We start from the raw sequence: 57671 nt of genomic DNA on the forward strand, positions 1-57671 counted from the left end.
CGGCCGGCGGGCGGACGGCGGGCGGCGGGCGGACGGCGGGCGGCGGGCGGACGGCGGGCGGACGGCGGACGGCGGACGGCGGGCGGACGGCGAGCGGCGGGCGGCGCAGGCGGCGCACCGGCGGCGATCGGGTGAGCACCGGCTGCGTGCGGACGTAGGATCGCGGGCATGACCTTGAGCGAGCCTGAGCTGCGCGCGGCGATCACGCGTGAGCTTCCCGGAGTCCGTGCCGATCTCGAACGCCTGGTCCGCATCCCCGGCATCGCGTTCGACGGCTTCGACCACTCCCACGTGGAGCGTTCCGCCGAAGCGGTGGCGGAGCTGCTGCGCGGCTGCGGGCTCGATACGAGGATCGTGCGCGCGGGCGCCGGTCTGCCCGCCGTGATCGGCAGCAAGCCGGCCCCACCCGGTGCGCCGACCGTGCTGCTCTACGCCCACCACGACGTGCAGCCGGTGGGTGACCTCACGCTGTGGGAGAGCGACCCGTTCGAGGCGGTCGAGCGTGACGGGCGGCTCTACGCCCGGGGCGCCGCCGACGACAAGGCCGGCGTGATGGCGCACGTGGCGGCGCTGCGGGCGTACGGCGACGAGCTGCCGGTGGGCGTGGTGATCTTCGTGGAGGGGGAGGAGGAGTTCGGCTCGGCCTCGCTGGAGCAGCTCCTCGCCGACCACCGAGACGCGCTCGCCGCCGACGTCATCGTGATCGCCGACTCGGGCAACTGGGACATCGGGGTACCGGCGCTCACCACCTCGCTGCGCGGCATCGTCAACATGTTCGTCGAGGTGCGCACCGCCGGCCATGCGATCCACAGTGGAATGTTCGGCGGCGCGGTGCCGGACTCGCTGACCGTACTGGCCAAGCTGCTCGCCACCCTCCACGACGACGCGGGCGACGTGGCGGTCGACGGGCTCACCTCGGCCGGCCCGACGCCGGTGGACTACCCGGAGGAGCGGCTGCGCGCGGAGGCCGGGCTGCTCGACGGCGTGTCGTTCGTGGGCACCGGGCGGCTGACCGAACGGATCTGGCACAAGCCCGCCGTCTCGGTGCTCGGCATCGACGCACCGCGTACGAGCGAGGCGCCCAACGCGCTCGTCCCCTCGGCCAAGGCGAAGATCAGTATCCGCCTCGCGCCGGGCGACGACCCCAAGAGTGCGTACACGGCGATGAAGGCGCACCTGGAAAAGCACGTGTCGTGGGGCGCGCAGGTCGAGGTGTCGTTCGAGCACGACGGGGCGCCGTGCGTGATCGACGCGAGCGGCCCGATGTTCGACGCGGCCCGCTCGGCGTTCCGGACGGCCTGGGACGGCGTCGACCCGGTGGACATCGGGGTGGGCGGGTCGATCCCGTTCATCGCGACGTTCCAGGAGATGTTTCCTGGCGCGGCGATCCTCGTCACCGGCGTGGAGGACCCGCACGCCCAGGCACACGGGCCGAACGAGAGCCTGCACCTGGGCGAGTTCGCGCGGGTCTGCCTGGCCGAGGCGCTGCTGCTGAGCAACGTCGCGAGCGCCGCGAAGGCCTAGAGGATCTATTTCAAGGGGTGCATTCCCGCGGCCTCGCCCTCCGCGCTTGACAAGCCCCTTGCCGTCCCGGCGGTCGGCCCGGGCAGGTCCGCGCCGGCAGCTTCTGGGGCCTGCGGCCCCTGGAGATCGGGCGTCCTTGGCGAGGGAGCGGCCTGCCGTCCATCGGATGACGGGCAATGTCAGGGACATTGCCCGTTGCGAGCGCGCCCAGTGGGCAAAGTCCCCGACATCGCCCATTGCCGCGGCGTCCGGTCACGGATGACCGCCACCGGGCCGAGCAGACTCCTTGGAATAGATCGTCCAGGCCGCCTCCAACCGACCCCGCCGGGCCTCGTATCAGCTTTCCTCGATCGACGCCGGTAGGAGGGGTTCGCGGCCCGGCAACCCGGTCGGCGCGCGGTGATCGTGGTATTCCAGTGCCCCTCCGCGGGCACCTAAGTACCACGATCTCAACGACCCACCCATCAAATTGCGGTGAGCGTTGGGTCCGGACTACGACGGGCATCGCGGTGGCTCGAGCCTGTCCGGAAGCGTCCCTACCGGCGAAGGTCGCCAACGCGGCCGAGTGCGACCTTCGAGGGTGCGACGGCGCGGCCGTAGTGCCAGCCCTGCGCGGTGTCGCAGCCCAGCTCGCGGAGCGCGGCCGCCTGTGCCGCCGTCTCCACGCCCTCGGCGGTGACCGTGAGCTTCAGCTTGTGGGCCAGCCGGATCAGCGCGGAGAGGATCTCCTGGTCGGTCTGGTCCGGCCCGCCCGGCGCGCGCAGCCCGGCCATGAAGCGGCCGGCCAGCTTGAGCGCGTGCACCGGCAGGTCGCGCAGGTAGGCGAGGTTGGAGTAGCCGGTGCCGAAGTCGTCGATCGCGATCCGTACGCCGAGCTCGGCGAGCGCGTGGAGGGTGCGCAGCGGCTGGCCGGCGCTGCCCATCACCGAGCTCTCGGTCACCTCCAGCTGCAGCGCCTCCGGCTCCAGCCCGGTCTCGGCGAGCACGTCCTTGACCGCGTCGACGAAGCCGGCGTCGCGCACCTGGCGTACCGCGATGTTGACGCTCATCAGCAGCGGCAGGGCCGGATGGCTGTCGCGCCACGACCGGCCCTGCCGGCACGCCTCGGTGAGCACCCAGCGGCCGAGCGGATCGATCGCGCCGGTCTCCTCGGCCAGCTCGATGAAGCGGTTGGGGCCGAGCACCCCCAGGTCGGGGTGGCGCCACCGGACCAGCGCCTCGGTGCCGATGACGGCGGCGTCGTCGAGGCGCACCAACGGTTGGTACTCCACAAAAAACTCGCGCCGGGCCAGTGCCTCGGGCAGCTGGCCGGAGAGCCGGTAGCGGCTCACGTCGGAGGCGTGCCGGTCGGCGTCGAAGATCGCCCACCGGTCGCGCCCGTCGGCCTTGGCCCAGTACAGCGTGGTGTCCGCCGCCTTCATCAGCTCGGCCGCGTCGGTGCCCTCGACCGGCCGGTCGACCACGCCGACACTGGCCGAGACGTTGAGCAGGTGGCCGCCGAGGTGCACCGGCGCGCGGACCGCGTCGAGGGCGAGCTCGGCGACCCTTACCACGTCGGCGGTCTCCTTGACCCGCTCGACCAGCACCACGAACTCGTCGCCACCCATCCGGGCGACCAGGTGGCCGCTTGGCCGCAGCCGTGCGGCGAGCCGGCCGGCCACGGTGCGGATCAGCTCGTCGCCCGCGTCGTGCCCGAGCGTGTCGTTGATCGCCTTGAAGCCGTCCAGGTCCAGGTAGCAGACGCCGACCCGCGCCTCCGGGTCCGGGGCGGTCAGGGCTGAGTCCGCTGAGGCACCCGGCGGCCGGCGCGGGCCGTCCTCGTCGCCACGCTCCTGCGCCCGGGCCCTGCCCCCGAGGGCGCTGGCAAGCCGTTCGAAGAAGAGCGTGCGGTTGGGCAGGTCGGTGAGCGGGTCGTGCAGGGCCTGGTGGCGTAGCTGCTGCTGGAGCGTGCGGCGCTCGGTGACGTCCTGGACCATGGCCACCGCGTACAGCGGCGTGCCGTCCCGCCCGCGGATCAGCGAGACCGCGAGGTCGGTCCAGATCCGGCCGCCGTCCGCCCGCCGGTACGGCCGCTCGGTGCGGTAGTGGTCCCGGTCGCGCAGCCCGCCGGGCGGGAGGAAGGCACCGGCCGGGAGGGCGAGGAACTGGCCCCGGGTGTACCCGAACATCGCGCACAGCGCCCGGTTGACCTCCAGCAGGCGGCCGTCCAGCGCGGCGATGCCGATGCCGATCGCGGCTTCGGTGAAGACCGCCTGGAAGCGCTCCTCGCTCGCGCTCCGGGCCTCCTCGGCCTGGACCCGGGCGGTCAGCGCGGCGGCGTAGATGTCCTCCTGCTCGCTGAGCGTCCGCTCGCGCAGCGCCTGCGCGTACCCGGCGGCGAGCGCCCCCTGCAGCAGGCCGAGCCGGGAGCCTTTGCCGATCGACTCCGCGTACGCCCCGAGCTGCTCGTCGAGCACCACGAGCGTGCGGTCGAGCGAGGCGGGCTGGGTGAAGTGGGCGGCCACGAGCCCGGCCCCGATCTCCTGCGCCGGGCGCGGGTCGGCCTTTTCGGCGGCGAGCGCGTCGAGGAGGCGGGTGGCCGGTCCCGCCAGGTGGGCGGCGAGCTCGCCGGTCGTCATCGACACGAAGCTCGTCCACGCGATAGCCCGGGCCCAGTGGTGGGCGAGCCGCTCGGCGGTCACCATCGGTCGCGCTGCGTTCCTACCGTCGGGTCATCGCGCCGCGGGTCCGCGACGCCACGCCTGCCGGGGAGGAGCACCGACACCCACCTTTCAGGACAAAAGGCCAGCACATTACCAGCCAGCATAAGGGGGCATGAGGCGCGTGTGGAACTTTCACGTCTTGGCGTGGATGGCCTTTACGGTCTCGATCGTGTCGGCCTCCGCCGCCGTCTTGTCGTCCCGGTAACGGAGCACGCGGGCGAACCGCAGCGCCACGCCGCCCGGGTATCGCGGGCTCGCCTGCACTCCGTCGAACGCGATCTCGACCACCTGCTCCGGGCGCACGGTCACGACCCAGTCGCCCTTGTCGACCGCCAACTCCAGAAAGCGCTCAGTCTGCCACCGCAACAGCTCGTCCGTGAGCCCTTTGAACGTCTTGCCCAGCATCACGAACCCGCCGGTCTGCGGGTCGCGCGCGCCGAGGTGCAGATTGGACAGCCAGCCCTTGCGCCGCCCGTGTCCCCACTCGACGGCGAGCACGACCAGGTCGAGCGTGTGCCGCGGCTTGACCTTGACCCAGGCCGCGCCGCGCCGACCCACGTCGTACGCCGATTCGGGTGACTTCACGACGACACCCTCCTGCCCGGCGGCCAGCGCCGCGGCGAAGGCCTCCGCGGCCTCGGCCGGCGTGGTCACCGCGGTGCGGCCGACCAGCAGCGGGGCCGGCACCGCCTCGGCGAGCGCGCCCCACCGCTCGCGGCCGGGCGCGTCGAGCAGGTCGGCGCCGTCGAGGTGCAGTAGATCGAAGAAGTACGGCGTGAGCACGGTGACCGGGGCGCCGCGGGTGGCCGCCCGGCTGGCCGTCTCCTGGAACGGGCGCGGGCGTCCCGCCGCGTCCAGCGCCATCGCCTCGCCGTCGAGCACGATCTCCCGGGCCGGCAGCGCGCGCACGGCCGCGACCACCTCGGGCAGCCGGGGCGTGATGTCGTCGAGGCTGCGGGTGAAGACCGCCACCTCGTCGCCGGAGCGGTGCACCTGGATGCGGATCCCGTCGAGCTTGACGTCGACCACGGCGGGCACGCCGGTGGCGGCGAGCGCGTCGTCGACCGAGGCCGCGCTCTGCGCCAGCATCGGGGCGAGCGGCCGTCCCACCCGCAGCGCGACCTCGGCGAGCGCCGCCGCCCCGCCGGTCAGCGCCGCCACGGCCACCTCCTTGAGGTCGCCGGCCAGCAGCAGCGCCCGCCGCACCAGCGTCACCGGCACCTCCCCGGCCCGGGCGATCGCGTCGACCAGCAGGCCGGCCTGCGCGCCCTGGCGCAGCTCGCCGCCGAAGAGCCCGACGAGGTGGCGCTGCTCGTCGGCGGTGGCCGCGGCGAACAGCGCGCCGACCAGCTCCCGGCGGCGGCCCTGCGAACCGGCGCCGCCGACCTGGGAGATCTCCTCGATCGCCCGGTCGACGGCGGCCACGGTCAGGGTGGGCTCGCCGGCGGGTGGCGGCGCCTGGCGGAGCGTGGCCCAGCCGACGCCGGTCTGCCGCTGGCGCAGCTCACCCGCGAGGTAGGCCGAGCCGGCCACGATCTCCTCCGGCCCCAGCCGGCGCAGGGCGTCGGCGAGCAGCTCGACCTTGGTCTTGCGGCTGGACGTTGCCGAGACCGCCGCCGAGGTGGCCACGAGATCCACGAAGCGCACGCCTTCACGGTAGTGGCCCGACCGACATTTCCGCGGTCGCCGGCGCCTGCTCGCGCTGCTCAGCGCCGTTGAGGCGGAGGACGAGGAAGGCGCCCGCGACGGCCACCGCCGCGGCCACCCAGCCGGCCGTCCGCAGCCCGCCCACCAGCTCCGCGGCCGGCGCGGCACCGGCTTCGACGTCGAGGCCCGCGTTGGCGACCGCGACCAGCGCGGCCAACCCGACCGCGCCGCCGATCTGCTGGGACGTGGAGACCAGCGCCGACGCGACGCCCTGCTCGCCGGGGGCGACGTCCGCGCCGCTGGCGAGGAAGACCATCGGGTACACCATGCCGGCGAACAGCCCGAGGAACACGATGCCGGGCAGCAGCCGCCAGTACGACCCGCCGGCCGACATGCCCGCCGCGACCGCCGCCATCGACAGCCCCGCACCGAGTACGCCGGTGAAGAGGGCGCCGCGCGTGCCGGCCCGGCTGATCAGGACCGGGAGCAGCTTGGCCGCGCCCACGATCGACGCCACGCTCATCGGCAGGAACGCGAGGCCGGCGCCGAGCGCGCTGTACCCGAGCACCTCCTGCACGTCCATGTAGAACAGGTAGTGCAGCGTGTTGATCGTCCCCATCAGTACGAAGATCAACGCCATCATCGTGACCAGGCTGCGTACGCCGAGCAGGCGCGGCGGGGCGAGCGGGTCGCGGGAGCGGCGCTCGATCAGCACGAACGCGGCGAGCATGGCACCGCCGAGCGCCAGCGCCCCGGCGCCGCGAGCCGAGCCCCAGCCGGCTTCCGGCCCGCTCACCAGCCCGAAGACCACCAGCGTCGAACCGGCGGTGGCGACCAGCGCGCCGGGCAGGTCGAAGCCGCCCCACGCGTACCCGCCCCGGTCGGCGGGCAGCACCCGGAGCGCGGCCACCACGGCGGCGAGCGTGAGCGGGGCGTTGACGAAGAAGACCCACTCCCAGCCGAGGAAGTTGGTGATCACGCCACCGGCCATCGGGCCGACGACCGCGCCGGTGCTGCCGGCGACGCCCCAGAGGCTCAGCGCCCGGCCGCGGGCCGGACCGGTGAACGTGTTGTTGATCAGGGCGAGCGTGGCCGGGAAGAGCAGCGCGCCACCCGTACCCTGCACGACCCGGGCGGCCACCAGCACACCCGGCTCGGCTGCCAGGCCACCGGCGAGCGAGGCGAGCCCGAAGACGGCGAGCCCGAGCACGAAGATCCGCCGCGCGCCGAGCCGGTCCACCGCCCGCCCGCCGAGCAGCAGCAGGCCGCCGAAGCCCACCGCGTACGCGCTGACCACCCATTGCAGCGACTGCGCGGTGAAGCCGAGCTCGTGCCCGATGTCGGGGAGCGCGACGTAGACGATGTTGAAGTCGATCGAGATGACGAAGGCCGCGAAGATCAGCAACGCCAGCCTGAGCCGGTTCATAGGTGACCACCAGTTCTCTAGGTGCACGACTTGTAACAGCACCCATCATGTGTGACCATGAACGCTGGCGTAAGGAGGCACTTTCATGTCCCAGGGAAACACCGATGTGTCCGCGCACGTCGGCGCCGAAGACCAGGCCTGCACGGTCCGCCAGGTGCTCGACCGGGTGGGCGGCAAGTGGAGCATCGGCATCCTGGTGGCCGCCTCGAAGGGGCCGGTCCGCTTCACCGAGCTGGAGCGCTCGGTCGAGGGGATCAGCCGCCGCATGCTGACGCTGACCCTGCGCCAGCTGGAGCGCGACGGCCTGCTGGTGCGTACGGTCTACCCGACCGTCCCGCCCAAGGTGGAGTACCGGGCGACCGAGATCGCGCTGGAGCTCTACGACTCGCTGGTCACGCTGACGACGTGGGCCGAGCGGCACCGCGCCACGATCGCGGCCGCCCGCGAGGCGTACGACCGGGAGCACGCGCTCACGCCAACGAGTTGATCTCCTTCGGGTCGAGGATCCGCTTCGGGGCGCCATGCCGGGCCGCGTTGAGCATGGCGAGCCCGATCAGCTCGGTCGTGGTGACCTGGTTGGGAAAGAGCCGCCGGACCAGCGGCGCGACCGGCCCCACGAAGCGGTAGAGGATCCGGTAGAGCCGGGTCTTGGACGTGGCGCCGTGCATCGCCTGGATGAACCCGGGGCGAAACATGACCGCCTTTGGAAAGAGCGCCAGCAGCGCGTCTTCGGTCTGACCCTTGACCTGCGCCCACATCGCCCGGCCACCGGTGCCGGCGCCGGAGACGTAGGTGAACGTGAGGTCGGGGTTGCCCGCCGCCAGCACCCGGGCCGCCGCCATCGTCATGTCGAACGTGATCCGCCGGTAGTCGGCCTCGCTCATGCCCGTGGACGAGACGCCGAGGCAGAAGAAGCAGGCGTCCTGCCCGGCCAGGTCACCGGCGATCGGCGACAGGTCGAGCAGGTCTTCGTGCACGAGGTCGCGCAGCTTTTCGTGGGTGACCCCGGTGGGCGTACGCCCGACCGCGAGCACGCTCTCGACGTCGGGCGCGAGCAGGCACTCGCGCAGCACGCCCTGCCCGACCATGCCGGTGGCACCGAAGACCACGACTCTCACGCCGTCGAACGTACCGCCACATCGGACGGATCGGTGCCCGGCGCGACGAACGCCAGCAGCCGCGCCCCCTCCGCGGCCACCGCGGCCCGGTCGCGCCTGGTGAGCCGCCCGAACGGCTCCACGGTGAGGCGGCGCTTCGCGATCGTCCAGGTGCCGGCCACCGTCCCGTCCACCAGGAACGCCCGCACGAGCCGGTGCCGCGCCATGTGCGCCCGGTACCCGTCGGAGATCACCCGGGAGGAGCCCGCGCAGGCCGTGCGCGAGCGAGGCCGCCGCCCGATCGGGCCACCTTTCCCGCAGGAGCGCCCCGAGCTTCGTACCAGAGATGGGTTTTGCTTCGAGAAGCTCGCGCCCGGCGGCGGCCAGGGCGGCGAGGTCGAGGCCGGCCAGCGACGCGGCGTGGAGGGTGTTGGTCCGCAGGTCGCGGTCGTAGATCGGCTGGGTGAGCGGGCGGAGGCCGCGCGCGTCGCGGGCGGTGACCAGGTGGACGGTGCCGCGCATCAGGGCGATGCGGACCACCCGCCGGTCGCGCAGCAGCCCGCTCAGCTCCTCCGGGTCGAACATGGACAGTCGCGACCAGAGCCCCAGGTACGGCGCGTGCGGCGCCTGGCCCTGCAGCCCGACCAGGTGCTCGACCGCCTGCGCCACGCCGAGCGGCGCCCGCTCCAGCAGGAGCTGGCGGGCGAGCGTGGCGCGGCCGAGGGCCCTTTCGGTGAGGACGGCACGAACGCCCGGGGTGCGCACCGGCGCGGCGGTCTTCATCGCAGGCCGGCGAAGAAGAGGCGGACGTCCTCGACCAGCGTCCCGGCCTCCAGGTGGGCGGCGTAGTGGCCACCCGGGACCTCGTACCGCTGCCAGGAGCGGAGGTGGTCCAGGTCGGCCTGGGGGACGTCGATGCGGAACGGCTTGATCTCGGTGTCTTCGCTCATGCCGACGACGCTACGGACCATTCCGGTCAGATCCTGTCCTAAAGGTCTGGGAGACTTTCTCCCGTGACGGGGATCGAGGCCGCTACAGCGCGGCGAGGGAGCGGACGTAGTTCACCTGGTTGTGGATCTGCTGCACCTGCTCCTGCGTGGTCACCGGGATGCGGGCCACGTACTGGTGGGGGCCGTTGGTGACCGTGACCTGCACCGTGCCGCGGTAGGTCGTCTGCTTTACCAGCAGGAAGAGCAGGCTGAAGACGGTCAGCACGCAGAACCCCAGCACCGCCGCCACGATCGCCCAGGTCGGCGTCTTCTGCTCGGTCTGCCAGTAGTCGGTGACCTGCCAGGTGGAGTGGGCCAGCGGGATCTCGCCGGCCGGGGTGCGCACGGCCGTGGGTGTCACCGCGATCTCGCCGATGAGGGCGACCACGGGGTCGCTCACGCGTTCAGCAATTCGGTGCGGTCCGCCGGCTCCTGCTTGGGATGCGCCTCGCGGTAGACCATCCAGCCGAAGCCGGCCACGGCCAGCGCCGCGAAGAGCCACCACTGCAGCACGTACCCGGCGTTCTGCCAGGAGTTTTCGTGCCGGACGGTGACCTCGGTGAAACCGTTCGCGGGCTCCTCGGTCAGCACGTACCCGCCGTACAGGGGGTAGGGGAGCTCCTCGCCGAGCCGGGCGATGCCGATCCGGCGTACCTCGATCTTGCCCTCGCGGCGGGTCACCGAGTCGGGCCGGCTCTCGCTCACGTGCAGCCGTCCCACCACGGTCACCTCGCCGGTGGGAGGCGCCGGCACCTTCGGCATCGCGATGGCCCCACCCGGCGCCGGCGGCACCCAGCCCCGGTCGACCAGGACCGCCGGCCCCTCGGTGCGGACCAGCGGCGTGACCACCTCGAAGCCGACCGTGCCGTCGACCGTGCGGCCGCGGACCAGGATCTCGTTCGTCGGGTCGTACTGCCCGGTGACGGTGACCCGGGTCCAGGCCGCGGGCACCTCCTCCGGAAGCGGAACCGGCGCGACCCGTGACGACTCATCGATCCGTTCGTTGGTCGCACTGCGCTCCTGGTACCGATGCAGCTGCCAGTTGCCCAGCATCACCATGACGACGGCCGCCACGCCGACGAGGGCGGCAAAGCCCAGCCAGCGGGGGGTCAGGAGGAACCGGTACACAGCACGAGGCTACTCGTGTGATCTCAGGCACTACGCTGGTCCCGGCCGTTTGTGGGGAGGAGACGTCGATGACCGCCGTACCGCGCGTGGTGGTGAGCGCGCCATCGTCCGGGCACGGCAAGACGGCGGTCGCCGTCGGCCTCCTCGCGGCGCTCGCCGCCCGAGGCATGCGCGCCGCCGGGTTCAAGATCGGACCGGACCACACCGACGCCGCGTACCTGGGGCTCGCCGCCGGCCGCCCCGGCCGCAACCTCGACCCCCGGCTGGTCGGCTCGGCCCGGGTCGCCCCGCTCTTCGCCCACGGTGCCAGCGGCGCCGACATCGCGGTGCTGGAAGGCACGATGGGGCTCTTCGACAGCCTCACCGGCCGCGCCGACTCGCACTCCACCGCCGGCGTCGCCGCCACGCTGCGCGCGCCGGTCATCCTCGTCGTCGACGTCGGCGCGATGGGCCAGTCGGTCGCCGCGCTGGTGCACGGCTTCCGGGCGTACGACGAGGTGCTGTGGCTCGGCGGCGTGATCCTCAACCGGGTCGCCTCCGACCGCCACGAGCAGCTGCTGCGGGAGGCGCTCGACGACATCGGCGTGCCCGTGCTCGGCGCGCTGCGCCGCCGCGACCTGCCCGCCGCGCTGCCGTCCCGGCACGACGGCGTGGTGCCGGTCGTGCACCGCAGCGTGGAGGCGGGCCGCGGTGTGCGGCGGCTGGGCGAGGGCATCGCCGGCGCCGTCGACCTCGACCGCCTGGTCGGGCTCGCCCGTTCCGCGCCCCAGCTCGGCGTGGAGCCGTGGACCGCGCGCGGGGAGAGCCCCGCCGTCGCGGTCGGGCGCCGTCCGGTCGTCGCGCTCGCCGGCGGTCCGACGATCTCCTACTCGTACGCGGAGACCGCCGAGCTGCTCACCGCCGCCCGCGCCCACGTCGTGCCGGTCGACCCGCTGCGCGACGAGCACCTCCCGGAGGGGACCGACGCGCTGGTGATCGGCGGCGGCCTGCCCGAGTCGTACGCGGAGGAGCTTTCCGCCAACCGTCGACTGTGTACCGAGGTGGCCGAGCTGGCCCAGGCCGGCCGCCCGGTGATCGCCGAAGGGGCGGGGGCGCTCTGGCTGGCCCGCGAGTTCGACGGCCGGCCGATGTGCGGGGTCGTCGAGGCCACCGGCATGAGCACCGACCAGATCGTGGTCGGCTACCGCGAGGCGACCGCCCGCGCCTCCACGCCGGTGGCCCAGCTCGGCACCCGGATGGTCGGCTACAAGCAGCACCGCGGCGTGCTCAACCCGCGCGCCGGCCAGACCCCCGCCTGGACCTGGGGCGGCAGCACCCCCGAGGGCTTCGTGTGGCGGCGGGTGCACGCCTCCCAGCTCATGCTCCACTGGGCCGGCGCCCCCGAGATCGCCCACCGGCTCGTGGCGGCGGCCGCGCCGGCGGAGACCGCCCCCGAATCGCTGGGCGCGGCGACCGTTTCCGCCTCCCTGGGTGCGGAGACGGCGGAGCTGCCCGCCCAGCCCGGCCCGGCCGCGGTGCCGGACGCTCAGCCACCTGTCAGCCCGAGCGGTGAGGTTCAACAGTGACCGGACACGTCGCGGTGCGGCGGTTTCCGTCGTTGACCGTGTCGACCCCGCGCGTCCTCGTACGCCCGGTGGACCTCGCCGACGCCAAGGCGGTCACCGAGGTCTTCATGGACAAGCAGACCCAGCGGTGGCTGCCGTTCCCGCGCGAGTTCGGGCAGATCGAGGGCATCGCCTGGTGCACCGAGACCGCCCAGGAGCGGCGCGACAGCGGCAACGGCGACCACTACGCCGTGGTCCGCCGCGAGGACGACCGGCTCGTCGGGTGCCTCTGGACCAAGCGCACCGACTGGGTCGCCCGGGTCACCGAGGTGTCGTACGCGATCGCCCCGGACACCCGCGGCTTCGGCGTGGCCGCCGAGGCGGTCGACGCGCTCGCCATCGCGCTGCTGCTGGAGCATGGCTTTCAGCGGGTCGAGCTGCGGGTGGCGCCGGGCAACACCGCGTCCCGCCGGGTCGCCGAGAAGGCCGGCTTCACGTACGAGGGCCTGCTCCGCAACGCCGGCCACGTACACAGCGGCCGGGTCGACCTGGAGGTCTGGTCCCTCGTGAAGGCCGACCTCCACTCCGGCTCCTGACCCCCGGGGCGGGACGTCCGCGGGAGCGGTCAGCGCAGGATCGACGCGGGCGGTGGGGTGAAGTTGCGCTTGGGCTTGCCCTTCAGGCCGTCGCGTAGCGTCTCGGCCACGGTGTTGACCGGCTTGAGCGACTGGCCGTCGCCCACCGCGTTGAACGGGTAGTCCGGGTCGGCGATGAACGAGGCCGCCGCCAGGTCCGGCGTCATGCCGACGAACCAGGCCGCGCGGGTCGAGTCGGTCGTACCGGTCTTGCCGGCCACCGGCCGCCCCACGATGCCGTACACGCCGGGCGCGGTCGACCAGCCGCCGCACGAGCCGCGCGCCGCGCCGTAGCCGGTCACGCAGCGGGCCGCGTCCGCCGCCGCGCGGGCGACCGCCGGGGTGACCGCCTGCATGCAGCGCGGCTTGGCCACCTCGACACCCTTGTACGCGGCCTGCGAGCCGTCCGGCGCCGCGATCGAGAGCACGGGCAGCGCCTCGCAGTACTTGCCGTCGGCGGCCACCGTCGCGTACGCGTTCGCCATCTCCAGCGGCGTGACGTCCGAGACGCCGAGCGTGAAGGCGCCCCAGCCGCGCGCCTTGGCCGGCGAGGCCTGGAGCTGGTCGATCTCGGTACGCCATTGCAGCCCCAGCCGCTCGGCCATGCGCACCGCCTTGTCCGCGCCGACCTTCTGCTCCAGCTGGACGAAGTACGTGTTCACCGACTTGCCGAAGCCGGACCACATCGCGTGCCGGCCGGTCATCGAGCCGGAGGCGTTCTGCGGGCACCACCGGCCACCGCAGCTGCCCGGCTCGCCGGGGCCGGCGAGGTACTGCGAGACGTACCGCTGCGGCGAGTAGAACGACGTCGTCATCGGCAGGCCGGCGTCGAGCGCGGCCAGCATGGTGAACATCTTGAACGTCGACCCCGCCTGGTAGCCGGGCATGTCGCCGCCGCCGAGCAGCGGGTTCACCGTGTTCGGGTAGTTGCCCGGGATGTCGCCTCGCTTGTTGGGGTCGGAGTGCGACCCGTTGTGCTTCTGGTCCAGCGAGTACGTGCGGTTGACCGCCATCGCCTTCACCTGGCCACTGCCGGGCTGGATGGCCACGACACCGAGCGCGAAGCGGCTGCTCTTGCCCTCCTTCTCCAGGACGTTCGTCTGCGCGCTGCGCTGGATCTTCGGGTCGAGCGTCGTGATGATCTTGTACCCGCCGCGGCGCAGCCGGTCCTCCCGCTCCTGCGCGCTGTTGCCGAACGCCTTCTGCGTGTTCCACCACGCCTTGAAGTAGTCGCAGAAAAAGCCCCAGTCGTTGTGCTTGTCGTCGACCGAGATGCAGTCGTTCGCCGGCGTCGTGAGGCGCAGCTTGATCGGGCTGGACTTGGCCTTCTCCGCCTCGGCCGGCGTCGCGTACTTGAGCGCCACCATCCGGTCGATCACGTAGTTGCGCCGTTCGGTGGCCGCGCGCTTGTCCTGGCTCGCCGGGTCGTACGCGGTGGGCGCCTTGACCAGGCCGGCGAGCGTGGCCGCCTCGACCAGCGTGAGGTCCTTGGGGCGCTTGGAGAAGAAGACCTCGGACGCGGCGTAGATGCCGTACGCCCGGTGCCCGAAGTACGCCGAGTTGAGGTAGCGCTCCAGGATCTCCTGCTTGCTGATCTGCTTTTCCAGCTCGACCGCCAGCTTCATCTCGCGGACCTTGCGGGCGCTGGTCTGCTCGGTCGCCTGCTGCACCTCCAGCGGTGTCTTCGCGCTGTCCCGCAACGCCATGCGCACGTACTGCATGGTGAGTGTGGACGCACCCTGCTGCACCTCGCCGCCCTGGTGGTTGGCGACGAAGGCGCGGGCGATGCCCTTCGCGTCCACGCCGTTGTGCTCGTAGAAGCGCGAGTCCTCGGAGGCCACGATGGCCCGCTGGATGTTCACCGACATCTGGCCGATCGGCGTGTACTTGCGGTGTTCCTCGTAGAACATCGTGATCAGCGTCTTGCCGTCGGCCGCGTACACGTAGGTGGTCTGTGCCGGCGGGGTCGCGTCCAGCACGGAGGGCAGGTCGCCGACGAAGTCGGCGGCGGCCTTGGCCCCGATGCCACCCGCGGCGGCGATGGGGTAGGCGACGGCGGCAACGAGCACCCCGGCGATGAGCCCGGCGCGGACGAGGGGTGCCATCCGATTGGTTGCGGAGAGTACGCGCTTCATCACTACCCAAAGGTAGGACAAAGGCCGTCAAGACATGATCTAAAGAGGCAAAACATGCCGGGCGTCGGAGCGGCGAAATCCTCGGTCATCCTGGAGGGCATGGATCTCGGTTTTCACGGCGACCTGGAAGTCGGGTCCGGCCTGGTCGACCTCGCGGTCAACGTGCGTCGGGCGCCGATGCCGCCGTGGCTGGCCGAACCGATCGCGGCGTCCCTCGCCGACCTCGCCGCCTACCCGGATCCGGCGCCGGCCACCGCCGCGGTCGCCGCCCGGCACGCCCGCCCGGCCGGCGAGGTGCTGCTCACCGCCGGAGCCGCGCAGGGCTTCGTACTGCTGGCGCAGGCGCTGCGTGGAGCACGGCGGGCGGTGGTCGTGCACCCGCAGTTCACCGAGCCGGAGGCGGCACTGCGGCAGGCCGGTCACGAGGTGACCCGGGTGGTGCTGCCGGAGGCGTCCGGCTTCGCACTCGACCCGGCGCTGGTACCCGACGACGCCGACCTCGTCTTCGTCGGCAACCCCACCAACCCGACCTCGGTCCTTCACCCGGCGGAGGCGGTCGCCGCCCTCGCCCGGCCGGGCCGGGTGCTGGTGGTGGACGAGGCGTTCGCGGACACGACCGGCGAGGTCGAGTCGCTGGCCGAGCGGCGTGACCTGCCCGGGCTCGTCGTCGTGCGCAGCCTCACCAAGACCTGGGGGCTGGCCGGCCTCCGGATCGGCTACCTGCTCGGCCCCGCCGACCTGCTCGCCCGGCTCGCCGCCGTACAACCACTGTGGGCCGTCGCCACGCCCGCGCTCGCCGCGGCGGCCGCGTGCGCCAGCCCGGTCGCGGTCGCGGCCGAGCGGGAGATCGCCGCCGCGCTCGCCGCCGACCGCGACCACCTGGTGGCCGCCCTCCGCGACGTCCCCGGCGTCCGGGTGGAGGGGCGGCCGGCGTCGTCGTTCGTCCTGGTCAGAATCTCCGGCGGCGGCCGCGTCCGGCAAGCCCTTCGAGACCTCGGGTACGCGGTGCGGCGCGGCGACACCTTCCCCGGGCTGGGCGCCGACTGGCTGCGGATCGCGGTGCGAGACACTGCGGTCACCGATGGTTTCGTCTCGGCCCTGCGCAAGACGATGGAGGCGTGATGATCGACGGCATCTCCCCGCTCGACGAGCCGGCGATGGAGGCGGCCCGGGCGCTGCACGCGCGGCTCACCAAGCCGGCCGGCTCGCTCGGCGCGCTGGAGGAGCTTTCCGTGCGCCTGGCCGGGCTGGCCGGCGAGTGCCCGCCCCCGCTGCCCGAGCCGGCCGCGGTCGCCGTCTTCGCGGGCGACCACGGCGTGCACGCCCAGGGTGTGTCCCCCTGGCCGCAGGAGGTCACCGGCCAGATGGTGGCCAACTTCCTGGCCGGCGGCGCGGTCGTCAACGCGTTCGCCCGGCAGATCGGCGCCTCGGTCACGGTGGTGGATGTCGGCGTCCTGGACGACCTCGGGGAGGGACCCGGGCTGGTCACCGCCAAGGTGCGCGCCGGTACGCGGGACATGACCGCGCAGCCCGCGCTCACCCGCGACGAGGTCTGCGCCGCGCTGGAGGCCGGTGCGCGGGTTGCGTTCACGCTTGTCGACGAGGGCGCGCGGGCGCTGGTCACCGGCGACATGGGGATCGCCAACACGACGCCGGCGGCCGCCCTGATCGCGGCGTTCACCGGCTGCGACGCGGACACGGTGACCGGGCGGGGCACGGGCATCGACGACCACCGGTACGCCCGGAAGGTGGCCGTGGTCCGCGCCGCGCTGGAGGCGCACGAGCCCGACCCGGCCGACCCGGTGGGCGTGCTGGCGGCGGTCGGCGGGCTGGAGCACGCCGCGATCGCCGGCTTCATCCTCGGCGGCGCCTCCCGCCGGGTACCCGTGATCCTCGACGGGGTGATCGCGGTGTCGGCCGCGCTCGCCGCCGCCGCCCTGGCCCCCGACGCGGTCGGCGCGATGGTCGCCGGCCACCGCTCGGCCGAGCCGGGCGCGACGGTGGCCCTGGCCCACCTCGGCCTCGAACCCCTCATCGACCTCGGCATGCGGCTCGGCGAAGGTACCGGCGCGGTGCTGGCGGTGCCGATCGTGGCGAGCGCGGTGCGGGTGCTGCACGAGGTCGCGACGTTCGACTCCGCGGGAGTGTCCGAGAAGTGAGCAGTCCGTACCCACTCGCCCTGCTGCTCCAGGGGCGCCGCGTGCTCGTCGTCGGCGGCGGCGCGGTCGCCACGCGGCGGGTGCCCGCGCTGCTCGACGCGGGCGCGCGGGTCGAGGTGGTCAGCCCGCACCTCACCCCGGCCCTGCGCGCGCTGGCCGACGCGGGGCGGGTGGCGTGGAGCGAGCGGCGCTTCCAGGCCTCCGATGTGGACGGTGCCTGGCTGGTACAGGTGGCGGTCGACGACCCGGCCGCCGCGGCGGCGGTGAGCGCTGCGGCCCTGGAGCGGCGGGTCTTCTGCGTCCGCGCGGACGACCGGCACGCGGCCACCGCCTGGACCCCGGCGACCACCCGGCACGGCGCGGTCACCGTCGCGGTCACCGCCGGCGGCGACCCGCCCCGGGCCGTGGTGATCCGGGACGCGATCCGCGAGGGCCTGCTCGACGGCACGCTGCCCGGCTGCGCGGTGCCGTCGCCGGCGGGCGCGTCCGCTCCGGCCCGGGAGGTGGTCGGCGGCGGGCGGGTCGTGCTGATCGGCGCGGGTCCGGGCGACCCGGAGCTGATCACGGTCAAGGGGCGGCGGCTGCTGGCCGAGGCCGACGTGGTGGTCGCCGACCGGCTGGTGCCCGGGCTGCTGCTGGACGAGCTCCGGCCCGAGGTGGAGCTGGTCGACGCCTCCAAGATCCCGTACGGGCCGGCCAAGGCCCAGGAGGAGATCAACCGCATCCTCGTCGAGCGGGCCGCCGCCGGCCTGATGGTGGTGCGGCTCAAGGGCGGCGACCCGTACGTCTTCGGCCGCGGCGGCGAGGAGGCGATCGCCTGCGCCCGGGCCGGCGTACCGGTGACGGTGGTGCCCGGCGTGACCAGCTCGGTGGCGGCGCCCGCGGTGGCCGGCATCCCGGTGACCCACCGGGGAGTGGCGCACGAGTTCACCGTGGTGAGCGGCCACGTCGCCCCGGACGACCCGTCGTCGCTGGTGGACTGGCCAGCCCTGGCCCGGCTGCGCGGCACGCTCGTGGTGCTGATGGGCCTGAAGAACCTGCCCAGGATCGCCGCCACGCTGCTGGCCCACGGCCGGGCCCCGGAGACGCCCGCGGCGGTGGTGCAGGAGGGTACGACCGGCGCGCAGCGCTCGCTCCGCACCACGCTGGCCGAGGTCGCCTCCGAGACCGCCGCGGCCGGCTTCCGCCCTCCGGCGATCGTGGTGGTCGGCGAGGTCGTCGGCATCCTCGACTGAGCTAGCCGTCGACTGGGCTAGCCGTCGAGGAGGAGGGCGCAGCGGATCAGGCCCAGGTGGCTGTACGCCTGGGGGTGGTTGCCCAGGCCGCGCTCGGCGATCGGGTCGTACTGCTCGGGCAGCAGCCCGGTCGGGCCGGCCGTGTCCAGCATCTGCTCGAAGAGCTCCTCGGCGTCGCCGCGGCGGCCGGTGCGCAGGTACGCCTCGATGAGCCACGCGGTGCACACGTGGAAGCCGCCCTCGCGGCCGGGCAGGCCGTCGTCCCAGCGGTACCGGTAGACGACCGGGCCGCTGCGCAGGTCGGCCTCGACCTTGAGCACCGTCGCGAGGAACCGCGGGTCGTCGTCGGGCAGCAGGCCGGAGAGGCCGATCCAGAGGCTGGAGGCGTCCATCTCCTCCTCGCCGTACGCCACCGTGTACGCCCCGGCGCCCTCGTGCCAGCCGTATTCGAGCACGTTGTGGCCGATCCGGTCGCGCAGCTCCACCCACTCCGGGCGGTCGCCACCGCCGCCGTGCTGGCGCAGCACGTGCAGCGCGCGGTCGACGGTCAGCCAGCACATGACCTTCGAGTACACGTGGTGCCGGGGCGGCAGCCGCGCCTCCCACAGGCCGTGGTCCGGCTCGTGCCACCGCCGCTCGACGGCCTGCACCATCGCGTCGATGACCCGCCACTCCTCCGCGCGCACCGAGCCGCGGGAGTCGGCCACCGCCGCGATCAGGTCGACCACCGGGCCGAAGACGTCGAGCTGGAGCTGGTGGTTGGCGAGGTTGCCGACCCGTACCGGGCGGGAGCCGGCCCAGCCGGGGAGGGTGTCGATGACCGCCTCGGCGCCCAGCTCGTACCCCTCGATGGTGTAGAGCGGGTGCAGCCGTTCGGGGTGGCCGCCGGTGCGCTCCACGCAGCCGTCCACCCACCGCAGGAAGCGTTCGGCCTCGGGCAGCGAGCCGAGGTCGACCAGCGCCCGCGCGGTCATCGCGGCGTCGCGCAGCCAGCAGTACCGGTAGTCCCAGTTGCGTACCCCGCCGACCTCCTCCGGCAGCGAGGTGGTGGCCGCGGCGAGGATGCCCCCGGTCGCGTCGTTGCACATGCCGCGCAGCGTGAGCGCCGACCGCAACACCAGGTCGTGGGCCACGCCCGGCAGGCGCAGCCCGGTCGCCCACTCCCGCCACGGCCGCTCGGCCGCCGCCTGCCGATCGGCCAGGGGTACCGCCTGGTGCTCCAAGCCGTGCGACCCGAACCGCAGCTCCAATGCCGCCTGCCCACCCGCGGCGCTGAGGTCGACCACCGCCCGCGCGGTGTCGAACCCGCCGTCGGTGGTCACGTCCCACCCGATGCCCGGGGAGTAGAGCGCGACCGGCTCGCTGGAGCCGAGCACCAGCAGGCCGTCGCCGAGGTGTTGCAGCCGGACGCCGACCTGCCCGAACTCCGGCCGCGGCGCGAACTCCAGCCGGGCCCGGCCGTGGCCGGCGAGCAGGCGTACGAGTGTGGAGTCGCCGCCCTCGCCCGGCGGGGCCAGCCAGTCCGTGACCGTCAGCCCGGACCAGCGCGTCTCCACGGTCATCGTGCCGGAGCGGTACCGCTGGCCCAGCGGCATGCCACCCCGGTCCGGGGCCACGCTGAAGTGCCCGGCCGGGTGGCCGCCGAGCAGGTCGGCGAAGAGGGCCGCCGAGTCGGCCCGGGGGTGGCAGAGCCAGGTGAGCTTCGCCTCGGGGGTGAGCAGGGCGACGGTACGGCCGTTGGCGAGCATCGAGTGGCGTTCGATGGGTACGGCCCGCTCGCCGAAGAGCCAGGTGCGGCGGATCTGGAGCAGGAGCCCGAGTACGCGGGCCGCCTCGATCGGCTCGGCCACCCGGTAGGCGGCGCTGGTGTCGCCCGGACCGATCTTGATGCCCACGTCCGGGCCGTGCAGCCGCTCGAACGCCTGCTCGTCGGTCACGCTGTCGCCGATCACCAGCGCCGCGCTCGCCGACATCTGGGTGCGCAGCTGGTCGACGGCCGCGCCCTTGTTGGTGGGGAGCACGGAGAGTTCGACCACCTGCTTGCCGTCGGTGACGGTCACCTCCGGCCAGGTGGCGGGGCCCGCGCGGAGCGCGTCGAGGACCTGCGCGGCCACGTCCGGTTCGGCCGCTCGCACGTGCACGGCCACGCTGGCGGGTTTCGACTCGAGTCGTACCCCTGCTTGGTTTTGGGTGATCTGGCGGACCGCGGTCTGTAGTCGCGTGCGGACCTCGACCAGCTCGGGGGCCAGGCGCTCGACGAACCCGATGTCGAACTCGGTCCCGTGGCTGCCGACCAGGTGCACCTCGGAGGGCAGGCGGGAGAGCGCGGCCAGGTCGCGCAGGGCGCGGCCGGACACCACGGCGACGGTGGTCTGGGGGAGCGCGGCCAGGGCCCGGACGGCGGCGACGGATTCGGGCAGGGGGACCGCTTTGGTGGGATCGAGGACGATCGGGGCGAGCGTGCCGTCGTAGTCGCAGGCGATCAGCAGGTTGGGGACCCGCGCGATCCGCCCGATCGCGCGGCGCAGGTCAGGGTCGATCTCGCCGAGGGTGCGCTGGTCAAGGTCGAGGACCATGACTCCATGCTGCCCCGTTCGCCCTGTTCGTACCCTGTCTTCTGCTCGGGCGACCGCTCTGCGCCGTTAGGCCGCCTCGGGCACGCCCAGTTCGTTCAGGAACGACCTCGCCCAATGGCCGACGTCGTGGGCGCGCAGGTGGCGCTGCATGATCCGCATCCGGCGGCGGGCCTCGACCCCATCGACGTGAACGGCTCTGAGCAGCGCGTCCTTGACCCCCTCGGGGTCGTGCGGGTTGCACAGGAACGCCTGCCGCAGCTCGGTGGCCGCCCCCGCGAACTCGCTGAGCACCAGCGACCCACCGGTGTCGGCGCGGGAGGCCACGTACTCCTTGGCCACGAGGTTCATGCCGTCGCGCAGTGGAGTGACCATCATCACGTCGGCGGCGCAGTAGAGGGCGGCCAGCTCGCTGCGGCTGTACGACTGGTGCAGGTAGTGCACCGCCGGCACGCCCACCCGGCCGAACTCGCCGTTGATCCGCCCCACCTCGCGCTCGACCTTCACCCGCAGCGCCTGGTAGTGCTCGACCCGCTCGCGGCTCGGCGTGGCGACCTGCACCATGACCGCCTCGGGCACGCTCAGCTTGCCGTCGGCGAGCAGCTCCCGGAACGCCTTGAGCCGCCGCTCGATGCCCTTGGTGTAGTCGAGCCGGTCGACGCCGAGCACGATCGTCTTGGGGTCGCCCAGCTCGGCGCGGATCTGCTTGGCCCGCGCCTGGACCATCGGGTCGGCCGCCATCCGCTCCATCTCGGCCACGTCGATCGAGATCGGGAACGCGCCGGCCTTGACCCGCCGCCCGTCGACCTCGATCGTCTGCCCCTCGTAGCGCAGGCCGAGCAGGTGGCGCGCGAGCCGGACGAAGTTTTGCGCGGCGAGCCGCTGCTGGAACCCGACCAGGTCGGCGCCGAGCAGCCCGCGCAGCACCTCGGCCCGCAGCGGCATCTGCATGAACAGCTCGATCGGCGGGAACGGGATGTGCAGGAAGAACCCGATCCGCAGGTCGGGGCGGAGCTCGCGGAGCATCGCCGGGACCAGCTGGAGCTGGTAGTCCTGCACCCAGACCGTGGCACCGTCGGCCGCCACCTCCGCGGCCGCCTCGGCGAAGCGGGCGTTGACCACGCGGTACGCCTCGCGCCAGCGCCGCTTGAAAACGGGCGTCTCGACGGCGTCGTGGTAGAGCGGCCAGATCGTCGCGTTGGACTGGCCCTCGTAGTAGCGCTCCAGCTCCTCCGAGCTGAGCGGCACGGGGTGCAGCCGGATGCCCTCCAGGTCGAACGGCTCCGGGGCACTGCCGACTCCGCCGGCCCAGCCGACCCAGGTGCCCTTGTGCTGGGCGAGCACCGGGTGCAGCGCGGTTACCAGGCCACCGGGGCTGCGCCGCCACCCGCGCCCCTCCGCTGTGGTGACCTCGTCGACGGGCAGGCGGTTGGCGACAACGACGAACGAACTACGAACCGTCACGCTCCGTACACCTCCGGTGTCGACAGGTCCCCAGCAGAGACTACTTGTCTGGCATTTCGGCGCTGCGTCGCGGGAGCATCAACGTGAGAGGCTGGTGGGGTGCGATGGCCTCCGCCGCTGCCGGTACAGCTGATCGTCACCGCCGTCCTCCTCGCCCTGATCGGGGCCAGCGTCGGTTTCCTCCTGGGGCAGCGCTGACTTCTCGGGTGACGCTGGCCGCGGAATGGGTCGCCCGCCTCGGGCGTTGCACAGTGGCTTGGGGCGCGGGGTGATTCGCTACCCGGATGGCGCACCTGTCAGGATTGACGGTGGCGTCCGCCCGAGCAGACCGCACGATCCATTTGGAGGTAGGCCGCACCGTGGCCCAGTTCATCTACGTCCTGGAAAAGGCGCGCAAGGCGCACGGCGACAAGGTCGTGCTCGACAACGTGACGCTGAGCTTCCTGCCGGGCGCGAAGATCGGTGTGGTCGGCCCCAACGGGGCCGGCAAGTCGAGCCTGCTCAAGATAATGGCGGGGCTCGACCGGCCCAGCAACGGCGAGGCGCGGCTGATGCCCGGCTTCACCGTGGGGCTACTCGCCCAGGAGCCGCCGCTCAACGACGCGAAGACCGTGCTCGGCAACATCGAAGAGGCGGTCGCGGAGACGAAGGCCAAGCTGGAGCGGTTCAACAAGATCGCCGAGCAGATGGCCACCGACTACTCCGACGAGCTGATGGAGGAGATGGGGCGGCTCCAGGAGGAGCTCGACCACGCCGACGCGTGGGACGTCGACTCCAAGCTCGAGCTGGCGATGGACGCGCTGCGCTGCCCGCCGCCGGACGCCGACGTCACCCAGCTCTCCGGTGGTGAGCGGCGCCGAGTCGCGCTCTGCAAGCTGCTGCTGGAGGCGCCCGACCTGCTGCTGCTCGACGAGCCCACCAACCACCTCGACGCCGAGAGCGTGCAGTGGCTGGAGCAGCACCTGGCCAAGTACGCGGGCACGGTGCTGGCGATCACCCACGACCGGTACTTCCTGGACAACGTCGCGGGCTGGATCCTGGAGCTCGACCGCGGCCGCGCGATCGGGTACGAGGGCAACTACTCCACCTACCTGGAGAAGAAGGCCGCCCGGCTCGCGGTCGAGGGGCGCAAGGACGCCAAGCTCAAGAGGCGCCTCTCCGAGGAGCTGGAGTGGGTCCGGTCGAACGCCAAGGCCCGCCAGACCAAGTCGCGGGCGCGCCTCGACCGGTACGAGGAGATGGCCAGCGAGGCGGAAAAGACCCGCAAGCTCGACTTCGAGGAGATCCAGATCCCGCCGGGCCCGCGCCTGGGCAACACGGTGATCGAGGTCCAGGGGCTGGTCAAGGGCTTCGGCGACCGGGTGCTGATCGACGACCTCTCCTTCTCCCTGCCGCGCAACGGCATCGTCGGCATCATCGGGCCGAACGGCGTCGGCAAGACCACGCTCTTCAAGACCATCGTCGGCCTTGAGCAGCCCGACAAGGGCGCGGTCAAGATCGGCGAGACCGTGCAGCTGTCGTACGTCGACCAGAACCGCGAGGGCCTCCAGGGCGACAAGACCGTCTGGGAGGTGGTCTCGGACGGGCTCGACCACCTGATGGTGGGCAAGGTCGAGATGCCCTCCCGGGCGTACGTGGCGGCCTTCGGCTTCAAGGGTCCCGACCAGCAAAAGCCGACCAAGGTACTCTCCGGCGGCGAGCGCAACCGGCTCAACCTCGCGATGACGCTGAAGATCGGCGGCAACGTGATCCTGCTCGACGAGCCGACCAACGACCTCGACGTCGAGACGCTCTCCAGCCTGGAAAACGCGCTGCTGGAGTTTCCCGGCTGCGCCGTCGTCATCTCCCACGACCGGATGTTCCTGGACCGGGTGGCGACCCACATCCTGGCCTGGGAGGGCGACGAGGAAGACCCGGCCAGGTGGTTCTGGTTCGAGGGCAACTTCGAGGCCTACGAAAAGAACAAGATCGACCGGCTGGGCGCCGAGGCGGCCCGGCCGCACCGGGTGACCTACCGCAAGCTCACACGTGACTGATCGGTTCGTCCACCACTGTGCCGTGCGGTGGTCCGACATGGACGCGTACGGGCACGTCAACAACGCGCGGTTCCTCACCCTGTACGAGGAGGCCCGGGTGGCGATGATGTTCGTCGGCGCCCGGGAGGCCGGCGTGACCTCGCTGGAGGAGGGCGTCATCATCGCCCGCCACGAGATCGACTACCTGAAGCCCGTCGACTACGGCGACGCGGTACGCATCGAGATGTGGATCGAGGAGATCCGGGCGGCCCGGTTCACCGTGGCGTACGAGCTCTTCGACGGCGACGTGCTCGCCAGCCGCGCCCGCACGGTCTGCGCCCCGTACAACCTGGGCCAGCAGCGACCCCGCCGCCTCACGGAGGCCGAGCGGGCCTTCCTGAGCGCCTACCAGTGAGCGAGCCATGAGACTCCGCGGCCTGCCCGAGCGTCGCTTCCCCGAGCGTTGCTTGCTCGGGCGTTGCTCGCTCGGCCCCACGCGTCGCCTCCTTGGACCCGCGCGCCTCCCTCGGCCCGGGCGTCGCTTTCTTGGGCCTGGGCGTCGCTTTCTTGGGCCCGCGCATCGCTTCCCTGGGCCCGAGCGTCGCCTCCCCCGGCCCGAGCGTCGCCTCCCTGGGGAGGCGGCGTGAAGCTCGACGAGCGCGACGCGGGTGCCTTCCTGGTCCGGCTGACCCGGCTGGATCCCGGCGCGGTCGTCCGGCTCAAGGGCGGCGAGGGCGGGCACGTCGCGCTCTGGGCCCGCCTGCCCTGGGGCGTGCTCGTCACCCGCACGGTCGAGGGCACCGGGCCGGACGACGCCACCGTCTCCGCGGCGGACCTGCTGGCCGTGCTCGGCGACGGCGCAGACACCCTGCCGGAACGGCGTGACCAGCACTGGCGGTGGCCGCTGCCGCCGGCCGGCGCGCGGGTCGTGGAGACCGTGCCCGCCGACGACATCCGCCGCATCGCCGCCGCGGCCGCGGGCACGCTGCGCAGGGCCAGCACCGAGGGGGTCGGCGGCCGGCCGGTGGGGCAGCGGGCGCTCCGCGACGCGCTGCTGGATCATGTAGCGATCCTGGTCACACACGGGGAGTCTCGGGTCGAGGTGCCGCAAAGGCTGATCCAGGCCGTCGTACGGATGGGGTTTCTCGGACGTTCGGCCCAGGCTGTCGGTGAAGTCGTCCCCGTACCGGTAGGCGAAGTGCGTGTGCAAGCGATCGGCCGGTGGGTTGGTTTGGCGGCACCATACGGTTTGGCTTGGCTACTTCCCGTGAGTCAATTCGCGGTACGACCAGCCGTGGCTCGTACGAACGGCTGATGCCCCATCGTCTTTCTGGCTTGGTGGGGCGGTTGGGGGGATGCCTGAAGCCGGCTGTCCGGGTACCGTCGTGCGTCGGGTCCAACGCAACGTAGGCGGCTGGATCCGCTGGGGAGTGAGGTGCACGAGCGATGCCGTGGTGGCAATGGCGCCCCGGTCACACCGGTGGCGGAAGGCTGGAGAGGCCGGGTGTGACCCAGGAGGCCATCGGGGAGGAGCCCGAGGTGGCGAGTTCGGGGAGCGTCCCACGGCAGCAGAGCGGCGGACCGCGCCCCACCAGCGGCAGCGGCAAGCGCACGACCATCCCCGGCAAGCTCCGCGTCGGCGTCCCGGCCCAGCGCGAGCCCGGCCACATCACGGTGCCGTCCGATCTGTCCAGTATGGACGACGACATGCCGGTCCAGGTCGCCCCGGTCACGCTCCGCCGCATCGGTGAGGCCCTCGACCTGCTCGACGTGCGCTACCTGGCCGACGGCGACGGCAGCCTGCTGGCCATGTGGGAGCGGCACGCGGTGCTCTTCACCCTTGAGGGACCCGACGACGAGATCCTCGTGATGCGTGCCCGTCCACACTCGACAGTGCCGCCGGACTGGGCCGACCGGGCCTACCGCGTGGTCAACGAGTGGAACCACACCCGCCGCTTCTGCAAGGCGTACGTGGGCGACCCCACCGAGCGCGGCCAGCTGCCCATCTACGCCGAGCTGCAGGTCCCGCTGAGCGCCGGCGCCCACGACGCCCTGGTGGTCGAACTCCTCGACTGCGGCGCGGCGGTGGCTACCTCGTTCGTCGACTGGCTCCACGACGAGGGCGCCCTGCTCTAGAGCAGCTTCTGGGGTACGGGCGACAAGCCTTCCTTGATCGGCGCGGGAGAGCGGCGTTGCGATGCGTCCGTGGCGAGAACCGCCCCGCGAGGGGCAGCGATTCGCCACGGACGGGCTCGTGAGCGCGGTCGGCAAAGAGCCAAGACCGTCGCTGCCGCAGCCTCCTCCTCCTCCGCGCGCTCACGAGGAGATCTTGGAGAGTTAGGGCGGCTATGGCTACCACAACTCTCCAAGATCCGCGCGATGGCGGCTGGGGATACCAGGGCGGGCGTTGGGAAGTGATGCCGGGCAGGGCATGCGGGCTCCGGGGGCGGGTGTCCGCGACGGTCCGCAGGGTCTGGGCGAAAGCGCACGTCACAGCCTCGATCAAGGCGGGCTGGATGGTATGGGTCCCGGACCGTTGTGCCCGCCGCGTTCCACGCGACCCGAGCCCTACGCCAGCGCCGCGACGCGCAGTGGGCAATGTCGGGAAGGTCGCCCACTGCGGGGCGGTCGCGACGGAGGATGCCCGCCATTGCCCCTCCAGCCAGCGGAGCGGTCCGGAGAACGGTCGCGGTGCCCCGTCTGTGCGGGCAGCTCGAGAGCTCCGCGCACGCACGTCGAGTCCGGCGGCGGCGCGAGGCAACCCAGCGCGGAGGCAGCAGCGCGGGCAACCCCGCGTGGAGGCGGCAGCGCCGGGGCAACAAACGCGCGGAGGCGACAGCGTCGGGACAGCCCCGCGCGGGCCTGGCAGCGGAGGGCGGGGAAGTCGGCGAGCGCGGCGAGACGCCAGCCGGAGCGGTGCCCGCGGGAAAGCACCCCAAGAAGACGCTCCACGTTCCCCCGCGGGACCCCGCGCATGCGGTCCGCAGCTGAGGCGGACCGAGGCAAATATGCTTTAGCGAGCTCAGAGCGGAAACATGCCGATGCGGCCGTGGTACTCGTTGCCCAGGCGGTCGGTGTCGGAGCCGACCCAGAGGCCGTTCGGGGTGGCCAGGAAGGCGCGGACGCCGACGCCGCGGCTGCGGGTGGGGTTCCAGGGGAGGGCCTTGCCGGTGCGGGGGTCGATCGCTCCGATGCCGGGCCGGGAGACGGCGCCTGGGCCGGCCGTCTTGTGGCCGTGCGGGTTGTCGAGCCACTGCTGGTGCCCACCGACGTAGACCGCGGTGCCGGTCACCGCGACCGACAGCAGTGTGTTGCCGCCGGTGTGGTTGACCCAGGTCGGGTTGCGCCGTCCGGTTCCGGCCACGTCGAAGCGGGCGGCGGCGTCGCAGAGGCGGGTCGGGCCGTGGTCGTTGCCGGTGCTGACCACCACGAAGTATGAGCCGTCCGGGGCGAAGTCGACGCCGCGCAGGTAGGTGTCGTAGGTGCCGTCGCACACGTCCCGGTAGCCGTCCGTGTACCAGTTGACCAGCGCCGCCCGCGGCCCGCTCGTGTCCAGCAGCGCCAGCTGGACCCGGGGCTGGCCGGCCACCTGGGTGAACGCGCCGGCCACCGCCAGCCGCCCGCCGCCGGGTGCGAGGGCGAAGTCCTCCACGCGTACCCGGTCGGCGCCGGCGAGGCCGGCGTCGAAGCCGCTGTCGACCGCGCCCGAGGCGGCGTCCAGCCGGGCGAGGCCGGCCCGGGGGACGCGGTTTACCGCGGGGAACGCGCCGCCGGCGTAGAGCCACCGGCCGGAGACGGCCAGCGCGCGCACGTCGCCCCAGGCGATGCTGGCGGCGAAGCCGGTGTCGCGGGCGCCGGTGGCGACCGAGAGGCGGGCCAGGCCGCGCTGCGGGGCGCCGTTCACGGTGCGGAAGGAGCCGCCGACGTAGACGGTGCCGTCGGGGCCGGCGGCCAGCGAGTACACCGGACCGTCGAGGCGCGGCGCGAAGCGGCGCAGCCGGCCGTCGGTGGCGCCGAACGCGAAGAGGTAGTCCTGCCGGTACCGGGCGCCGGCGGTGGTGGCCAGCGTGGAGAACGTGCCGCCCACCACGACCGTGTCGCCGACGACGGCGATCGCGTGCACGGTCCCGTCGAGCACGTGCGGCGTCCAGTCGACCGGGTCCGCGGAGACCACGGCGGGCTGGGCGACCTGTGCGACGGCCGGCACGACCCCGGCCAGGGTGGCGGCCGTCACGACGGCGGCGGCGAAGAGGCGGCGGCGCATGATCTCCCTCGGCGGTCGGCGTTGGAGTACGCGTTGACCAACGACCGAGGAGCTGCGCTGTTATGCGGTCTTCAGCCCATTTGTCGGACCGGCCGGCCCCGGACCGCCCGGCTCCGGACCGTCGTCCATGGTGTTGACCATGAAGTACGCCGCCCGCTCCAGGTACTCCCAGAGCGTCGCGTGCTGCTCGGGCGGGAGGTCGAGGCTGTCGACGGCCCGGCGCATGTGCAGCAGCCAGGCGTCGCGCTCGGCCGGCCCCACCCGGAACGGTGCGTGCCGCATCCGCAGCCGGGGGTGCCCGCGCTGCGCCGAGTACGTATTGGGGCCGCCCCAGTACTGCATCAGGAAGAGGGTCAGCCGCTCGGTCGCCGGCCCGAGGTCTTCCTCGGGGTACATCGGGCGGAGCAGCGGGTCGGTGGCGACGCCCGCGTAGAACTCGTCGACCAGCTTGCGGAAGGTCGGCTCGCCGCCGACCGCGTCGAAGAAGTTCACCGCTCTATCTTGCCAGGCAGCCTTACCTGCTCGACCACGTCGTGTGCGTCACCCTGGCGGGCACCGTTTTGCCGGATCGGCTGGTCGAGCGGCGCCGGCGGCTGGGTGCGGGCGGCGGCGGCCACGGTGGCGTTGAACCGGTCGGTGCTCGGCCACTGGGTCACCGCCAGCAGGATCAGCACCACACCGGCCATGCTCCAGAGGCCGACCACGCGGGGGATCGGGTTGTGCTCGGCGAGCACGCCGGTGGCGAGCACGGCCGCGCCCTGCATGATCTGGGTGCCGCTCTGCATCACGCCGAACGCCCGGGCCCGAAAGCCGTGCGGCAGCGCCTGCACGAACAGGCCGTTGGCCGCCGGCATCATGCCGGCGACGGCGAAGCCGCAGATCGCCGCCATCACCGCGATCCCCACGGCCGAGGGGCCGAAGAAGGCGGGTACGAGCGACAAGGGCGCCAGCACCGCGAACGGCCGGATCAGCGCACGCCGCACGTCGGGCCGGAGCAGCCGGGCGGTGACGAGGCCGCCGATGATGTATCCCGCTGGGCTGGCCGCCATGATCAGGCCTTGCGAGACACCCCGCTCCGCCTCGGTCGCGCCCAGTGTGGCGGCCCAGGCGGCGGCCAGGCCCTCGGGCACGATCGCGAAGAGCATGGCGGCGAAGACGAGCACGGCGATCGCGCGCAGCACCGGCGTACCGAAGACGATCCGGAAGCCGTCGGCCGTCTCCCGGAGCAGGTGGCTGCGGTGTGCCGCGGTCATCGCCGGCGGCCAGGCGCGCACGCCGAAGCGGATCAGCACGGCCGACACCGCGTACGTGCCGGCGTCGATCGCCAGCGCCAGCCGGGGGTTGACGGCTGCGATGGCGGCGCCCGCGAGGTAGCCGGCGACCTGGGCGGCCTGGCCGGTGGTGAGGTTGACCGAGAGGCCCACCACGAGGCGGTCACCGGTCAGGATCAGCGGGAGCAGCGCCGAGCGGGCGGCCTGGGACGGCGGGTTGGCCAGCGTGCAGAGGAAGATCACGACGAGGAGCAGCGGCGCCGGCATCTCGATGAGCGCGATCGATCCGATCAGCACCATGCGGACCAGGTCGGCGGTGACCATGACCGTCCGGTACGGGTGGCGCTCGGCGACCGTGGCCAGCAGCGGGCCGCCCAGCAGCCACGGCAGGTAGCTGATCGCGAAGGCGGCGGCCGACATCGCCACGGACTGGGTCTGGTCGTAGACCAGCACGGTGACCGCGGCCTTGGCAACGTAGTCGCCGATCCAGGACAGCGCGCTCGCGAGAAAGACCGCTCGATACTCCGGCTGGCTGAACACCTCACGGAAGGTGGCCTGCCGTTCGGCGGCGGCGCGTGCCTCGTCGGACACCGTGAAGCCTCCATGGTCCCGTCCGGGCCGTCACTTGTGGTGACACCGCCGGGGAACGCTATCTAGACGGAAAGGCGAGATAGTCGTGACGCTCCGCCATGGAGCTATTCACGAATTCTGCCCGATCGTCTGACAACTCGCTAGGGCGAACGGGTGGTCCGTCGCCTGGACGACTGAACGAACGGACGATACCTGACTGTCCACCTGGCGCGCGACCCGTGAGACGCTAGGTGGCACCGCCCCTGGTCTCGCCCTCGCCGTTCGGGGTCGAGGGGCGGGGATACATCCGGGTTGCGGCGATCCGTGCGGTGATGCCGGATGACTCCAGCGCCTCGGTCAGCCGGCGGCGCAGCTCGCGGCCGACGTCGAACTGGCCGTCGGCGGTGGTCTTCGCGATCGTACGGATCACCGCGCCGTCCACAGTGATCTGCTCGACGCCCAGTACGTCTGGCGGGTCCACGAAGTGCCCGGCCAGGTCCGGGTCCTCGGCGACCTCGGCGGCGGCGGCCCGCATGACCGAGGTGGCCTCCTCGACGCCGGCGAAGCCGATCGGCATGTCCACGATGACCATCGCCCAGCCCTGGCTCTTGTTGCCGACCCGGATGATCTCGCCGTTGCGGATGTACCAGAGCACGCCCCGCCCGTCCCGCACGGTGGTGATGCGCAGCCCCACCGCCTCCACGATCCCGGTCGCCTCGCCCAGGTCGACGGTGTCGCCCACGCCGTACTGGTCTTCCAGCAGCATGAAGACGCCCGAGATCACGTCCTTGACCAGCGACTGCGCGCCGAAGCCGAGCGCCACACCGGCGATGCCCGCGCTGGCGAGCAGCGGCGCCAGGTTGAAGTTGAGCTCGGAGAGAATCAGCAGCACGGCGATCGAGAAGACCACCGCGGTCACGCTGCTGCGCAGCACCGACCCGATCGCCTCGGCCCGCTGCCGGCGCCGCTCCGGCATGACCGCGCTCTGGTCGCTGGCGCTCGGCGCGCTCGGGATCCGCTCGCGCAGCGGCCGGAGGATGGTCGGCACCGAGGTGCGCGTCGAGGTGCGGACCAGTCGCTTGATCATGCGCTGCGCGATCCAGCGGATCAGGAACGCGACGAGCAGGATCAGGATGATGCGGAGCGGCTTGATGAAGATCCAGAAGCTGCTCTCGGACAGCCAGGCGTTGCCGGTCAGGTCGTACACCTGCTTGCAGAAGGCGTCCTCCCGGCAGTCCACGCTGACGGTGGGCGTCGGGTCCGGGGTCGGGGCGGCGAGGAGGGCGGCTATCACGTGTGCCTTAGTACCGCACCGGTGTCGCGGTGGCGAGGCGGGGGCGGGCGCACTGCGGACCATCTCACCGGATAAACCGGTCATCTTGCCACGGGAAACCTAAGCTTCATGAGGTAGGCCCCCATAAGTACGTGCAATTCTCCTACCTATCAGGGACTATTGGCGCACGGATGCCGGTGATCTGCCGGTGTCGGCCGCGGTCACCGACGGCCCGCGGCGGGCTGGTCTGACAGGGAGCTGGTCTGCGGGACCTGGAGAGGTGAGCGCGATGCCTGACATACGACCCACGGTGGGCTCAGGAGCATTAGTCCTCAATGCCACTTACGAGCCGCTGTGTGTCGTGTCAGTGCGAAGAGCCGCGATCCTTGTCCTGTCCGCGAAAGCGGTCTGCGTCGCCGACGGCGACGGCATCCTGCACAGCGCCCGCCACGACCTGCCGGTCCCCTCGGTGGTGCGGCTGACCCGCTACGTGCGGGTGCCCTACCGCAGCCACGTCGGCCTCTCCCGGCGGGCCATCTTCGCCCGCGACGGCTGGCGCTGCGCCTACTGCCGGGGCCCGGCCGAGACCATCGACCACGTCTTCCCGCGCAGCCGTGGCGGGCGGCACGCCTGGGAAAACGTCGTGGCCGCCTGCGCCAAGTGCAACCACGCCAAGGGTGACCGCACCCCGGCGGAGCTCGGCTGGCGCCTGCACGCGCTGCCCGCGGCGCCGAAAGGGATGGCCTGGCGAGTACTCGGGCACCGCGCCCCGGACCCACGCTGGGCCGACTGGCTCGACCTCCCCGAAGCGGCGTAGACGCCGCTTTTGTTGTCTCCGGGTTGGGCTCCGGGCCGCGCCCAGCTGCGGGCACACGCCCCGGTGCCCGCCCGGTGTCACGCCGTGCGGGCCCGCACCAGCGAGGCGAAGACGACCACGTTGTCCTCGTACCCGGTCTCGCCGCCCACCCATCGCCCACCGCAGGTGATCAGGCGCAGACCGGGGCGGCTGAAGTCGGCGTAGAGGCGGCCGGCGGGGAGCTCGGTCTTGCCGAAGCGCTCCACCGTGTTCACCTCGAAGACCGCGACCGACCGGTCCCGCCGGGTGACCTCGATGGTCGCGCCCGGCCGGAGCCGCCGCAGGTCGTGAAAGACCGCCGGCCCGGTGCGGCTGTCCACGTGCCCCACGATGATCGCCGGCCCGAACTGTCCCGGCGTGGGGCTCTCGTCGTACCAGCCGGCCTCGTGCCGCCGGGTCGCCTCCGGTACCGCGATCGTGCCGTCGTCGGCCAGGCCCACACCGTGTACGGGGGCGCGCAGCTGGATCGACGGGATCGCGATCCGGATCGGGCGGCTCGGCTCCAGTACCGGAAACTCCAGCGGCGGCGGCCTGCTCTCCGGCTGCCCCCAGGAGGGGAGCTCGACCTGGCCCAGCCCCAGCCCGATCGCGAACACCCCGACCAGCACGAGCGCCCCGGCGGCCAGCCGGGTGCCCGCGGGCACGGGGCTACACGCGCCGGCGGCGCAGCGCGAGCAGTCCGAGCCCGGCCACCACGGCGGCCAGCCCGCCGCCGGTGAGCACCAGGGGGGTGCTCGTGCCGCCGGCCGTACCGCCGCCGCCCGTGGCCGGACCCTTCGTGGGGTGCTCCATGCCGAGGACGTACATGGTGGTGGTGGCCGAGCTGCCGTTCGCGCAGGAGAGCTTGACCTCGTAGTCGCCGGGCCGGGTGTCGCTGGGGACCGTCACCGCCGCCACGACGAACCCGTGCTCGGGCGCCATCTTCACCTCGCCGAACGCCTTCGACCGGGCGACCGCGTCGTTGAGGTTCTCCTGGCAGCTGCCGCGGATGCCGACCCGGTACCCGGCCTGGATGCTGCTCGGATTGACCTCGACCCAGGCCCCGTCGGCGTAGGCGGGTGCGGGCAGGGCCAGGCAAGCCATGGCCACCATGCCCAGGGCCGCGGCGGAGCGACCCATCGTGAAAGCCCTCATGAGAGGGATCTTCGCACCCGTGTACCCACAAATCAGTGGAAAGCGGTCAAGTTACCCGCGCATGCCGCTCCGGAAACGCCAGCCGATACAAACTAGGGGGCATGGCTGATCTACACGATCTCACCGCTCTCGAGCAGGCCAGTGCGATCCGCCGGGGCGAGGTGTCCAGCGCCGAACTGGTCGACCACTACCTGGCGCGGATCGAGGCGCACGGCGACACGGTGGGGGCGTTCGTCACGGTCACCGCGGAGCAGGCGCGCGCCCAGGCCAAGACGGCCGACGGCGCGCCGGCCGAAGGGCGCCCGCCACTGCACGGCGTACCCACGGCGATCAAGGACCTGACGATGACGGCGGGGGTGCGTACGACGCTCGGCTCGGCCGCGTTCGCCGACTTCGTACCGCCGGTCGACGCCGACGTGGTCGCCCTGCTCCGTGGGGCCGGCACGGTCAGCCTCGGCAAGACCACCACCTCCGAGCTGGGCATCTCGCTCTACTCCGAGGGCGAGGTCGCCCCGCCGGCCCGCAACCCCTGGGGCCTCGCGTACACGGCCGGCGGTTCCAGCGGTGGCGCGGCCGCGGCGGTGGCGGCCGGGCTGGTGCCGTTCGCGCAGGGCTCCGACGGCGGCGGCTCGGTGCGCATCCCGGCGGCGCTGTGCGGGCTGGTCGGGGTCAAGCCCAGCCGCGGCGTGGTGTCCGGCGGGCCGCTCGGCTTCGGCGCGTTCGGGCTGCCGACGGCCGGCCCGCTGGCCCGCACGGTGACCGACGCGGCGGCGCTGCTCGACGCGATGGCCGTACCCGTGGCCGGCGAGCCCTACCTCGCCCCGCCGCCGCCCGACGGCGGCTACCTGGCCGCGGCCCGGCGCCCCGGCTCGCGGCTGCGGGTCGGGCGCTTCACCACCCCGATGCTCGCCGGGGACCAGCCGGTGGACCCCGCCTGCGCCGGCGCCGTCGACATGGCCGCCGCCGCGCTGGCCGGCGCCGGCCACGAGGTGGTCGACGTCCCGCCGCCGCTCGGGCCCGAGGTCTGGCCGCTCTTCGAGACCATCTGGTACGTGCTGGCGCTGGCCCCCGTGCCACCGGACCGTGAGCCGCGGCTGCTGCCACTGACCCGGCTCATGCGCGAGCGCGGCGCGGCGGTCACCGTGCCCCAGCTGATGACCACGCTCGCCGAGTTGCAGATACAGGTGCGCCGGGGCGTGCACGCCACCGCCGGGTACGACCTGCTGCTCTGCCCCACGCTCGCGATGCCGCAGGCGCGGGTCGGCTCGTTCACGGCGGCCGGCGACCCGGCGCTCGACTTCGACATGCAGCGGCGGTTCTCCCCGTACTGCGCGGTGTTCAACGTCACCGGCCAGCCCTCGGTCTCGCTGCCGGTCACGCAGGTCGACGGGATGCCCGTCGGCGTACTGCTGACCGGCCGCCCCGGCGCGGACGGCGCGCTGCTCGCGGCGGCCGCCGAGCTGGAGGCGTCCCTGGGATGGGGGGATCGGCACCCCGAGATCTGGCGAGCGACGCCCTCCGCTACCGTGAACGGCGTCTGAGTCAGGAGTGTTGTCCGTGTCTGTAACCGAGACGGTGCTCGTCTTCGCCGGCATACCGCTGGCGATCGTGCTCGTGATCTCCGGCCTGGCCGCCCTCGGTGGTGGCCGTGCGGCCAAGCGCTACCGGCCGGGTCGCCCGTTCGACTTCGCCCCGGTGTGGTTCCTGGCCGCGCCGGAGCAGCTGGTCGGTGCCGAGACGGCTGGCGCCGAGGCCGCGCACGCGGAGCTGCCCGCCGGCACGCCGTCGCCCGCCGCGCTGCCCGCCGGGCCGTCTGTGGCAAAGGGCGAGCTCGTAGCGGCGCCGACACGGGTCGGACCGACGGGAGGCGCAAGTGACCGCTGGTGACCACCCGGCCGAGGGCGGCACGGCCGTCCGTTCCGGCGTGCTCGACGGGCCGTTCAACACCCGGCAGCTGCTCCGCCTCGACGAGGCGCTGCGCGTGGCCGACCGCTCCACGGGCCTGACCTTCAGTGTCTACATGGGAGACCTGGACGAGCCGGTCCGCGGCCACGCGGAAAAGCTGCACGCCCAGCTCGCCGACCCGGACCGCAGCGTGCTCATCGCGGTGTCACCCAACCAGCGCGTCCTGGAGATCGTCACCGGCGCGGTGGCCCGCAAGCGCATCCTCGACCGCGACGCCAAGCTCGCCGCCCTGTCGATGGTCGCCGCGTTCGGTGGCGGCGACCTGGCCGGCGGCGTCATCAGCGGCCTGGACCAGCTGGCCACCCACGCCGGCCGCGCCCGCGCCTAGCCAGCAGTCGGGGTCCGGGTCACCGCAGTCACTTCAGCTAGATGTGCTCCGGTCCGCGCCGGCGGGAGACCGCATGCGCGGGTGCTTTCCCGCGGGCACCGCTGTGGCCCTCGGCGAGCTGGCGCTCGCCGAGTTCCCCGGCCGCCGCTGCCGGGGTCCGCGAGACAAGCCCAGCCCGGCCGGCTCTCGGGTCGAGCTCGACCCGCGCCGGACGGCGTCGGAGTAGCGCCCGCGCCGAGTCCGCGACCGCCGAGCCGGGCGGCTGCGGTGTGTGTGCGCGAAGCTCTCGAGCTGCACGCACAGACGGGGCAGACCGAGAGCTTCCCCGCGCACACGTCGACGAGCGCTGCGCGGTCCCGCGACCCGGCGCCATCCCGATGGTCCGGAGCGCACACCGGAGGCAGGAGCGGGGTCACCGCGACCGAACGCGGAGGGTGCGGCCGCGAGACCCGCCGTCCGGACCGTCCGCGTTCACCAGCCCCGTCCGCCACTCGCCCCACGGGCGGCCATCGAGATCGTGGTACATAGGTGCCCCGCAGGGGCACTGGAATACCACGATCGCCGCGGACCCCCGCCTTCCCCGCGTCGATCAACGAAAGGCTCGCGGCCCAGCAATCGCCACCGGTGGCCGATCCTTCACCGTGGACAAGATCGGATGGCCCAACACGGCCGGCTCCACTCAAGGCGAGCGGCATCGGGTCCGGACCACGGCGGGCGTCGCGGTAGCTTTTGAACCGCACCTCGGACCTGCGGCGAAGCGCGGGGGAAGGGGGGTCAGCCGGCAGCCGGAAAGCGCTCGCGAAAGCGGGCGTCGTCCTCGTCCACGATCGGGTCGCCGGCGTCCGCGAGATAGAACGCGAGGAACGTGCTCGCCGCGTCGCCGCCGTCGAGCAGGTCGCGCCAGGTCCAGAGGTTGGGGTGCGGGATGTGGGTCGCCGCCCCGGCCGGGGTGAGGCGGGCGACGGCCTCGGCGAACCGCTCGCGGTCCATCCGGAAGACGCCAGTGCCCGCCACGTAGCCGCAGACCGAGGCCATCACCACCGCCGGCAGCGGCCGCGCCGCGCCGGGCGGGTTGACGTGGCCGAAGGTCAGCTCGGCGCCGTCCTTGCGGGCCACGCCGTGCGCCACCGGCGGGACGTACCCGGGGATGCCGGCCGCGTACCGCTCCTGGGCCGCGCGCAGCTCGTCGTCGGTCGCCCACGCCTCGGTCATCCGCCGCTCCTCCCGCTCCGGCCAGATCCTAGAGGCAGCCGCCCCGGTGCCTCCGCGAAGGCGAGGACCTGCACCCACCGGTGCCCGCAGCCGCACCGCCGGTATCGCACCAGCCCTTCCGACGTGTGGTGCGTCGACTCGGTCTCGGCCAGCGCGGCGGGGCACCCGCACCGGTCGCAGAACTCCATCCGCCCGTCCATGCCACCAAGCCTGGTGTAATGGGCTTGTGCAGTTCAACCATTACGGCGGCACCGGCGCCTTCCTGGCCGCGGCGCTCGCGAACGCCACCGACTTCCGTCCGGCCGCGCTGGAGCGGCTGCTGACCGAGCACGAGATGACCAGCCGCAGGCTGGACCGGGCCCAGGCGGCGGTGCTGGCCGGGTGGCTGGACCGGGTGCGGCCGGTCTTCGGCGAGCCCGACCCGGCGCGGCAGATCCGGCTGGTCAACGCCCTTCTCGCGGACGCCACCACCTCGGTGCGCATCTCGACGCACGAGGGCCATCCGCCGCACCTGCACTACATCACCGGCACCGACGACCGGCTCGCCCGGATCAAGGCGACCATCGCCGGCGGGCTCGCGGTCGCCCTCTGCGGGGCCGGCGGCCACCGTCTCGGTCGCTGCGGGCGGTCGGGCTGCCCGATCGTGTACGTGGACACGTCCCGCAACGGCCGCCGCCGGTTTTGCTCGCTGGCCTGTGCCAACCGGGTCAACGTCGCCGCCCACCGCGCCCGCGCCCGCCCGGCCGCATGAGCCGCTCGACAGAGCCGGGCCAGGCCGGAGCGCCGGCTAGTGCGCTGGCCACTAACCTTTGCCGGCTTCGCCGGCCCGGGTGACCAGCGGCCGAAGGCCGCCGGTCACCCGGTGAACGTTAGTGGCTACCGCACTAGCGGGTGCGGCCGTACAGCAGCTTGACGACTTTGACGATGCGGTCGACGTCCTTGGGCGTGCGCTCGAACGTCTGCGCCGGCAGCACGGACGGCCCGCGGCGCTGGGTGATCGCCTTGGCCCGGCCGAACTCGCGCAGCCCGTCGTCGCCGTGGATGCGGCCGAACCCCGAGTCGCCGACCCCGCCGAACGGCAGCGTGGACATGCCGACGAAGGTGAGCGCGGAGTTGATCGCGGTCATGCCGGAGCGCAGCCGCCGGGCGATCGCGACCGCCCGCCGCCGGCCGAAGACCGAGCCGCCCAGCCCGTACGGCACGGCGTTGGCGAGCGTGACCGCCTCGTCGGCGTCGCGCACCCGGCGGATCGTGAGCGTCGGCCCGAACGTCTCCTCGCGCACCGCCGCCGAGTCCTCCGGGACGTCGACCAGGATGGTCGGCTTCACGTACGGCGGCTGCACCGACTCCGGGCCGCCGAGCACCGCCCGGCCGCCGCGGGCGAGCGCGTCGTCGATGTGGCGGCGGATGATGTCGAGCTGCGCGGGCATGGTGATCGGGCCGATGTCGGCACCCTCGCCCGCGCCGACGGTCAGCTTTTCGGCCTGCTGCACCACCTTGGTGACGAAGGCGTCGTAGACCGGCTCCACCGCGTACACCCGCTCGATGCCGATGCAGGTCTGACCGGCGTTGGTGAGCCCGCCCCACACCGCCGCCTCGGCGGCCTTGTCGAGGTCGGCGTCGCTGTCGACGACCATCGCGTCCTTGCCGCCGGCCTCCATGAGCACCGGGGTCAGCGTCTCCGCGCAGGCGGCCATCACCTTGCGGGCGGTGGCGCTCGAGCCGGTGAACGCGACCTTGCTCACGCCGGAGCGGCAGAGCGCGGCGCCCACGTCGCCGAGGCCGTGCACGATGTCGAAGACCGGGTGCTCGGGCACCACCCGGGCGAACGAGTCGACCAGCCACTGCCCGACCGCCGGCGTGTACTCGCTGGGCTTGTAGACCACCGCGTTGCCGGCGGCCAGGGCGTACGCGATCGAGCCGAGCGGGGTCACCACCGGGTAGTTCCACGGGCCGATGACGCCGACCACGCCGAACGGCTGGTACTCCAGGTGGGCGGAGAACTCGGCGAGCACGAGGCGGGTGCGCACCTTGCGCGGGCCGAGCACGCGGCGGGCGTTGCGCGCGGACCAGTCGACGTGCTCGATCGCCGCGACCGCCTCCACGATGGCCTCGGCGACCGGCTTGCCGGACTCGCTGTTGACCAGGTCGGCCAGCTCGGTGATCTGCTGGGCGAGGAGGGCGCGCCAGCGCAGCAGCCGCTCCTTGCGCCCGGCGAAGCCCAGACCGGCCCACCACCGCCCGGCCTCCTGGCCGCGCTGGACCGCGCGGGCCACGTCGTCGGCGCTGGCCACCGGGAAGCGGCCGGCCTCAGCGCCGGTCGCGGGGTTGGTGGAGACGAGCTCGCCGTCTTCGATCCAGGGCGCCCCTGGCGTATGCACAGCGGTCATGCCCCGGAGTCTAGACCCAAACCTACCGGCCGGTAAGACAGCTGCTATGTGCTGCATAATAACCTTGTGACAGACCCCGACGCGCTCGCCGCCGTCCAGGCCTGGACCCGCCTGGATGCGGCGATCGGTGCGTTCAACCGCCATCTGGAACGGGAGCACGGCGTGACCGGCGCCCAGCTGGCGATCCTGCGCATCGTCCGCGAGTGGTCCGGCGCGGGTGGCCTCGCCCTCTCCGCCATGCGGGAGCGGCTTGTGATGCACCCGGCCACGCTGGGCCAGCTCCTCGACCGGCTCGCCACGCGCGGCCTGGTCGAGGTCTCGCCGGACCGGGGCGACCGCCGCCGCCGGCTGGTCCGCCTCACTGGCGCGGGGCAGCGCCTGCTCGACGCCGCCCCGCTGGCCGGCCCGGTGCGCCTGCGCTACCAGCCGGCCGACCCCACCCGCCTGCGCCGCCTGGCGCAGGCCCTGGACGACGCGATCGTCCTATTTGGACTGGAGGGATACACCCATGGCGAGCGAACTGGAGAGCCTGGTCAACATCGGCCCGAAGCTGGCGGCGGACCTGCGCCAGGTCGGCGTCCCGGACGCGGAGACCCTCCGCCGGATCGGCGCCCCGGAAGCGGCCCAGCGCCTGGCTGACGCCGGCCTGCGCGACTGCACCCATTCGCGGCGCGCACTGGAGGGCGCGCTGGCCGGGGTCCGCTGGACCAAATCCTGAGGAGGTGATCCGCCGTTTCCGTGCGTTTGAAATCAGCGAGACGGCGATCAAGGAATTGCGGGGCAGTGGCAGCGCATTTCCGCGCGTACCTTGACCGGGTGCACATCTGCTACGTCGACGATTCCGGTCGGGGAAGGGCGCGCACGGTGACCGGTCTGATCATTCCGGCCGCCAAATGGAATGATCTGATGCACCGCTGGTTGGAAGGTCGCAAAGCCCTGAGCCGGACCTGGGGCGTCCGCGAGCAGGTCGAGCTGCATGGAAACGAGCTCGCCCGCGGACGAGGCGCCTATTGCGTGTCGGAAGAACAGGAGCGGATCTTCAAGAATCGAGCGCTCCGGCTCCGCGCATATGATCGTATGCTCACCGCGCTGGCCGGCTGCGCCGCGTTGAACGTGACGACCGTCTGTTGCCCCACCGCGCACATGCCGACGGCGTACGCGCGCTTCGTGGAGCACCTGGAGCGGTGGGGGCCGAGGTAGACACGCATGTGCTGGTCGTGCTCGACGGTCACGCCGGCCCGGCGGATGGGGAGGCGTCCGAGGGCGGGGTCGCGGCGGCGTTCGAGGCGGCGCACCGCAACGCCAGGCCCTACCGGCAGGTGCACCGCGGTTTGGATCTGCGGACCCGGCGGGTGATCGAGGACCCAATCGTGCAGGACAGCAAATCGAATCATCTGGTCCAAGCGGCGGATCTGGTGGCGTATGCGGCAACCCAGTGGCTTTGGGTGAAGACCGATCTGTGGCCCAAGGGTGGGCCGAGGCACGGGCGGCCGTTGACGGAAATAGCCGAGGCATATAGAAGCCTGGCCGGGCTGTGGCTGCCTTCGGACCGGTCCGGCATCCATTGGGCGGGTGCGGATGTCCCCGAATACGAAGAAGCCCTCGGCTGACCGAGGGCTACTTCGAGGGCGAGATCCCGTGGGAGCCCCCTCTGGACTCATGGGAACTCGCGTAGCCAAGTATCCGCTTGGGGGTGGGGGCGGGGCAACCCCGAAGCGGGAGTGGTGGGTTGGTGGTGAGATATCCCACGGGTGGGGGTGGAGCGCCCGTAACGTGGCAGACTCGCGCGCATAACCTTAGCGACCGTTAGGGAGGCCGCTGTGGCGCGTGAGATCAGCACCGTGGGCGTGGTCGGGCTGGGCACGATGGGCGCGGGGATCGTGGAGGTCTTCGCCCGCAACGGGATCGACGTTCTCGCGGTCGAGGTGAGCGACGCGGCCCTGGAGCGGGGGCGCTCGACGCTCGTCGGGTCGACCGACCGGGCCGTCGCCAAGGGAAAGCTGGACCCCGCCGACCGCGACGCGCTGCTCTCGCGGATCAGCTTCGAGGTGGGGCTGGGCGCGCTGCGCGACGCCGATCTGGTGATCGAGGCGGTGCCCGAGCAGCTCGACCTCAAGCGGCGGCTCTTCGCCGAGCTCGACCGGGTCTGCAAGCCCACCGCGATCCTCGCCACCAACACCTCCTCGCTGAGCGTCACCGAGATCTCCGTGGCCACCCAACGGCCCAACCAGGTCATCGGCATCCACTTCTTCAACCCGGCGCCCATCATGAGGCTGGTCGAGGTGGTGCGCACGGTCGTGACGGCACCCGAGGTAGTGGCCGACGTCGAGGCGCTCTGCGCGCGCCTCGGCAAGGTGGACGTGACCATCAACGACCGGGCCGGGTTCATCGCCAACGCGCTGCTGTTCGGATACCTCAACCACGCGGTCACCATGTACGAGGCCCGGTACGCCAGCCGGGAGGACATCGACGCCGCGATGAAGCTCGGCTGCGGGCTGCCGATGGGGCCGCTGGCGCTGATGGACCTGATCGGCCTGGACACGGCGTACGAGATCCTCGACACCATGTACCGCCGGGGTGGGCGGGACCGGCGGCACGCCCCCGCGCCGCTCGTCAAGCAGATGGTCACGGCGGGGCTGCTGGGCCGGAAGTCCGGCCGTGGCTTCTACACCTACGAAAAGCCGGGTTCGCCGGTACTCGTACCCGATGAAGAGACGCCGACCGCGACGGAGTCGGCGGCCGCCGACGGCGCGCGGGGGATCGCGACGGTCGGCGTCGTGGGGTCCGGGACCATGGCCACCGGCATCATCGAGGTGTTCGCGAAGGCCGGCTACGAGGTCGTCTCCGTCACCCGCGGCGCGGAGAAGTCGGCGCGGGTCTGCGAGGCGGTCAAGCGCTCGCTCGACAAGGGCGTGGTGCGGGGCAGGCTGACCGAGGAGGAACGGGACGCGGCGCTGGGCCGGGTCAGCTGGTCGGCCACCCTCGAACATCTCGCCGACGCCGACCTGGTGGTCGAGGCGGTGGTCGAGGAGCTGAGCGTGAAGCAGGCGCTCTTCGCCGCGCTGGACGAGATCTGCAAGCCCGGCGTGGTGCTGGCGACCACCACCTCGTCGCTGCCGGTCATCCAGTGCGCGATGGCCACGCAGCGGCCGGCCGACGTGGTGGGGCTGCACTTCTTCAACCCGGCGCCGGCCATGTCGCTGGTCGAGGTGGTGCACACGATCCGTACGTCGGCGCGGGCGCTCGCCACCGCCCGCGCGGTGGTCGCGGCGCTCGGCAAGACTGGCGTGGTCTGCGCCGACCGGGCCGGGTTCGTGGTGAACGCGCTGCTGTTCCCGTACCTCAACGACGCGGTCCGGATGCTGGAGGCGAGCTACTCCACGGCCGACGACATCGACAACGCGATGAAGCTGGGGTGCGGCTACCCGATGGGGCCGTTCGAGCTGCTCGACGTGGTGGGGCTGGACGTGTCGCTGGCCATCCAGCGCGAGCTGTACCTGGAGCTGCGCGAGCCGGGCTTCGCGCCGGCGCCGCTGCTGGAGCACCTCGTCACCGCCGGCTACCTCGGCCGCAAGGCCGGCCGCGGCTTCCGCGACCACACCTCGCGGTAGCTGTTACGTTTTCCCGCCCCGTCTCGTCATGAGGTCATGAACGAGTACGACTGGATGGCCGAGCGCTTCGAGGCGCACCGCGGTCACCTGCGCGCGGTGGCGTACCGGATGCTCGGCTCGCTCAGCGAAGCGGACGACGCGGTGCAGGAGGCGTGGCTCAAGCTGACCCGCGCCGACACGAGCGACGTCGCCAACCTCGGCGGCTGGCTGACCACCGTGGTGGGGCGGGTCTGCCTGGACATGCTCCGGGCCCGCAAGGCGCGGCGGGAGGAGCCGCTGGGCGTGCACGTGCCTGAGCCGATCATCAGTCGGGCGGACGGGCCGGACCCGGAGCAGGAGGCGATTCTCGCCGACTCGGTGGGGCTGGCACTGCTGGTCGTGCTGGAGCACCTGGCGCCCGCCGAGCGCCTGGCGTTCGTGCTCCACGACACGTTCGCGGTGCCGTTCGAGGAGATCGGGCCGATCCTCGGCCGCTCGCCGGCCGCGGCCAAGCAGCTCGCCAGCCGGGCCCGGCGGCGGGTACGCGGCGCCGAGCCCATCTCCGACGGCGACCTGGCGAGCCAGCGCGCGGTGGTTGAGGCGTTTCTCACCGCGGCCCGTGGCGGCGATCTGGAGGGGCTCCTCGCCGTGCTCGACCCCGACGTGGTCGCCCGACCCGACGCGGGTCCGGTGGTACACGGCGCCAACGCGCTCGCCAGCACCGCAATCGCCTTCGGACGGCTCGCGCGCAGCGCCAAGCTAGCGCTTGTCAACGGCGTACCGGGTCTGATCGCGAGCGACGGGGAGCGGCTCAGGTCGGTCATGGCGTTCACTATCCGTGGCGGCAAGGTGACCGCATTGGACATTCTCGTGGACCCGGATCGCCTTGCCAGGCTGGACATCTCGCCACTCGTTCAGTGACGGACAAAGCCGTATTGGCCGGGGCGGCGATCACCGGTACCCTGCGGGACGGCCCAGATAGACCGGATCGACAGGAGACGCTGTGCCTCCCGCAAAAGCCGTTCCGATGTTCAGCCCGGAGCTCCGCCGTGGACTCGGCCGGCTGCTCGCCCTCGCGCTCCTGTTGACCGCCGGTCTCGTCGCCGCCGCACCGGCGCAGGCCGCCGCCAACCTGGTGCCCAATCCGGGGCTGGAAACGGTTGACGGCAACGGTTTCCCGACCTGCTGGGAGCGGTCGGGGCACGGTGACAACACGTTCACGATGGGTGTCACCAACGACGCGCGCAGCGGCACCAAGGCCATGCGGGTCAGCATCACCCGGCTCGTCTCCGGCGACCGCAAGGCGATGATGCTGGAAAACGCGGAGTGTGCTCCTCGTGTCACGCCCGGTCGCCAGTACGACCTTTCCGTCTACTACAAGTCGACGACCGCGGCCAACGCCGTCACGCTCTTCCGCCACGACACCGCGCTCGGCTGGCAGTACTGGATGGACCCGGCGACGCTCCCGGCCACCAGCACCTGGCAGCAGAAGGTCGTGCGCACGCCGCCGATCCCGGCGAACACCGACCAGATCACCTGGGGCGTCAGCATCTACGCCCTCGGCACGCTCACCACCGACGACTACTCGATGGTCGACGCGAGCGCGCCGGCGCCCACGCCGAGCGGCTGCACCGACGCCGCCGGCTGCACCAAAGGCAAGTGGCAGGTGATGCCGTACCAGTCGACGGTGCGCGGCATCCACGCCGTGATGCTGCACAACGGCAAGGTGCTGCTCGTCGCCGGTTCCGGCAACGACCCCAACGCGTTCGCCGCCGGCACGTTCAAGACCGCCGTGTACGACCCGGCGACCGGCGCCTTCACCAACGTCGCCACGCCGGTCGACCTCTTCTGCGCCGGCCACGTGCAGCTGCGCGACGGCAGGGTGCTGGTGATGGGCGGCAACAAGGACTACCCGACCGCCGACGGCAAGGTGGGCTACAAGGGCCTGAAGAACTCGTACATCTTCGACCCGGCCACCAACAAGTACACCCGCACCAACGACATGCTCGTCGGCCACTGGTACCCGTCGGCGACGGTCCTCGGCAACGGCGACGTCCTCTCGCTCGGCGGCCTCGGCGAAGACTCCACGGGCAGCACCACCACCGACTACTTCAAGGCGTCCGAGGGGCGCTGGCTGCGCCAGGACGAGACGAAGCAGACCTGGGCGTGGTGGGGGCTCTACCCGGCGATGGTCCTGATGCAGGACGGCCGGCTCTTCTACACCGGCAGCCACACGTTCGGCGTCGGCCTGCCCGGCAGCGGGGCGTCCATCTACAACTACGGCAACGGCACCATCACCGACGTACCCGGCCTGCAGCGCAAGGACGAGCGCGACCAGTCGATGAGCGTGCTGCTCCCGCCGGCGCAGGCGCAGCGGGTGTGGACCGTCGGCGGCGGCAACGGCGACGCCGGCGCGACCGCCCACCGGCTCACCGACCTCGTCGACCTCAAGGCGGCGAGCCCGCGCTACCAGGCGGGTCCGCTGATCCCGCAGGGCACGCTGACCGGTGGCGCGCCGCAGACCGGCGACCAGGGCAAGATGTACGTCTCGCTGGTGCTGCTGCCGGACGGCACGGTCTTCGAGACCGGCGGCGCGCTGCACAACCGGGCCGACCCGGTCTTCGAGGCCTCCATCTTCGACCCGCAGACCAACAAGTTCCGCACCGGCATGGCGACCGACCCGGTGCCGCGGACCTACCACTCCTCGGCGTTCCTGCTCCCCGACGGGCGGGTCATGGCGGTCGGCGACAACCCCGGCAACGGCTCGTTCGACACGCGCATCTCGATCTACTCGCCGCCGTACCTCTTCAAGGGCGCGCGGCCGGCGATCCAGACCGTGGCCAGCACCAACTGGGCGTACGGCAGCACCCAGCGGATCACCGTGAACTCCGCGGTGACCCGGGCGTCGCTGATCCGCCCGGCAGCCGTCACCCACTCGTCCGACCCCAACCAGCGCTTCGTCGAGCTGCCGATGACGGTCCGCAACACCAACACCATCGACCTGAACGTGACGAGCAACCCCAACCTGGCCCCGCCCGGGTGGTACATGCTCTTCGTGCACAACGCCAGCGGCGTCCCGTCGACCGCCAAGTGGGTCAAGCTCGGATGAGCCGCTGGTACGGGGCCCTCACCACCTGGCTGAGGGCCCGCAGTCGCCGCCAGCGCTACGGGATCGTGGCGGTGGCCGTGGCGCTCCTGCTCGGGCTCGGCGGCCTGGTCGTGGCCGGCGGGAGCGAGACCGACATCCTCTGGTTCGACGGCCGGCCGGTCGCGGCGCCGGCCGACGAGCCCGAGCAGGAGCTCGGCGGTGCCACCGAGCCGGAGCGGGAAAGCGGCCAGCGGCAGCCGGCCGGTGCAGTCGAGCCACCGCCGCCGTACGTGCAGCCCTTCGCGGAGCAGCCGGGCGCCAAACCCCGCGCGCCGCTGCCGTCACCCACCGCCGGCGTCGAGATCGAGGAGGGTACGGACGGTTGCGACCACGCGTACGGCGATCGCGATGTTTGCGTGCCGTGGGAGTTTCCGGCGGGCGTGACCGACAAGTGCGGTTGGCTTCGAGAGCGGGGATTCGGACCCCTTAAGATCACCGGTGGGCGCGACCGGCACGGCCTCGACCGCAACGGCGACGGGACCGCGTGTGGCGACGGGGATTGACCGAATTCGGGGGTTCGCTTGTGGACACGCCGGTCTATCCTGCTTCGATGAGTAGGGCCGCTCGCTCGCAGCTTCCGGTGGCGACGCCCAACGGGGAAGTGCACATCCCGCTGCCGCGCCGCGTCGGCGAGGTGCTCGTTCCCGAGACGGCCGCGGCGGACGCGACGATCCTGCTGCCGAAGTCGCCGACCGAGGAAGAGGCCGAGCGCAAGCAGCGGCGGGCGGCGTGGCAGCGTCGGATCGCTTGGGGCGCACCGGCTCTGGCCGCGTTCGCGCTGTGCGTCATCGGGCTGACCGGGCCGGGCCTGTGGGCCGACGAGCTGGCGACGTGGGGCAACACCACCGTTTCGTGGGCGGAGCTGTGGCGCCAGCTCGACGGCACCGACGCGACGATCGGTCCGTACTATGTCCTGATCCGCGCCTGGACGACCGTTTTCGGCGACTCCGACCTCGCACTGCGCCTTCCGTCCACTTTGGCCATGGCGGCCGCCGCCGCGGTCGTCGGGCTGATCGGCAACCGCCTCGGCTCGCCCCGCATCGGCCTGCTCGGCGGTCTCGCCTTCGCGATCCTGCCGATAACCACGCGATACGGGCAGGAGGCCCGGCCGTACGCGTTCGCCGTGCTCGCCGCGGCGGTGGCCACGCTGCTGCTCCTGCGCCTGATGGAGGGCTTCACGCTCGGCATCGCCCTCGCCTACGCGGCCGCGGTGATGGCGCTCGGCGCGATGCACATCGTCTCGCTGCTGATACTCGCGGCGCACGGCCTCGCCGTCGCCATCCACCGGCGAAAGCTGCTGTGGCGCTGGACACCGAGCGCGCTGGCCGGGTTGGTCCCACTCATCCCGATCATCCTGATCGGGCGGCGGCAGCAGGGCACCCAGATCAGCTGGATCCCCCTCACCGACCTGCACCAGATCGAGGCGTTCGGCACCGACTTCTTCGGCGGCGCCCTCATCGGGGGCGCGGTCATCGCCCTCGGCGCGGCCGCGGTCTCCCGCGAGCGGGGCGCCGTCATGGCCGCCAGCCTCGCCGCCGTACCCGTGGCCCTGCTCATGCTCCTCGGGTCGGTCACGCACATCTGGCTCCAGCGGTACGTGCTCTACACGATCGTCGGCTGGGCGGTCCTCATCGGGCTGCTGCTGGCCAAGCGCGGGCTGATCGCGGCGGTCGCCACGCTCGCGGCCCTCGCCGCGCTCTCCCTGCCCGGCCAGGTCGCGGTGCGCGAGCCCTCGTTCCGGTACCAGGACACGAAGGCGGTCGTGGCGCTGATCGAGCGCGACTACCAGCCCGGCGACGGCATCGTGTACGGCCTGACGGACCGCGGCCCGGGCGCGCTCAACCGCGACGTGATCGCGCATTACCTGCCGGAAAACCGGCGCCCGACCGATCTGCTCGTCGACCGCCCGATGCGCACCGACGGCTGGATGGTGGCCAGCGAGCACCAGGACGTGGCGAGCCGGCTGGGCGCGACGCGGCGGGTGTGGGTGCTGCGCCTCGGCGAGTACGGAGATCCACTGGACGACCTCGACGGAGGCAAGAAGGACGTCCTTAAGGAACGTTATGATGTCGCGGACAGCTGGTGGACAACCGGCTACACCGTCGCGTTGTTGACCCGGAAGGACCCTGTGTGACGACACACGTCGCTGCCTCGAGCCGCGACGAGCCGGGTGAGCGGACCCAGATCATCCCGCGGCAGCGCCATCCCGGCGAGACGCACGTGATGCCCGCCGTGCGCATACCGATCACATCCCGTGGCACCACCATGGCGCAGCGTCACGCCAGCTGGCTGCCGCGGCTGTGGCCGCTCGTCGCGTGGTTCGTCGCCGTCCTCGGCGTCACGCTCTGGCTGAGCGTCAAGTCGACCGGGCCGCTCGGCGCGGTGGTGACCGTCGTCTGGACCTACCCGGTGATCGGCACGGTCATCGGCATCGTGGGCGCGCTCGTCACCCGCCGCCGGCTGCGCCGAGACCGGCTCACCGCGGCCGACGACCAGATCATCCGGAGCAAGGACCGGCTCGTGGTCGTCGTGCCGACGATCGGCCGCCACGACACCTATCCGGCACTCGACCGGGTCGTCCACTCGTACATCACGTACCTGCCGGAGTGCTTTCCCAAGCTCCGCGTCGACGTGGTAATCGAAGAGGGCTGCGAGGCGGCGGAAAAGATCCACAAGCTGGGCGAGATCAGCCGGTACATCCGGATCGTCACGGTGCCGCAGAGCTACCACACGGTCAACCGCACCAAGTTCAAGTCGCGGGCCAACAACTACGCACACGAGCTGCGCATCGCCCAGCACGAAGACCGCGACGACGTCTGGGTGCTGCACATGGACGACGACACCGGCGTCGGCCTGGATACGGCGATCGCGCTGGCCCGCCTCATCGAGCAGCAGCGCGACCTCGGCGACAAGGCGTGCCACCTGGCCCAGGGCATCCTGACCTACCCGCGCGAGCACGCCCGCAACCGGCTCACCTGGCTCGCCGACGCCAGCCGGCCGATCGCCGACGTCACGGTCTACTCGGCGTTCACCGGCGGCGGTCACCCGCTGGCCGGCGTGCACGGCGAGCTGCTGCTGGTCCGCGCCTCGGTGGAGGCCGAGATCGGCTGGGACTTCGGGCCGGAGGCGATCGTCGAAGACGCCCAGTTCTCGCTGATCTTCAGCCGCCGGTACCCCGGGCGCAGCGCCTGGTTCGCCGGCCGCTGCTACGGCGCCTCGCCGGCCACCGTGCGCGACTTCTTCCGGCAGCGGGAGCGGTGGGCCTGGGGGCTGATCGGGCTCTCGCTCGACGACCGCATCCCGCTGCGCGACCGGCTCTACATCGGATACTCGACGTTCACCTGGGTGGTCAGCCCGTTGCAGCACCTCGGCCCGATCCTGCTGCTGGGCTGGCTGCTCGGCTCGTTCGACACCGTGCCGATCACGCTGCTCGTGCTGCCGATCTGGGCGCTCAACATGGCGTACGCGATCTGGCTCTACTCCGAAGGGCTGCGCATCAACGTGAGCGTCTCCCGCCGCGCCAAGTACCGGTGGTGGGAAGGGATAGCCGTGGTCCTGCTCGTCCCGATCTTCTCGCTGATGGAGGGGATCGGTGCCCTCCGCGGCCTGATCCGCTACCTGCGCGGCGGCCAGCAGCAGTTCGTCGTCATCGCCAAGCCGATATGAGAGCCACCGTCGCCGCCCGCTGCGCCGCCGCCCTGGCGGTGCTGCTCGCCGCCGGCTGCTCCTCCGGCGAGGGTGACCCGCTGTCCCGCCTCTCCCAGGGGCCGCCCCAGGCCGGCGGCGGGCAGCCCGGGGCGAGCGCGTCGGCCGGGCCGGTGGTGGCCCAGGTGCGCCAGCCGTGGCAGCCGGGCATGCGGCAGTACGGCATCGCGGTCTACTGGGAGAACAACGGCGACGACACCGACCAGATCGTGCGGGCCAAGGCGCAAAAGGTCTTCGACCACGTGGTCGCGCTCGGCGCCAACTCGGTCTCCATCTCGTTCTCGTTCGTGATGGACTCGGCGTACGCCGACGCGGTGCGGATGGACCACCCGATCACCCCGTCGCCGTCCCGCTTGGAGGTCGTGCTCGACGAGGCCAACAAGCGCGGGCTGCGCACCGCCGTCCGCCCGATGCTCAACGAGCGCAACCTGACCGACGACGACCCCGACATGTGGCGCGGCTCGATCAAGCCGGAAAACCGGACGAAGTGGTTCGCCTCGTACCGGGACATGCTGGTCGAGTACGCGAAGGTGGCCGAGGCCGCGAAGGCGGCGACGTTCGTGGTCGGCACCGAGCTCAACTCGATGGAGAGCAGCACGACCGGCTGGCGTACGGTCGCGACCGGCGTCAAGGCGGTCTACAGCGGCGAGATCGACTACAGCGCCAACTACGACCGGCTCCGCGAAGACGGTCCCGCGCCGGGCATCACGCTCTCCGTCGACGCGTACCCGCCGCTGGAGGTGGGCGACACCGCGTCGGTGAGCCGGCTCGTCGAGGGGTGGAACGACTGGCTCGACGAGGCCCGGGGCAGCGGCAAGCTCTCCGACCTGGTGCTGGCCGAGGTGGCGATCGGCGCTCGCTCCGGCGCGTACAAGGAGCCGTGGTCGCCGCGGGCCAAGGGCACACTCAAGCCGGAGATCCAGCAGCGCTGGTTCGACACCGCCTGCCAGGTGATGCGCGAGCGCGACCTCGGCGGCATCTACTTCTGGATGATCAACCTCGACACCGACCCGAAGGCGAAGCCGTCGAGCGAGTCCCCGATGGACTTCCTGGGCCGGCCGGGCGAGCAAAACATCGCCCGCTGCTTCGCCAAGGACGCCAAGCGAGCCGGCTGAGCCCGCCATGCCCCGCCGCAACCCCGACCGGGACGACGTCCCGCCGCTCGACCTGGAACGCGCCCGGCAGGGCGTACAGCGGGTGCAGCAGTGGAGCGACGGCGACTGGGCGGTGCGCACGATCCCCGGCGGGGCATCCACCAAGACGTACCGGTGCCCCGGCTGCAACCAGGAGATCCGCCCCGGTACCCCGCACGTGGTGGCCTGGCCGGCCGACGGGCGCGGCGACGAGAGCGACCGCCGGCACTGGCACGCCGGCTGCTGGCGGGCGCGTGAGCGGCGCCGCTAAAAGCGCGACCCGGGTGCCGCGCCCCGGCCTCGGTGAAAGACTTGGGCCGTGAGTGAGAAGATCCGCGCCAACTCGATCCTGCCCGGCCGGCGGGAGGACATCGAACTGCACACCGCAGACGGTCTCAAGCTGGTCGGCGAGCTGGCCCTCCCGGCCGACCGCGACCCGGTCGGCACGCTGATCTGCGTGCACCCGCTGCCCACCCACGGCGGCATGATGGACAGCCACCTCTTCCGCAAGGCGGCGTGGCGGCTGCCCGCGCTGGCCGGGCTGGCGGTGCTGCGGTTCAACACGCGGGGCACGAGCAGCGTCCGGGGCACCAGCGAGGGGGAGTTCGACAAGGCGGTCGGCGAGCGCTACGACGTGGCGGCCGCGATCGAGCACGCGGAGTTCGCCGGGCTGCCCAACCTGTGGCTGGTCGGCTGGTCGTTCGGCACCGACCTGGTGCTCAAGTACGGCTGCGACCCGGCGATCGCCGGCGCGATCCTGCTCTCCCCGCCGCTCCGCTTCGCGAACGAGGACGACCTGGCGGTCTGGGCGGAGTCCGGCAAACCGGTCACCGCGCTGGTCCCGGAGCTCGACGACTACCTGCGGCCCGAGGAAGCCCGCCAGCGGTTCGCCGCGATCCCGCAGGCCGAGGTGATCGGCGTCGACGGCGCCAAGCACCTCTGGGTGGGCGACGCCGAGCGGGTGCTGGACGAGATCGTCGCCCGGGTCGCCCCGCGCGTGCCCACCCCACTACCGTCCACATGGGACGGCCCGATGGAGTCCGGCGACGCCAGCGCCTACGCCGACCGCACGGTAGCCGCCTTCGCCGACGTTCCGGTGGCCGGCCCACCCCAGCGCCGCGGCGACACCTAGATTCAGAAAGATGTGCCCGGCCCCCGCCAGCCGCGGACCGTTTGCGCGGGGGCCCCGCGCGACGGTCTGGACCACGGCGGGCGTCGCGGTAGCCCAAAGCTTTTGTCTTTACGCCCTCAGATGTTGGTGGGGGTGGCGGTCGGGTCGTGCTGGACGGCGCCGGGGCCCTGGGTGCGCACCTGGCGTGACGGGTGCAGCAGCCGCCACAGGGCGGCGGAGCAGCCGGTCACGACCGAGAGGACCGCCACGAACGTCGTGAACGAGAGCGCGTCGAACGTGCCTTCCACCACGATCGCCACGATCTGCACGGTGATCAGGCAGCCGCACAGGTGGCGGTCGGCGGGTGCCTTGGAGCGGCGGAACGCCATGATCGCCAGGATGATCGCGGTCAGGTGCAGGCCGGCGAGGGTGGCCACGCCGACGAGGCCGCCGCTGACCACATGGCCCAGCCACTGGTTGTCGAGGAACGTGTAGACGCTCGGGATGAACGTGCCCTGCCCGCGGCCGAACCACGGTCGCTGACTGAAGAAGTAGCCGACGATCTCGTAGTCGTCCTTGCGGCCCTGGACGCTCGGGTCGTTGCCCCAGTTGGAGAAGAGCCCGGTGATCGACCCGAGCAGCCCCGGCCGGACCACCGCGAGCGCCCCCATCAGCGCGAGGAACGGCAGCCCGAGGTTGTAGCGCATCCGCCAGTTCCAGAAGGGGATCATCACGACGAGCGTGACCAGCAGCGCGAGCGTGCCGGTGCGGGAGACGGTCATCGGGATGGCGGCGAGGATCAGCACGGTGGCGACGGCGCTGGCCTGCCGCGCGATGCCCTTTTCGGCGAACCGCGCCATGTGCACGCCGAACGGCAGGATCATCGCCATCAGCGCGCCGAACTCGATGTAGTGCGCGGCCGTGCTCGCCACGCCCGAGCGGCTCGATCCGGACTCAGGGATGCCGCCGCCGTAGTCGCTGAGGTTGGCCAGGCCGGGCACCTTGATGTACGCCGTAAGGTCGATGCCGAGCGTAGCTTGCAGGATGCCGATGAACGCCATGCCGCTGGCCGCGAAGACCATCGTCTGCAGGACGCTGTCGAGCCGCTGTCGGTTGGGCACCCCATCGGCGAACGCGACCATCGGGCCGAGGAACGCGAGGCAGGCGAGCATCGCCCGGTCGGCGCCGCTGGCCTCGATCGACGGCATCGAGCGGTAGAGCCCGGCCGCGTACGAGATCATGAAGCTGGTCAGGTATGCCGCGACCGCCCACCGCATCGGCTGCGGTCCCCGCGTCGCGAGCCGGGGGTGGGCCCGGGCCAGCACCCACACGACGAAGAGCGCGAGGCCCATCAGGGTCGCCGGCCGCCCCAGGTCACTGAACTGGGGCAGCACCAGACCGGCCGGCAGCATCAGGGCGAGCAGCGCCAGCAGGCTGATCAGGAAGCTGACGTCGATCAGGTGCCGCCGCTGCCGCGACGTGTATGTCCCGGTGTCGACCAGCGACGGATCGAGGTCGACGGTGCTGACGGTCAATTCGGCGTCGCTGACGGCGGTGGCCGCTGCCCGTCGTCACGGTCGGGTGTCATCCACCGCAGGCGGCCGAGCGGGAGGACCGTGGTGGCGTCTTCGGAGACCGGCATAGCGCCGGAGTCGGACGATTGGCTGCCGGCCTTGGCCTCGCCGTCCTGCTCCGGCTGCTGCTGGCCGGACTCGCGGCGGCTCCAGTTGCCGATCCCGCTGATCACGATCGTCTGCTCGACGTCGTCACCGGTGGGGCGGTGGCCGGAGCCGTTCTCCCCGGGCTTGCCGGGCGGCGGGGCGGCCGCCTTGCTCTGCACCACGCGGCCCTTGCTGCCGTTTCCGTTACGGCCGTTGCCATTGCCGTTGGTGCCGGGCGCGCCCTCGCCGTCCGGCCAGCCGACCCCGGCCCGCGCGCGAGCCACTTTGGACACTCGCACCGGCTTGCCCGGGATGATCTGGGTGTCGCCGGACTCGGGCTGGGTGGGCGGGTAACGCCGGGCGGGCACCGAGGCCGAACCGGACGTGCCGGCCGCACCGGCCCGCCGGCGCACCTCGCGGCGGCGCAGGAGGGCGTCCAGCAGGAGGACGACCGAAAGCGTGATCACGAGCCCGATCGCCGTGACGACGATGAGCGTGCGCTTGACGTTGGAGGTGACGACCTGGATGTTTTGCCCGGAGTCGAGCGCCTCGAGCGTGATCGCCTCGCCGCCCTCCACACCGTACGGCGACTGGAGCCGCTCCAGCTGGGCGGTGAGCGCGTCGATCAGCCGGGCGAGCGTCGCCTTGGCGAGCTGCTCGGAGCTGGCCACGACCTCGATCTCGACGATGGGCAGCTGCGTGCCGCCGATCGAGGCGACCCACTCCTCGGAGAGGCCCTCGCCTTGGAGCTCGCGCTTGATGTCGGCGCGCGCCGAGTAGATCACGAGCGCGTCGGCGAGCGAGTAGACATTCCACGGGCTGACCGTCTGCGGGCTCTGCGCCTTCTTCGGGTCGACGGCCGGCTGCTCGCTGGGCGGCAGCAGGGTCACGTGCCCGGTCGTCTTGTAGTCCGGCTTGACGCTGGAGGAGACGAAATAGGCCATGACCAGGGTCAACACCAGAAGCGGCAGCGCCACCCATTTGTGGCGCCACAACACCTTTGTGACATCCCAGAGATCCATGTGATCCTTCCACGGCCCGCGTCCATGAAGAGTGTGACCTGCCTACCCGAGCCTGGCAACGCCACCAAAAGCCGAGGAACGGCGCTGAATGGATCGGAATCGGGCTACTGAGCGCGGGGGATCCCAGCTCACGGGCAGGCATTGTCGCAAACCCGACGGAGGATTGTGGTACCCGACGCGCCCGGCAGAATTGCGGCGACACGCCCAGCCGGCGAGTCATCGTTATACGTCAGCGACAAGCTACCAAGAGCCGGAAGGACCTCGATGCGCATCGGGTTCGCGTGCCTGTGGGATCGTCACGCACCGTCCACCTGGTCTCACACACCGTGGCATCTGCGTGCGGCGATGCGCCGGATCGCGGACGTACGGGACGTGGGCGTGACGCTCAACCGGGCCACCCGGGGCGCGCTGGCCGCCATGCACCTGCGTTACCGGGACGGGCGGCTGGGCACGATGTGGGAGCAGGCGCGGGTGACCGACGCGTACTGCCGGCGCCAGATCCAGCGGGCCGCCACCCGGGGCCGGTGCGACGCGGTGCTGGAGATCCAGGACCTGGCGCCGCTGGACCGGCCGTTCTTCGTGTACCAGGACATGACGTTCGACGCGCTCATCAAGCTGGTCGAGTCGGGCGCCCCCATCTTCCGCGAGCTCTCCCTGGACGAGCTGCGCCGCCGCCGCGAGCGCCAGCGCCGGGTGTACGAGCGGGTGACCGGCGTCTTCGCGATGAGCCACTGGCTCGCGCGCAGCCTCGTCGAGGACTCCGGCCTGCCACCGGAGAAGGTGCACGTGCTCCACCCCGGGCTGCACCTGGACGCCAGCGCCGCCGGCAGCCGCCCGCCGGTGCCGGAGGGACCGCGCCGCCGGCTGCTCTTCGTCGGCCGCACCTTCGAGGGCAAGGGTGCCGACCTCGTACTGGCCGCGCTGGAGATCCTGCGCCGCGACGTCGACCCGGGCATCACGCTGACGATGGTCGGCCCGCGCGAGTGGCCGCTGGCCGGCGGGCCGCCCGAGGGCGTCGACTTTCGCGGCTCGCTGCCACTGCGCGAGGTGGCCGCGCTCTACGACACCCACGACCTCTTCGTGCTGCCGACCCGGATCGAGGGCTTCGGCCTGGTGTTCGCCGAGGCGCTCGCCCGCGGCCTGCCGTGCGTGGGGCGGGACGCGTTCGCGATGCCCGAGATGATCAAGCCGGGCGTCAACGGCGCGCTGCTGTCCAAAGACGATCCGGCGGAGCTGGCCGGGCTCGTGGCCGGGGTGCTCGCCGACGACGCGCTCTACGAGAAGACCCGCCAGGGCATGGCCGACATCCGGTCCTGGTTCTCCTGGGACCGCGCCGCGGCCGAGGCTGTGCAGGCCATGGAGGCAGCCGTCGGAGACGAACGGCCGGCCGCCGTATAGTGCTCGCGCACCCCCTCTCTCCACCGAACGGCCCGCGTGCTGTCACCCCCACGGGAGTTCTCTGTAAGCAACGCGACAAACCAACTGCGCGCCCGCGTACGGTGCAGGAGACTTGCCGGGCGAACGCTCGAAACATGTTCCCTGCCGACGAGGTCAGGTGCGTCCCCTCCACCTCGCCGTCGGCCGGCCCTTACCGCGAGGTGAGCCGCGTTGACCGCTGATCCGTCCCGTCCGTCGCGCCGTGCCCGGCCCCGACACGTCACGATCCTGATCGCCAACCTGCCGGCCGAGCGCGATCGCCGGGTCATCCGGGAGTGCCTGACGCTGGAGGAGAACGGGTACGAGGTCACGGTCATCGCGCCGCGGGGCAATCCGGACCTGCGCGTGCTGCCCGGCAGCCGCAATACCCGGCTGAAGCCGTACCCGGTCTACCTCAACGGTTCCGGCGTGCTCACGTTCGCGGCCGAGTTCGTCTGGTCGTTCCTCTGCGTGGCCGTCCGCCTCCTCGGCGAGGTGCTGCACGGCCGGGCGCACGCCGTGCAGGTCTGCAACCCGCCGGACGTCTACTGGCCACTCGCGCTCTTCATCCGCGCGCTGGGCCGGCCCTGGGTCTTCGACCACCACGACCTGTCCCCGGAGGTGTACGCCACCCGCAGCGACGGCGCGCCCAACCCGCTGGTGTTCCGGGCGCTGACCGCGATGGAGTGGCTGACGCTGCGCACCGCCTCGGCGGTGGTCGCCACCAACGAGTCGTTCCGGGAGAACGCGCTGCGCCGCGGGGTGCCGCCGGAGAGCGTGACGGTCGTGCGCAACGGCCCGTCCGCCCGGGAGATCGCGCCGGCCGGGCCGGCCGCCGCGCCGGACGGCACGCACCGCATCGTGTACCTCGGGGTGCTGGGCAAGCAGGACAACGTCGCCGCCGTGGTCTACGCGGCGCAGGAGCTGGCCCGCCGCCGCCCGGCCCAGGACTGGCGGGTGGTCGTCGCGGGCGACGGCGAGACGCTCGACGAGCTCAAGGAGTTGGCGGTCGCGCGCGGCGTGGCCGACCGGGTGGAGTTCACCGGGTGGCTGGGCGGCGACGAGGTCGACGCGCTGCTACAGACCGCCACGGTCGGCGTCCAGCCGGACCTCCCGACCCGGATGAACCATTTGTCCACTATGGCCAAAAGCGTCGAGTACGTGAGCCGGGGCGTACCGGTCGTCGCCGTCGACCTCGTCGAGACCCGCCGCACCGCCGGCGACGCCGCCGTGTACGTCGAGACCGGCTCGCCCGCCGAGTTCGCCGTCGCGATCGACATGCTGCTCGACGACCCCGAGCGGCGGGCGGCGATGGGCAAGGTCGCGCTGGACCGGTTCGCCACCGAGCT

50 protein-coding genes and 2 pseudogenes (1 of these 52 running past the window's edge) are annotated in these 57671 nt (G+C 72.4%); 31 read left to right on the plus strand and 21 right to left on the minus strand.

The genetic code is table 11. From position 1 onward, the window contains the following. Nucleotides 1–174: 174 nt before the first annotated feature. Nucleotides 175–1524 (plus strand): dipeptidase, encoded by a 1350-nt coding sequence (locus RB614_RS34140; RefSeq protein ID WP_428983164.1) that lies wholly within the window; start codon nucleotides 175–177, stop codon nucleotides 1522–1524. Between the two features lie 536 nt (nucleotides 1525–2060). On the opposite strand, the gene RB614_RS34145 is transcribed toward RB614_RS34140, so the two are convergent. The 3 genes from RB614_RS34145 to RB614_RS34155 form a co-directional block, all read right to left on the minus strand. Continuing rightward, nucleotides 2061–4208, minus strand: a complete 2148-nt coding sequence (locus RB614_RS34145; protein WP_308716834.1) for a putative bifunctional diguanylate cyclase/phosphodiesterase — start codon at nucleotides 4206–4208, stop codon at nucleotides 2061–2063. Between the two features lie 150 nt (nucleotides 4209–4358). Then, nucleotides 4359–5873 (minus strand): ATP-dependent DNA ligase, encoded by a 1515-nt coding sequence (locus RB614_RS34150; RefSeq protein WP_308716835.1) that lies wholly within the window; start codon nucleotides 5871–5873, stop codon nucleotides 4359–4361. A 4-nt stretch (nucleotides 5874–5877) separates the two neighbouring features. After that, the gene (locus tag RB614_RS34155) at nucleotides 5878–7299 is read right to left on the minus strand and encodes an MFS transporter (RefSeq protein WP_308716836.1); all 1422 of its coding nucleotides are present in this window, start codon (nucleotides 7297–7299) and stop codon (nucleotides 5878–5880) included. A gap of 85 nt (nucleotides 7300–7384) precedes the next feature. Here RB614_RS34155 and RB614_RS34160 point away from each other — a divergent pair, with 85 nt between their 5' ends. After that, nucleotides 7385–7786 carry a winged helix-turn-helix transcriptional regulator gene (locus RB614_RS34160; protein ID WP_308716837.1) on the plus strand — a complete coding sequence of 134 codons (402 nt, stop codon included), beginning with the start codon at nucleotides 7385–7387 and terminating at the stop codon, nucleotides 7784–7786. A gap of 627 nt (nucleotides 7787–8413) precedes the next feature. Here RB614_RS34160 and RB614_RS44420 read toward each other — a convergent pair. From RB614_RS44420 to RB614_RS34180, 5 genes and pseudogenes are all read right to left on the minus strand, one after another. Then, nucleotides 8414–8623 carry a DNA glycosylase AlkZ-like family protein gene (locus RB614_RS44420; RefSeq protein WP_428983165.1) on the minus strand — a complete coding sequence of 70 codons (210 nt, stop codon included), beginning with the start codon at nucleotides 8621–8623 and terminating at the stop codon, nucleotides 8414–8416. 7 nt (nucleotides 8624–8630) lie between these two features. Further along, nucleotides 8631–9179, minus strand: a pseudogene (locus RB614_RS44425) (DNA glycosylase AlkZ-like family protein); the annotation flags it as partial. Beyond that, nucleotides 9176–9346, minus strand: coding sequence for a hypothetical protein (locus tag RB614_RS34170; RefSeq protein WP_308716839.1), 171 nt, complete (start codon nucleotides 9344–9346; stop codon nucleotides 9176–9178). The gene RB614_RS34170 and the pseudogene RB614_RS44425, both read right to left, overlap by 4 nt. A gap of 82 nt (nucleotides 9347–9428) precedes the next feature. After that, the gene (locus RB614_RS34175; protein ID WP_308716840.1) at nucleotides 9429–9785 is read right to left on the minus strand and encodes a hypothetical protein; all 357 of its coding nucleotides are present in this window, start codon (nucleotides 9783–9785) and stop codon (nucleotides 9429–9431) included. Further along, a complete protein-coding gene (locus RB614_RS34180; RefSeq protein ID WP_308716841.1) occupies nucleotides 9782–10513 on the minus strand; it encodes an SURF1 family cytochrome oxidase biogenesis protein in 732 nt (243 codons plus the stop codon). Before RB614_RS34180 ends, RB614_RS34175 begins: the two co-directional genes overlap by 4 nt. A 68-nt stretch (nucleotides 10514–10581) precedes the next feature. On the opposite strand from RB614_RS34180, the gene RB614_RS34185 reads away from it, so the two are divergent. Further along, nucleotides 10582–12078 carry a cobyrinic acid a,c-diamide synthase CobB gene (locus RB614_RS34185; RefSeq protein WP_308716842.1) on the plus strand — a complete coding sequence of 499 codons (1497 nt, stop codon included), beginning with the start codon at nucleotides 10582–10584 and terminating at the stop codon, nucleotides 12076–12078. Beyond that, complete coding sequence (locus RB614_RS34190) at nucleotides 12075–12653, plus strand: GNAT family N-acetyltransferase (protein WP_308716843.1); 579 nt, start codon at nucleotides 12075–12077, stop codon at nucleotides 12651–12653. The genes RB614_RS34185 and RB614_RS34190 overlap by 4 nt, the downstream gene beginning before the upstream one ends. Nucleotides 12654–12682: 29 nt before the next feature. Here RB614_RS34190 and RB614_RS34195 read toward each other — a convergent pair whose 3' ends face one another. Then, complete coding sequence (locus tag RB614_RS34195; RefSeq protein WP_308716844.1) at nucleotides 12683–14830, minus strand: transglycosylase domain-containing protein; 2148 nt, start codon at nucleotides 14828–14830, stop codon at nucleotides 12683–12685. A gap of 51 nt (nucleotides 14831–14881) precedes the next feature. On the opposite strand from RB614_RS34195, the gene cobC reads away from it, so the two are divergent. From cobC to cobA, 3 genes are read left to right on the plus strand one after another with little or no spacing between them, the layout of a single operon-like run. Beyond that, the gene (gene cobC, locus RB614_RS34200; RefSeq protein WP_428983160.1) at nucleotides 14882–15949 is read left to right on the plus strand and encodes an Rv2231c family histidinol phosphate aminotransferase CobC; all 1068 of its coding nucleotides are present in this window, start codon (nucleotides 14882–14884) and stop codon (nucleotides 15947–15949) included. Further along, nucleotides 15949–16986: a nicotinate-nucleotide--dimethylbenzimidazole phosphoribosyltransferase gene (cobT, locus tag RB614_RS34205; protein ID WP_308716846.1), complete on the plus strand. Its 1038-nt coding sequence runs from the start codon at nucleotides 15949–15951 to the stop codon at nucleotides 16984–16986. The genes cobC and cobT overlap by 1 nt, the downstream gene beginning before the upstream one ends. Beyond that, nucleotides 16983–18221 (plus strand): uroporphyrinogen-III C-methyltransferase, encoded by a 1239-nt coding sequence (gene cobA, locus RB614_RS34210; protein WP_308716847.1) that lies wholly within the window; start codon nucleotides 16983–16985, stop codon nucleotides 18219–18221. The genes cobT and cobA overlap by 4 nt, the downstream gene beginning before the upstream one ends. A gap of 17 nt (nucleotides 18222–18238) precedes the next feature. Here cobA and otsB read toward each other — a convergent pair whose 3' ends face one another. Further along, the gene (gene otsB, locus RB614_RS34215; protein WP_308716848.1) at nucleotides 18239–20797 is read right to left on the minus strand and encodes a trehalose-phosphatase; all 2559 of its coding nucleotides are present in this window, start codon (nucleotides 20795–20797) and stop codon (nucleotides 18239–18241) included. Nucleotides 20798–20863: 66 nt separating this feature from the next. Beyond that, a complete protein-coding gene (locus RB614_RS34220; protein ID WP_308716849.1) occupies nucleotides 20864–22258 on the minus strand; it encodes an alpha,alpha-trehalose-phosphate synthase (UDP-forming) in 1395 nt (464 codons plus the stop codon). 359 nt (nucleotides 22259–22617) lie between these two features. Here RB614_RS34220 and ettA point away from each other — a divergent pair, with 359 nt between their 5' ends. The 4 genes from ettA (at nucleotide 22618) to RB614_RS34240 (ending at nucleotide 26409) form a co-directional block, all read left to right on the plus strand. Continuing rightward, nucleotides 22618–24294 (plus strand): energy-dependent translational throttle protein EttA, encoded by a 1677-nt coding sequence (gene ettA / locus RB614_RS34225; protein ID WP_308716850.1) that lies wholly within the window; start codon nucleotides 22618–22620, stop codon nucleotides 24292–24294. Then, nucleotides 24287–24688: an acyl-CoA thioesterase gene (locus tag RB614_RS34230; protein WP_308716851.1), complete on the plus strand. Its 402-nt coding sequence runs from the start codon at nucleotides 24287–24289 to the stop codon at nucleotides 24686–24688. Before ettA ends, RB614_RS34230 begins: the two co-directional genes overlap by 8 nt. A 228-nt stretch (nucleotides 24689–24916) precedes the next feature. Next, nucleotides 24917–25588 (plus strand): DUF8185 domain-containing protein, encoded by a 672-nt coding sequence (locus tag RB614_RS34235; protein WP_308716852.1) that lies wholly within the window; start codon nucleotides 24917–24919, stop codon nucleotides 25586–25588. A gap of 302 nt (nucleotides 25589–25890) precedes the next feature. After that, entirely contained in the window at nucleotides 25891–26409 is a 519-nt protein-coding gene (locus RB614_RS34240) for a type III secretion system chaperone family protein (protein WP_428983166.1), read from the plus strand. Between the two features lie 886 nt (nucleotides 26410–27295). On the opposite strand, the gene RB614_RS34245 is transcribed toward RB614_RS34240, so the two are convergent. From RB614_RS34245 to RB614_RS34260, 4 genes are all read right to left on the minus strand, one after another. Next, nucleotides 27296–28537 carry a delta-60 repeat domain-containing protein gene (locus RB614_RS34245; RefSeq protein ID WP_308716853.1) on the minus strand — a complete coding sequence of 414 codons (1242 nt, stop codon included), beginning with the start codon at nucleotides 28535–28537 and terminating at the stop codon, nucleotides 27296–27298. A 60-nt stretch (nucleotides 28538–28597) separates the two neighbouring features. After that, nucleotides 28598–29029 (minus strand): globin, encoded by a 432-nt coding sequence (locus RB614_RS34250; RefSeq protein ID WP_308716854.1) that lies wholly within the window; start codon nucleotides 29027–29029, stop codon nucleotides 28598–28600. Beyond that, complete coding sequence (locus RB614_RS34255; RefSeq protein ID WP_308716855.1) at nucleotides 29026–30399, minus strand: MFS transporter; 1374 nt, start codon at nucleotides 30397–30399, stop codon at nucleotides 29026–29028. The genes RB614_RS34250 and RB614_RS34255 overlap by 4 nt, the downstream gene beginning before the upstream one ends. A 226-nt stretch (nucleotides 30400–30625) precedes the next feature. Beyond that, nucleotides 30626–31672: a mechanosensitive ion channel family protein gene (locus RB614_RS34260; RefSeq protein WP_308716856.1), complete on the minus strand. Its 1047-nt coding sequence runs from the start codon at nucleotides 31670–31672 to the stop codon at nucleotides 30626–30628. Nucleotides 31673–31940: 268 nt separating this feature from the next. On the opposite strand from RB614_RS34260, the gene RB614_RS34265 reads away from it, so the two are divergent. Further along, nucleotides 31941–32468 (plus strand): HNH endonuclease, encoded by a 528-nt coding sequence (locus tag RB614_RS34265; protein ID WP_308716857.1) that lies wholly within the window; start codon nucleotides 31941–31943, stop codon nucleotides 32466–32468. Nucleotides 32469–32545: 77 nt separating this feature from the next. On the opposite strand, the gene RB614_RS34270 is transcribed toward RB614_RS34265, so the two are convergent. Next, nucleotides 32546–33151: a class F sortase gene (locus RB614_RS34270; protein WP_428983161.1), complete on the minus strand. Its 606-nt coding sequence runs from the start codon at nucleotides 33149–33151 to the stop codon at nucleotides 32546–32548. A 4-nt stretch (nucleotides 33152–33155) separates the two neighbouring features. Continuing rightward, complete coding sequence (locus RB614_RS34275; protein WP_308716858.1) at nucleotides 33156–33641, minus strand: hypothetical protein; 486 nt, start codon at nucleotides 33639–33641, stop codon at nucleotides 33156–33158. Between the two features lie 101 nt (nucleotides 33642–33742). Here RB614_RS34275 and RB614_RS34280 point away from each other — a divergent pair, with 101 nt between their 5' ends. The 3 genes from RB614_RS34280 to RB614_RS34290 are packed head-to-tail and all read left to right on the plus strand — an operon-like array spanning nucleotide 33743 to nucleotide 35934. Next, nucleotides 33743–35182 (plus strand): amidase, encoded by a 1440-nt coding sequence (locus RB614_RS34280; RefSeq protein WP_308716859.1) that lies wholly within the window; start codon nucleotides 33743–33745, stop codon nucleotides 35180–35182. Between the two features lie 16 nt (nucleotides 35183–35198). Further along, nucleotides 35199–35528, plus strand: a complete 330-nt coding sequence (ctaJ, locus tag RB614_RS34285) for an aa3-type cytochrome oxidase subunit CtaJ (protein WP_428983162.1) — start codon at nucleotides 35199–35201, stop codon at nucleotides 35526–35528. Beyond that, the gene (locus RB614_RS34290; protein ID WP_308716860.1) at nucleotides 35515–35934 is read left to right on the plus strand and encodes a DUF5130 family protein; all 420 of its coding nucleotides are present in this window, start codon (nucleotides 35515–35517) and stop codon (nucleotides 35932–35934) included. Before ctaJ ends, RB614_RS34290 begins: the two co-directional genes overlap by 14 nt. Before the next feature lie 774 nt (nucleotides 35935–36708). On the opposite strand, the gene RB614_RS34295 is transcribed toward RB614_RS34290, so the two are convergent. Beyond that, on the minus strand, nucleotides 36709–37146 hold the full coding sequence (locus RB614_RS34295) for a hypothetical protein (RefSeq protein WP_308716861.1): 438 nt from the start codon (nucleotides 37144–37146) through the stop codon (nucleotides 36709–36711). A gap of 226 nt (nucleotides 37147–37372) precedes the next feature. Here RB614_RS34295 and RB614_RS34300 point away from each other — a divergent pair, with 226 nt between their 5' ends. Continuing rightward, nucleotides 37373–37897, plus strand: a complete 525-nt coding sequence (locus RB614_RS34300) for a CGNR zinc finger domain-containing protein (RefSeq protein WP_308716862.1) — start codon at nucleotides 37373–37375, stop codon at nucleotides 37895–37897. Between the two features lie 133 nt (nucleotides 37898–38030). On the opposite strand, the gene RB614_RS34305 is transcribed toward RB614_RS34300, so the two are convergent. After that, a complete protein-coding gene (locus tag RB614_RS34305; protein ID WP_308716863.1) occupies nucleotides 38031–39536 on the minus strand; it encodes an aldehyde dehydrogenase family protein in 1506 nt (501 codons plus the stop codon). Between the two features lie 162 nt (nucleotides 39537–39698). Here RB614_RS34305 and RB614_RS44430 point away from each other — a divergent pair. The 13 genes and pseudogenes from RB614_RS44430 to RB614_RS34365 form a co-directional block, all read left to right on the plus strand. Next, nucleotides 39699–39869, plus strand: a pseudogene (locus tag RB614_RS44430) (MarR family transcriptional regulator); the annotation flags it as partial. 175 nt (nucleotides 39870–40044) lie between these two features. Further along, nucleotides 40045–40254, plus strand: coding sequence for a TfoX/Sxy family DNA transformation protein (locus RB614_RS44435; protein WP_428983163.1), 210 nt, complete (start codon nucleotides 40045–40047; stop codon nucleotides 40252–40254). Between the two features lie 65 nt (nucleotides 40255–40319). Then, nucleotides 40320–40736: a hypothetical protein gene (locus tag RB614_RS34315; protein WP_308716865.1), complete on the plus strand. Its 417-nt coding sequence runs from the start codon at nucleotides 40320–40322 to the stop codon at nucleotides 40734–40736. Between the two features lie 8 nt (nucleotides 40737–40744). After that, nucleotides 40745–41146 carry a DUF3800 domain-containing protein gene (locus tag RB614_RS34320; RefSeq protein WP_308716866.1) on the plus strand — a complete coding sequence of 134 codons (402 nt, stop codon included), beginning with the start codon at nucleotides 40745–40747 and terminating at the stop codon, nucleotides 41144–41146. Nucleotides 41147–41356: 210 nt separating this feature from the next. Next, a complete protein-coding gene (locus tag RB614_RS34325) occupies nucleotides 41357–43147 on the plus strand; it encodes a 3-hydroxyacyl-CoA dehydrogenase family protein (RefSeq protein WP_308716867.1) in 1791 nt (596 codons plus the stop codon). 36 nt (nucleotides 43148–43183) lie between these two features. Then, nucleotides 43184–44047 (plus strand): sigma-70 family RNA polymerase sigma factor, encoded by an 864-nt coding sequence (locus RB614_RS34330; protein WP_308716868.1) that lies wholly within the window; start codon nucleotides 43184–43186, stop codon nucleotides 44045–44047. Between the two features lie 82 nt (nucleotides 44048–44129). Next, complete coding sequence (locus tag RB614_RS34335) at nucleotides 44130–46235, plus strand: galactose oxidase early set domain-containing protein (RefSeq protein WP_308716869.1); 2106 nt, start codon at nucleotides 44130–44132, stop codon at nucleotides 46233–46235. Beyond that, on the plus strand, nucleotides 46232–46777 hold the full coding sequence (locus RB614_RS34340) for a hypothetical protein (RefSeq protein WP_308716870.1): 546 nt from the start codon (nucleotides 46232–46234) through the stop codon (nucleotides 46775–46777). Before RB614_RS34335 ends, RB614_RS34340 begins: the two co-directional genes overlap by 4 nt. 47 nt (nucleotides 46778–46824) lie before the next feature. Further along, nucleotides 46825–48408, plus strand: coding sequence for a glycosyltransferase family 39 protein (locus tag RB614_RS34345; protein WP_308716871.1), 1584 nt, complete (start codon nucleotides 46825–46827; stop codon nucleotides 48406–48408). After that, nucleotides 48405–49940 carry a glycosyltransferase family 2 protein gene (locus tag RB614_RS34350; protein ID WP_308716872.1) on the plus strand — a complete coding sequence of 512 codons (1536 nt, stop codon included), beginning with the start codon at nucleotides 48405–48407 and terminating at the stop codon, nucleotides 49938–49940. Before RB614_RS34345 ends, RB614_RS34350 begins: the two co-directional genes overlap by 4 nt. After that, nucleotides 49937–51094 (plus strand): glycoside hydrolase family 113, encoded by a 1158-nt coding sequence (locus RB614_RS34355; RefSeq protein WP_308716873.1) that lies wholly within the window; start codon nucleotides 49937–49939, stop codon nucleotides 51092–51094. The genes RB614_RS34350 and RB614_RS34355 overlap by 4 nt, the downstream gene beginning before the upstream one ends. 7 nt (nucleotides 51095–51101) lie before the next feature. Next, nucleotides 51102–51383 carry a hypothetical protein gene (locus RB614_RS34360; protein ID WP_308716874.1) on the plus strand — a complete coding sequence of 94 codons (282 nt, stop codon included), beginning with the start codon at nucleotides 51102–51104 and terminating at the stop codon, nucleotides 51381–51383. A 48-nt stretch (nucleotides 51384–51431) separates the two neighbouring features. After that, nucleotides 51432–52244: an alpha/beta hydrolase gene (locus RB614_RS34365; protein ID WP_308716875.1), complete on the plus strand. Its 813-nt coding sequence runs from the start codon at nucleotides 51432–51434 to the stop codon at nucleotides 52242–52244. 116 nt (nucleotides 52245–52360) lie between these two features. Here the strand turns inward: RB614_RS34365 and RB614_RS34370 are convergent, their stop codons facing one another. Continuing rightward, nucleotides 52361–53758 carry an O-antigen ligase family protein gene (locus tag RB614_RS34370; protein ID WP_308716876.1) on the minus strand — a complete coding sequence of 466 codons (1398 nt, stop codon included), beginning with the start codon at nucleotides 53756–53758 and terminating at the stop codon, nucleotides 52361–52363. Next, nucleotides 53755–54906, minus strand: a complete 1152-nt coding sequence (locus tag RB614_RS34375) for a GumC domain-containing protein (protein WP_308716877.1) — start codon at nucleotides 54904–54906, stop codon at nucleotides 53755–53757. Before RB614_RS34375 ends, RB614_RS34370 begins: the two co-directional genes overlap by 4 nt. Nucleotides 54907–55251: 345 nt before the next feature. On the opposite strand from RB614_RS34375, the gene RB614_RS34380 reads away from it, so the two are divergent. Next, nucleotides 55252–56304: a glycosyltransferase family 4 protein gene (locus tag RB614_RS34380; RefSeq protein ID WP_308716878.1), complete on the plus strand. Its 1053-nt coding sequence runs from the start codon at nucleotides 55252–55254 to the stop codon at nucleotides 56302–56304. 210 nt (nucleotides 56305–56514) lie between these two features. After that, nucleotides 56515–57671 carry the 5' portion of a glycosyltransferase family 4 protein gene (locus tag RB614_RS34385; RefSeq protein WP_308716879.1) on the plus strand. It continues 184 nt past the right edge of the window, so the window shows 1157 of its 1341 coding nt (coding positions 1–1157); its start codon is at nucleotides 56515–56517; its stop codon lies off the right edge, out of view.

Source organism: Phytohabitans maris, assembly GCF_031085175.1.
GTDB classification, from domain to species: Bacteria; Actinomycetota; Actinomycetes; order Mycobacteriales; family Micromonosporaceae; genus Phytohabitans; species Phytohabitans maris.

Excerpts from the sequence above, each read along its gene's own strand:
- RB614_RS34145 (WP_308716834.1), bottom strand. The coding sequence starts at position 4,208 with ATGGTGACCGCCGAGCGGCTCGCCCACCACTGGGCCCGGGCTATCGCG.
- RB614_RS34155 (WP_308716836.1), bottom strand. The coding sequence starts at position 7,299 with ATGAACCGGCTCAGGCTGGCGTTGCTGATCTTCGCGGCCTTCGTCATC.
- RB614_RS34160 (WP_308716837.1), top strand. The coding sequence starts at position 7,385 with ATGTCCCAGGGAAACACCGATGTGTCCGCGCACGTCGGCGCCGAAGAC.
- RB614_RS44420 (WP_428983165.1), bottom strand. The coding sequence starts at position 8,623 with ATGGCGCGGCACCGGCTCGTGCGGGCGTTCCTGGTGGACGGGACGGTG.
- RB614_RS34170 (WP_308716839.1), bottom strand. The coding sequence starts at position 9,346 with ATGAGCGAAGACACCGAGATCAAGCCGTTCCGCATCGACGTCCCCCAG.
- RB614_RS34185 (WP_308716842.1), top strand. The coding sequence starts at position 10,582 with ATGACCGCCGTACCGCGCGTGGTGGTGAGCGCGCCATCGTCCGGGCAC.
- cobC (WP_428983160.1), top strand. The coding sequence starts at position 14,882 with ATGCCGGGCGTCGGAGCGGCGAAATCCTCGGTCATCCTGGAGGGCATG.
- cobT (WP_308716846.1), top strand. The coding sequence starts at position 15,949 with ATGATCGACGGCATCTCCCCGCTCGACGAGCCGGCGATGGAGGCGGCC.
- otsB (WP_308716848.1), bottom strand. The coding sequence starts at position 20,797 with ATGGTCCTCGACCTTGACCAGCGCACCCTCGGCGAGATCGACCCTGAC.
- RB614_RS34245 (WP_308716853.1), bottom strand. The coding sequence starts at position 28,537 with ATGCGCCGCCGCCTCTTCGCCGCCGCCGTCGTGACGGCCGCCACCCTG.
- RB614_RS34265 (WP_308716857.1), top strand. The coding sequence starts at position 31,941 with ATGCCTGACATACGACCCACGGTGGGCTCAGGAGCATTAGTCCTCAAT.
- RB614_RS34275 (WP_308716858.1), bottom strand. The coding sequence starts at position 33,641 with ATGAGGGCTTTCACGATGGGTCGCTCCGCCGCGGCCCTGGGCATGGTG.
- RB614_RS34280 (WP_308716859.1), top strand. The coding sequence starts at position 33,743 with ATGGCTGATCTACACGATCTCACCGCTCTCGAGCAGGCCAGTGCGATC.
- RB614_RS34295 (WP_308716861.1), bottom strand. The coding sequence starts at position 37,146 with ATGACCGAGGCGTGGGCGACCGACGACGAGCTGCGCGCGGCCCAGGAG.
- RB614_RS34305 (WP_308716863.1), bottom strand. The coding sequence starts at position 39,536 with ATGACCGCTGTGCATACGCCAGGGGCGCCCTGGATCGAAGACGGCGAG.
- RB614_RS44435 (WP_428983163.1), top strand. The coding sequence starts at position 40,045 with ATGGCGAGCGAACTGGAGAGCCTGGTCAACATCGGCCCGAAGCTGGCG.
- RB614_RS34330 (WP_308716868.1), top strand. The coding sequence starts at position 43,184 with ATGAACGAGTACGACTGGATGGCCGAGCGCTTCGAGGCGCACCGCGGT.
- RB614_RS34340 (WP_308716870.1), top strand. The coding sequence starts at position 46,232 with ATGAGCCGCTGGTACGGGGCCCTCACCACCTGGCTGAGGGCCCGCAGT.
- RB614_RS34345 (WP_308716871.1), top strand. The coding sequence starts at position 46,825 with ATGAGTAGGGCCGCTCGCTCGCAGCTTCCGGTGGCGACGCCCAACGGG.
- RB614_RS34355 (WP_308716873.1), top strand. The coding sequence starts at position 49,937 with ATGAGAGCCACCGTCGCCGCCCGCTGCGCCGCCGCCCTGGCGGTGCTG.
- RB614_RS34360 (WP_308716874.1), top strand. The coding sequence starts at position 51,102 with ATGCCCCGCCGCAACCCCGACCGGGACGACGTCCCGCCGCTCGACCTG.
- RB614_RS34375 (WP_308716877.1), bottom strand. The coding sequence starts at position 54,906 with ATGGATCTCTGGGATGTCACAAAGGTGTTGTGGCGCCACAAATGGGTG.
- RB614_RS34380 (WP_308716878.1), top strand. The coding sequence starts at position 55,252 with ATGCGCCGGATCGCGGACGTACGGGACGTGGGCGTGACGCTCAACCGG.